The 57,671-nt window shown below is 65.8% G+C and carries 48 protein-coding genes and 1 pseudogene (2 of these 49 cut by a window edge); 27 read left to right on the top strand and 22 right to left on the bottom strand.

All coding sequences use genetic code 11. The features are described 5' to 3' along the window. Nucleotides 1–246, bottom strand: the start of a protein-coding gene (locus NCW75_03775) for a GNAT family N-acetyltransferase (protein ID UYV14222.1). 570 nt of this gene lie to the left of the window's left edge; 246 of the gene's 816 nt are visible here — the first part of the coding sequence; its start codon is at nucleotides 244–246; its stop codon lies off the left edge, out of view. A 303-nt stretch (nucleotides 247–549) separates the two neighbouring features. Between NCW75_03775 and NCW75_03770 the strand changes: the two genes are divergently transcribed. The 7 genes and pseudogenes from NCW75_03770 to NCW75_03740 all read left to right on the top strand — a co-directional run bounded on the left by NCW75_03770 (nucleotide 550) and on the right by NCW75_03740 (nucleotide 7,724). Then, entirely contained in the window at nucleotides 550–1,767 is a 1,218-nt protein-coding gene (locus tag NCW75_03770; GenBank protein UYV13407.1) for a hypothetical protein, read from the top strand. Between the two features lie 48 nt (nucleotides 1,768–1,815). Continuing rightward, on the top strand, nucleotides 1,816–2,604 hold the full coding sequence (locus NCW75_03765; GenBank protein UYV13406.1) for a hypothetical protein: 789 nt from the start codon (nucleotides 1,816–1,818) through the stop codon (nucleotides 2,602–2,604). Between the two features lie 123 nt (nucleotides 2,605–2,727). Then, entirely contained in the window at nucleotides 2,728–3,576 is an 849-nt protein-coding gene (locus NCW75_03760) for an rRNA pseudouridine synthase (GenBank protein UYV13405.1), read from the top strand. Between the two features lie 3 nt (nucleotides 3,577–3,579). After that, nucleotides 3,580–5,091: a YihY/virulence factor BrkB family protein gene (locus NCW75_03755; protein UYV13404.1), complete on the top strand. Its 1,512-nt coding sequence runs from the start codon at nucleotides 3,580–3,582 to the stop codon at nucleotides 5,089–5,091. Then, the gene (locus NCW75_03750; GenBank protein UYV13403.1) at nucleotides 5,091–5,324 is read left to right on the top strand and encodes a hypothetical protein; all 234 of its coding nucleotides are present in this window, start codon (nucleotides 5,091–5,093) and stop codon (nucleotides 5,322–5,324) included. The genes NCW75_03755 and NCW75_03750 overlap by 1 nt, the downstream gene beginning before the upstream one ends. A gap of 48 nt (nucleotides 5,325–5,372) precedes the next feature. Beyond that, a pseudogene (gene nuoB / locus NCW75_03745) lies at nucleotides 5,373–5,795 on the top strand (NADH-quinone oxidoreductase subunit NuoB). A 207-nt stretch (nucleotides 5,796–6,002) separates the two neighbouring features. Beyond that, a complete protein-coding gene (locus tag NCW75_03740) occupies nucleotides 6,003–7,724 on the top strand; it encodes a hypothetical protein (protein UYV13402.1) in 1,722 nt (573 codons plus the stop codon). Nucleotides 7,725–7,788: 64 nt separating this feature from the next. On the opposite strand, the gene NCW75_03735 is transcribed toward NCW75_03740, so the two are convergent. After that, nucleotides 7,789–7,926, bottom strand: coding sequence for a 50S ribosomal protein L34 (locus tag NCW75_03735; GenBank protein UYV13401.1), 138 nt, complete (start codon nucleotides 7,924–7,926; stop codon nucleotides 7,789–7,791). A gap of 234 nt (nucleotides 7,927–8,160) precedes the next feature. On the opposite strand from NCW75_03735, the gene rnc reads away from it, so the two are divergent. Then, nucleotides 8,161–8,952, top strand: a complete 792-nt coding sequence (gene rnc, locus NCW75_03730; protein ID UYV13400.1) for a ribonuclease III — start codon at nucleotides 8,161–8,163, stop codon at nucleotides 8,950–8,952. Between the two features lie 5 nt (nucleotides 8,953–8,957). Here rnc and NCW75_03725 read toward each other — a convergent pair whose 3' ends face one another. The 4 genes from NCW75_03725 to NCW75_03710 form a co-directional block, all read right to left on the bottom strand. After that, nucleotides 8,958–10,514 (bottom strand): endonuclease/exonuclease/phosphatase family protein, encoded by a 1,557-nt coding sequence (locus NCW75_03725; GenBank protein ID UYV13399.1) that lies wholly within the window; start codon nucleotides 10,512–10,514, stop codon nucleotides 8,958–8,960. A gap of 72 nt (nucleotides 10,515–10,586) precedes the next feature. Beyond that, nucleotides 10,587–11,528, bottom strand: coding sequence for a hypothetical protein (locus NCW75_03720; protein UYV13398.1), 942 nt, complete (start codon nucleotides 11,526–11,528; stop codon nucleotides 10,587–10,589). Between the two features lie 130 nt (nucleotides 11,529–11,658). Further along, the gene (locus NCW75_03715) at nucleotides 11,659–12,156 is read right to left on the bottom strand and encodes a hypothetical protein (GenBank protein UYV13397.1); all 498 of its coding nucleotides are present in this window, start codon (nucleotides 12,154–12,156) and stop codon (nucleotides 11,659–11,661) included. A 43-nt stretch (nucleotides 12,157–12,199) separates the two neighbouring features. After that, on the bottom strand, nucleotides 12,200–13,324 hold the full coding sequence (locus NCW75_03710; protein UYV14221.1) for a class I fructose-bisphosphate aldolase: 1,125 nt from the start codon (nucleotides 13,322–13,324) through the stop codon (nucleotides 12,200–12,202). Between the two features lie 235 nt (nucleotides 13,325–13,559). Between NCW75_03710 and NCW75_03705 the strand changes: the two genes are divergently transcribed. After that, nucleotides 13,560–15,536 (top strand): PQQ-dependent sugar dehydrogenase, encoded by a 1,977-nt coding sequence (locus tag NCW75_03705; GenBank protein UYV13396.1) that lies wholly within the window; start codon nucleotides 13,560–13,562, stop codon nucleotides 15,534–15,536. Nucleotides 15,537–15,641: 105 nt separating this feature from the next. Then, nucleotides 15,642–16,211 carry a hypothetical protein gene (locus NCW75_03700; GenBank protein UYV13395.1) on the top strand — a complete coding sequence of 190 codons (570 nt, stop codon included), beginning with the start codon at nucleotides 15,642–15,644 and terminating at the stop codon, nucleotides 16,209–16,211. Between the two features lie 7 nt (nucleotides 16,212–16,218). On the opposite strand, the gene NCW75_03695 is transcribed toward NCW75_03700, so the two are convergent. Next, a complete protein-coding gene (locus tag NCW75_03695) occupies nucleotides 16,219–17,460 on the bottom strand; it encodes a beta-lactamase family protein (protein ID UYV13394.1) in 1,242 nt (413 codons plus the stop codon). Between the two features lie 322 nt (nucleotides 17,461–17,782). Here NCW75_03695 and NCW75_03690 point away from each other — a divergent pair, with 322 nt between their 5' ends. Genes NCW75_03690 through purB form a run of 3 tightly spaced genes read left to right on the top strand, consistent with a single transcriptional unit; the run spans nucleotide 17,783 to nucleotide 20,157 of the window. Further along, a complete protein-coding gene (locus NCW75_03690; GenBank protein ID UYV13393.1) occupies nucleotides 17,783–18,160 on the top strand; it encodes a DUF2089 domain-containing protein in 378 nt (125 codons plus the stop codon). Next, nucleotides 18,160–18,516: a hypothetical protein gene (locus NCW75_03685; GenBank protein ID UYV13392.1), complete on the top strand. Its 357-nt coding sequence runs from the start codon at nucleotides 18,160–18,162 to the stop codon at nucleotides 18,514–18,516. The genes NCW75_03690 and NCW75_03685 overlap by 1 nt, the downstream gene beginning before the upstream one ends. A 39-nt stretch (nucleotides 18,517–18,555) precedes the next feature. Next, a complete protein-coding gene (gene purB / locus NCW75_03680; protein ID UYV13391.1) occupies nucleotides 18,556–20,157 on the top strand; it encodes an adenylosuccinate lyase in 1,602 nt (533 codons plus the stop codon). Between the two features lie 223 nt (nucleotides 20,158–20,380). Here the strand turns inward: purB and NCW75_03675 are convergent, their stop codons facing one another. Together NCW75_03675 and NCW75_03670 are read right to left on the bottom strand one after the other, a co-directional pair. Next, on the bottom strand, nucleotides 20,381–20,650 hold the full coding sequence (locus NCW75_03675; GenBank protein UYV13390.1) for a DUF202 domain-containing protein: 270 nt from the start codon (nucleotides 20,648–20,650) through the stop codon (nucleotides 20,381–20,383). Between the two features lie 19 nt (nucleotides 20,651–20,669). Continuing rightward, on the bottom strand, nucleotides 20,670–22,367 hold the full coding sequence (locus tag NCW75_03670; GenBank protein UYV13389.1) for a tetratricopeptide repeat protein: 1,698 nt from the start codon (nucleotides 22,365–22,367) through the stop codon (nucleotides 20,670–20,672). 428 nt (nucleotides 22,368–22,795) lie between these two features. Between NCW75_03670 and NCW75_03665 the strand changes: the two genes are divergently transcribed. The 3 genes from NCW75_03665 to NCW75_03655 are packed head-to-tail and all read left to right on the top strand — an operon-like array spanning nucleotide 22,796 to nucleotide 25,550. Continuing rightward, on the top strand, nucleotides 22,796–23,455 hold the full coding sequence (locus tag NCW75_03665; GenBank protein ID UYV13388.1) for an RNA polymerase sigma factor: 660 nt from the start codon (nucleotides 22,796–22,798) through the stop codon (nucleotides 23,453–23,455). Then, nucleotides 23,452–24,414, top strand: a complete 963-nt coding sequence (locus tag NCW75_03660; GenBank protein UYV13387.1) for an anti-sigma factor — start codon at nucleotides 23,452–23,454, stop codon at nucleotides 24,412–24,414. Before NCW75_03665 ends, NCW75_03660 begins: the two co-directional genes overlap by 4 nt. 59 nt (nucleotides 24,415–24,473) lie before the next feature. Then, a complete protein-coding gene (locus tag NCW75_03655) occupies nucleotides 24,474–25,550 on the top strand; it encodes a transporter substrate-binding domain-containing protein (protein ID UYV13386.1) in 1,077 nt (358 codons plus the stop codon). Here NCW75_03655 and deoC read toward each other — a convergent pair. From deoC to NCW75_03630, 5 genes are all read right to left on the bottom strand, one after another. Further along, nucleotides 25,535–26,344: a deoxyribose-phosphate aldolase gene (deoC, locus tag NCW75_03650; GenBank protein ID UYV13385.1), complete on the bottom strand. Its 810-nt coding sequence runs from the start codon at nucleotides 26,342–26,344 to the stop codon at nucleotides 25,535–25,537. The two genes, NCW75_03655 and deoC, sit on opposite strands and share 16 nt — an antisense overlap. After that, nucleotides 26,304–27,233 carry an alpha/beta hydrolase gene (locus tag NCW75_03645; GenBank protein UYV13384.1) on the bottom strand — a complete coding sequence of 310 codons (930 nt, stop codon included), beginning with the start codon at nucleotides 27,231–27,233 and terminating at the stop codon, nucleotides 26,304–26,306. Before NCW75_03645 ends, deoC begins: the two co-directional genes overlap by 41 nt. Then, complete coding sequence (locus tag NCW75_03640; protein UYV13383.1) at nucleotides 27,234–29,333, bottom strand: site-2 protease family protein; 2,100 nt, start codon at nucleotides 29,331–29,333, stop codon at nucleotides 27,234–27,236. A 98-nt stretch (nucleotides 29,334–29,431) separates the two neighbouring features. After that, a complete protein-coding gene (locus NCW75_03635; GenBank protein UYV13382.1) occupies nucleotides 29,432–30,103 on the bottom strand; it encodes a thioredoxin family protein in 672 nt (223 codons plus the stop codon). Nucleotides 30,104–30,162: 59 nt separating this feature from the next. Beyond that, nucleotides 30,163–31,098 carry a hypothetical protein gene (locus tag NCW75_03630; GenBank protein ID UYV13381.1) on the bottom strand — a complete coding sequence of 312 codons (936 nt, stop codon included), beginning with the start codon at nucleotides 31,096–31,098 and terminating at the stop codon, nucleotides 30,163–30,165. Nucleotides 31,099–31,242: 144 nt separating this feature from the next. On the opposite strand from NCW75_03630, the gene NCW75_03625 reads away from it, so the two are divergent. Next, on the top strand, nucleotides 31,243–31,752 hold the full coding sequence (locus NCW75_03625) for a rhodanese-like domain-containing protein (GenBank protein UYV13380.1): 510 nt from the start codon (nucleotides 31,243–31,245) through the stop codon (nucleotides 31,750–31,752). A 124-nt stretch (nucleotides 31,753–31,876) separates the two neighbouring features. Here NCW75_03625 and NCW75_03620 read toward each other — a convergent pair whose 3' ends face one another. Together NCW75_03620 and NCW75_03615 are read right to left on the bottom strand one after the other, a co-directional pair. Next, nucleotides 31,877–39,313: a hypothetical protein gene (locus tag NCW75_03620; protein ID UYV13379.1), complete on the bottom strand. Its 7,437-nt coding sequence runs from the start codon at nucleotides 39,311–39,313 to the stop codon at nucleotides 31,877–31,879. Nucleotides 39,314–39,728: 415 nt separating this feature from the next. Beyond that, on the bottom strand, nucleotides 39,729–40,433 hold the full coding sequence (locus NCW75_03615; GenBank protein UYV13378.1) for an amino acid racemase: 705 nt from the start codon (nucleotides 40,431–40,433) through the stop codon (nucleotides 39,729–39,731). 119 nt (nucleotides 40,434–40,552) lie between these two features. Between NCW75_03615 and NCW75_03610 the strand changes: the two genes are divergently transcribed. The 4 genes from NCW75_03610 (at nucleotide 40,553) to NCW75_03595 (ending at nucleotide 43,946) form a co-directional block, all read left to right on the top strand. After that, nucleotides 40,553–41,062 (top strand): hypothetical protein, encoded by a 510-nt coding sequence (locus NCW75_03610; protein UYV13377.1) that lies wholly within the window; start codon nucleotides 40,553–40,555, stop codon nucleotides 41,060–41,062. Between the two features lie 18 nt (nucleotides 41,063–41,080). After that, nucleotides 41,081–42,415, top strand: a complete 1,335-nt coding sequence (locus NCW75_03605; protein UYV13376.1) for a CNNM domain-containing protein — start codon at nucleotides 41,081–41,083, stop codon at nucleotides 42,413–42,415. Further along, nucleotides 42,412–43,380: a CNNM domain-containing protein gene (locus tag NCW75_03600; GenBank protein UYV13375.1), complete on the top strand. Its 969-nt coding sequence runs from the start codon at nucleotides 42,412–42,414 to the stop codon at nucleotides 43,378–43,380. The genes NCW75_03605 and NCW75_03600 overlap by 4 nt, the downstream gene beginning before the upstream one ends. Before the next feature lie 86 nt (nucleotides 43,381–43,466). Beyond that, nucleotides 43,467–43,946: a thioredoxin family protein gene (locus NCW75_03595; protein ID UYV13374.1), complete on the top strand. Its 480-nt coding sequence runs from the start codon at nucleotides 43,467–43,469 to the stop codon at nucleotides 43,944–43,946. A 3-nt stretch (nucleotides 43,947–43,949) separates the two neighbouring features. On the opposite strand, the gene NCW75_03590 is transcribed toward NCW75_03595, so the two are convergent. Together NCW75_03590 and NCW75_03585 are read right to left on the bottom strand one after the other, a co-directional pair. After that, nucleotides 43,950–46,085, bottom strand: coding sequence for a hypothetical protein (locus tag NCW75_03590; protein ID UYV13373.1), 2,136 nt, complete (start codon nucleotides 46,083–46,085; stop codon nucleotides 43,950–43,952). Further along, complete coding sequence (locus tag NCW75_03585) at nucleotides 46,082–47,140, bottom strand: hypothetical protein (protein ID UYV13372.1); 1,059 nt, start codon at nucleotides 47,138–47,140, stop codon at nucleotides 46,082–46,084. Before NCW75_03585 ends, NCW75_03590 begins: the two co-directional genes overlap by 4 nt. Before the next feature lie 237 nt (nucleotides 47,141–47,377). Between NCW75_03585 and NCW75_03580 the strand changes: the two genes are divergently transcribed. After that, nucleotides 47,378–48,304 carry an ABC transporter substrate-binding protein gene (locus tag NCW75_03580; GenBank protein ID UYV13371.1) on the top strand — a complete coding sequence of 309 codons (927 nt, stop codon included), beginning with the start codon at nucleotides 47,378–47,380 and terminating at the stop codon, nucleotides 48,302–48,304. A 31-nt stretch (nucleotides 48,305–48,335) separates the two neighbouring features. Here the strand turns inward: NCW75_03580 and NCW75_03575 are convergent, their stop codons facing one another. Beyond that, complete coding sequence (locus NCW75_03575) at nucleotides 48,336–49,520, bottom strand: hypothetical protein (GenBank protein ID UYV13370.1); 1,185 nt, start codon at nucleotides 49,518–49,520, stop codon at nucleotides 48,336–48,338. A gap of 264 nt (nucleotides 49,521–49,784) precedes the next feature. On the opposite strand from NCW75_03575, the gene NCW75_03570 reads away from it, so the two are divergent. The 3 genes from NCW75_03570 to NCW75_03560 all read left to right on the top strand — a co-directional run bounded on the left by NCW75_03570 (nucleotide 49,785) and on the right by NCW75_03560 (nucleotide 52,786). Beyond that, nucleotides 49,785–51,038 carry a hypothetical protein gene (locus NCW75_03570; GenBank protein UYV13369.1) on the top strand — a complete coding sequence of 418 codons (1,254 nt, stop codon included), beginning with the start codon at nucleotides 49,785–49,787 and terminating at the stop codon, nucleotides 51,036–51,038. Nucleotides 51,039–51,101: 63 nt separating this feature from the next. Then, nucleotides 51,102–51,833 carry a hypothetical protein gene (locus NCW75_03565; GenBank protein ID UYV13368.1) on the top strand — a complete coding sequence of 244 codons (732 nt, stop codon included), beginning with the start codon at nucleotides 51,102–51,104 and terminating at the stop codon, nucleotides 51,831–51,833. 146 nt (nucleotides 51,834–51,979) lie between these two features. Continuing rightward, entirely contained in the window at nucleotides 51,980–52,786 is an 807-nt protein-coding gene (locus tag NCW75_03560; GenBank protein UYV13367.1) for a type III pantothenate kinase, read from the top strand. Here the strand turns inward: NCW75_03560 and NCW75_03555 are convergent. The 3 genes from NCW75_03555 to NCW75_03545 form a co-directional block, all read right to left on the bottom strand. After that, complete coding sequence (locus tag NCW75_03555; GenBank protein ID UYV13366.1) at nucleotides 52,770–53,189, bottom strand: hypothetical protein; 420 nt, start codon at nucleotides 53,187–53,189, stop codon at nucleotides 52,770–52,772. The genes NCW75_03560 and NCW75_03555 overlap by 17 nt on opposite strands. Nucleotides 53,190–53,223: 34 nt before the next feature. Further along, nucleotides 53,224–54,570 carry a hypothetical protein gene (locus NCW75_03550; protein ID UYV13365.1) on the bottom strand — a complete coding sequence of 449 codons (1,347 nt, stop codon included), beginning with the start codon at nucleotides 54,568–54,570 and terminating at the stop codon, nucleotides 53,224–53,226. A gap of 178 nt (nucleotides 54,571–54,748) precedes the next feature. Beyond that, entirely contained in the window at nucleotides 54,749–55,717 is a 969-nt protein-coding gene (locus NCW75_03545; GenBank protein UYV13364.1) for a peptidylprolyl isomerase, read from the bottom strand. 218 nt (nucleotides 55,718–55,935) lie between these two features. Between NCW75_03545 and NCW75_03540 the strand changes: the two genes are divergently transcribed. Then, the gene (locus NCW75_03540; GenBank protein ID UYV13363.1) at nucleotides 55,936–56,979 is read left to right on the top strand and encodes a type II secretion system GspH family protein; all 1,044 of its coding nucleotides are present in this window, start codon (nucleotides 55,936–55,938) and stop codon (nucleotides 56,977–56,979) included. A gap of 207 nt (nucleotides 56,980–57,186) precedes the next feature. After that, on the top strand, nucleotides 57,187–57,671 hold the 5' end (the start) of the coding sequence (locus NCW75_03535) for a prepilin-type N-terminal cleavage/methylation domain-containing protein (protein UYV13362.1). The gene runs 565 nt beyond the window's last position; only the first 485 of its 1,050 coding nucleotides appear in the window; its start codon is at nucleotides 57,187–57,189; its stop codon lies off the right edge, out of view.

The raw sequence follows: 57,671 nt of genomic DNA, 5'->3' as shown, positions 1-57,671 counted from the left end.
TTCGAAGCCCTTGCGCGCAGGGATGTACAGCATCAGGTGCTGGTAGCTCGTCCGATCAAAGTGAGAATGAAACAGTTGCTCCCAATCTGACAACGAGCGGCCGCCGCTGACACGCAACTCCATCATGTTTGCCTGATACCACTTCGGGTACCGAGACGAGCGTGCCACGAGATAGTCGCCGTAATCCACCGTTGCCCCGGCAGACGTAAGGATGTGCCGCTCGGTGTTCTGGATTCGCTCAAGCATGGTGTTCACGACAACCGGCACCCGGTCCCGCTCTAAGACCAAAGGACGAAGCGTAAGACAGAGCACGTGTGGCCAAGGGCTCCCCTGCCAGAGCATCCGCGGGAGCCTTCGAGCACGCCCATCTTGCTCCGGAACGCCTCGCGGTCACGCGGCGGGTATATGCGGTTCTCGGACCCATCGCCCAGCCCGACCGAGCGTAATCGGGCTTGAGGCCAACCAGCCCAGTTTACCCAGAAACACACGCCCATGTATTGTTTCAGAAACTGTTATTGACATTATTTCGATTCGTGGTATCCTCTGATTATGCCCGTCACCTTCCAGGACGACGCCGCCGCCGTAGTGGCCGAGATCCGGGATCTGTTCGCACAGGTCATCGAGACCAAGTGCAGGCCGGGCTCTGGACTGCCCGAAATCTGCGAAGGCTTCGGCATCCACCGCAAACTCGCCTGGCAGCTCACCAAGGTGGCCTACGGCGACGACCCTTTCTTTGCCGCCCGCTACATGCCCACGCCCAAGGGCATCGAGACCTGGATTCGCTCGGCGGCAGAGCATGGAATCGATCGGGACCTGCTCGACAGCGTCCGCGAGGCTTCGGCCAAGTTCGAGCACCTCATCGAGACCCACGCCGGCAACCGAACGGCCATGGACATGCTGCTCGAATCGTGCGTGGCCGAGCCGAGCGAGGACATCGATACGCGTTGGCGTCAGCGCGCCTTCGAGGGTAATAGCTACATCTGGGGCGTGCAGGCCCGCAGCATGCTCTCGTGCTCGATCCTCGCGCCTTCGAAGGACAGACGCGGCTGGATGGACATGGCCCAGGCCCGCAGCCTGATCGACCTGCGACGCACTCGCCCCGGCACGCGATGGATGATCGGTCAGGCCGTCGTGTTCCGCGAGGGTTCGGCTCCCGACACACCCGACCGCGAACCGCTTGATGCCGAGACGGCGCGCATCACCGGCGGTGTTCCTGTGCTTGGCAGCTTCACCACCAACCCGTTGCCGAACCTCGAACGCCGCGAGACCGGCACCGGGCTCTTGCTCGACGAGTTACTGCCTGGCGAGATCGGTCAAGCGGGCCAGCTCACCATCACGACCGGCGAGGTCGTGCGCAACCTCGCGCCGGCTTACGCGATCGAAGACGGCGACCGAGCCCTCTTCAGCACCGGCGTGAGCACACCGGCCGAGGTACTGATCTACGACCACTTCGTCCATAAAGACCTGTTCGGCGCCGTAGAGCGCGAGCTGTGCGTGTTCGGCGAGTTGGGCCGGCCGTTCACCTCCGACGAGCAAGACCGATTGCGCGTGCCCGAGCAGATCCAGCCCATGGGTAGTGGGCTCTCGAACGTCCACACACCCGACGTGCCGGGCTACGCCAAGCTCCTGCGGCACGCGTTCTCGAAGTGCGATTGGAATCCGACCGACTTCGCACTCCACCGGGTTCGCATGGCGTACCCGCCGCTCACCACCTCGGTCATGATCCGACACGAACTCCCCGCGGCCCCAGATTGGCTGGAGCCCTGATCCCGTATTCCATTGGTGGGGGCACCGATTCCAAAGAGAGGAACGCAGATGAAGAACCTGAGCATCATGATCGGCCTGGGCCTGATCACCGCCCCCACCATCGCAACCGCGCAGGTGGTCGATTTCGAGGACCTCGCCGAGGGCTTCTACGGCAAGACCTTCGAGTACGGGGGCATGTTCTTCCAGGACATCAATCAAGTCTCGGGCGTCTTCCCCGATGGCTCGACCTTCGGCGCGCAAGAGTTCGACGAGGTCGTCATCGAAGACGCCACCTTTTTCTACAACGACTTTCCCGAGTGGGGCAGCCCCGAAAACGCGCTGACGTTTGCCAACGCCTTCGTGCCGGGCGACAACCTATCGATCGGCCGCATCTCGTCGGCCACGATGGTGCTCGACGAGGACCAGACCAGCGTCACCATGGACATCGCCTACTACGAGAACGGCCCCTGGGGCGGCATCGTCTTCCACCTCGACGCGATCCAACTCGGCGAGGTCGTGGGCAGCAGCGACACCATCACGATCAGCGACCTGGGCGGTCGAGACAGCATCGCGCTGGGCACCCTGTCGATCTCGGGTGTCGAGTTCGACGAGCTCCACCTCTACGCCACCTTCGGCGACGAGTTCTCGCTGCCCCGCATCCTGATCGACGACATCGACTTCGGCGGTACCGCGTGCCCGGCCGACATCGATGGCGACGGTGAGCTCACCCTCTTCGACTTCCTCGCATTCCAGAATGCCTTCGACGCGGGCGATGACATTGCTGACTTCGACGGCGATGGCAACCTGACCCTGTTTGACTTCCTGGCCTTCCAGAACGCCTTCGACGCGGGCTGCTGAGCACCGCTCCGAACACATCTCCTATCCGCAACGGTCCGCCCCGCCTCCCTGGGGCGGGCCGTTGCAACTTCCAGGGGGTATTGCTGAGCCGTAGGTGAACCCGTCCCGCGCGTACCATCCCGCGTGCCACCTGCCAAAGACACCGCCGCCGCCCCCAAGGGCTACGAACGCCTCCAGCGCATCCTGGCCGACGCCGGCGTTGCCAGCCGCCGCGCCTGCGAGGAGCTCATCCGCGAGGGCAACGTGGAGGTCAACGGCCAGCTGGTCACCGACCTGCCCGCCTTCGCCCATCCCAGTCGCGACGACATCCGCGTCAACGGCCGTCGTATCCGGCTGCCCGACGCCAGCGTCACCGTGGTCTTCAACAAGCCCACGGCCACCCTCACCACGGCCGCCGACGAGCCCGGCATGGACCGCCGCACGGTCATGGACATCGTGCAGCACCCCCTGGCCCCGCGCCTGTTCCCCGTCGGCCGCCTCGACTATGACACCACGGGCCTGCTCCTGCTCACCAACGACGGCGAACTGGCCAACCGCCTGGCCCACCCACGATACGAGGTCCCCAAGACCTACCGAGCCATCGTCAGCGGCGTCATGACCAAAGAAAGCCTGGCCGACCTCGAACGCGGGGTCGTGCTCGCCCACCGCACCCAGGGCAAGACCAGGGGTGCCGAGCGTACCCAAGCCGTCCAGGTGGCCGTCACCAAGCAATTGCGCGACCGTGCCCACCTCGAGATCACGCTGACCGAAGGCCGCAATCGCGAGGTCCGCCGCGTGCTCGCCCGCGTCGGCTGCCCGGTACGCAAACTCGAGCGCGTGGCCATCGGCCCGGTCAAGCTGGCCGACCTCCGCCGCGGCCACTGGCGAGACATCAAGCCCAGCGAGCTCAAAGACCTCAAGATGGCCGTGGGTCTGATCGATGCAGGCAAGGGCACTCGCCCCAAGCGACGCCCCGCTCCGGAGAAACGCTGAGCAATGCCCGGCCTCCCCGACTGGATGAAACTGCCCGATACCCAGGAGATGGCGCGCGCCACCCACGTCAGTCGCATGGCCCTGCGCACGCTGCTGAGCAGCCGCCTGCCGCAGATGGCCGCCGCCCTGGCGTATCGCACCCTCTTCGGCCTGCTGCCCATCAGCATCGTCGCGCTGGTCATCGTCCGCATGTTCGTGGGCGACGCCGACCTGAAGCGCCTCGTCGAGCAAGCGGTCGAGTTCACGGGCATCGCCGAGGTCATCGAAACCGATGTCGGGGAATCCGCCGCCGACGAAGCCTTGGGTGACGTGGACGCGCCCCTGCCGCCGGGGCCAATGGCCCTGCCTTGGCCTTTCACCCGCAGCCTGAGCTTCCAAGCAGCGCTCGCGAGCATCGATCCATCGGGGGATAAGGAAGGATACGACTACGACGGGTCCGAACCGCCACCGCCGCCCGGCAGCCTCGAAGCCTGGGTTGACGATATCGTCAAGAACTTCGCCGGCATCCGATTCAATACGATCGGGCTCGTTGGTGGCCTCGTCCTGATCTATGCCGGACTGGCGATGATCGTCGAGGTTGAGCGCTGCTTCAACCAGATTTGCCGGGCAAAGTCCGGCCGGAGCTGGGTACGACGCATCACTCAATATTGGACGCTCATGACCCTGGGCGCGATCCTCATCGCGCTCACCTTTCTGGTGGGAGTGCAATTCAGAGAATGGGTGCGCGCCATGGCAGGCGAAGGTGACGCCTTCGGCCGCTTCATCATCGGGGCCGCGGGCTTCTTCGTGACGGTGGCCATCAGCACCGGCCTGCTCACGCTCGCGTACATGATCCTCCCGAATCGACGCCTGCGGTTCCGGCCGGTGATCGCCGGCGCATCGGTCGCAGCCGTCGGGTGGGAAGCCGCCAAGTGGGGCTTCACCCAATACCTGGGCTTCGCCACCGGATCGGACTCGACCTACGCCAACGTGTACGGCTCGATCGCCCTCATCCCCCTCTTCATGATGTGGATCTTCCTCACATGGCTCATCATCCTTTTCGGCCTGCAAGTCGCGTACGGCGTGCAGATGCTCGAAGACGGCATCCACCAGGAAGACAACAGCGACGAGCCATCGCTGCTGCTGGCCGGCCCGGGTGTCATGATCGACGCTGCCGCGGTCATTGCTCGCCGGTTCGAAGCCGGCCAGAGCGCCCGCAGTTCCGATGTGGCCGATGAGCTCTCGCTGGCCAGCGACCAGAGCACCCGCATCGTCGAGAGCCTGCAGAAGGCCGGGTTCATCCGCCAGCTCGACGACGGCGGCGGGTTCACGCTCTCGATGCCAGCCGACAAGATCCGCCTGGCCGACATCGCGAAGGCCGCGACCTCGGGTGCCGCCTCGCGCGAGGGATCGGCCGCCGCAGAGCTGTCTCAGGCCGCCGTCAAAACCCTGGGCGACGCGACCCTACACTCCAGGGTTGTGGCTGCCACGGCAACCCCCACTACCCCAGACGGCGTACAGAAGAGCGAGGACTGATGCAGCGACGAACCGCAACCAGGGCACTGACCACCCCGGCACTACTGGCCGCCTGTGGAGCGCTGGCTCTCGGCATGGGTGGTTGCTACCGGAAGGTAGTAGATTCCCGTGGCATCGGTGCCGATAGCGTGAAGCTCCGCAGCGAGTACGAGAGCCGGCCGCTCGACTTCATGACCACCGAGAACCGACGCGACAAGCGGGAAGTCCGCTCCGCACGCGAGCGCGAGAAGTAGGCCCGCCTAAACTGTCATACGGACCGCAATTCCCCGTCTGGAGCCATCATGGGCATCGAAGCCGCACTCCCAACCGACGCCATCCTGACCACACAGCTCTCGCGGGTCATTAACTGGGCCCGTCGCAGCAGCATCTGGCCCATCCCCTTCGCCACCGCGTGCTGCGGTATCGAGCTCATGGCCACCGCGTCGAGCCGCTACGACCTGGCCCGCTTCGGCATGGAGCGCATGAGCTTCAGCCCCCGCCAGGCCGATCTTGTCATCGTCGCCGGCCGGGTCGGTATCAAAATGATGCCCGTGCTCCAACGCATCTACCAGCAGGTTGCCGAGCCCAAGTGGGTCATCTCGATGGGTGCCTGCGCATCCACCGGGGGCGTGTTCGACACCTACGCCACCGTCCAGGGCATCGACCAGTTCATCCCCGTGGACGTCTACATCCCCGGCTGCCCCCCACGCCCGGAGATGCTGCTCGAGGGCATCATGGCCATCCAGCGCATCATCGACGATCACGGGATCCCCCCCAAGGGCCCCGATGGCAAACGCGTGCCCCTGGGCATCGCCGTCCAACCCACCCACCAGAGCACGCCCCAGCCGGTGGGCGTTCGGGTCTAGCCCGCCCTCGATTCCGCAACGCGAGCGGGGCCGACTTCCCGATGCAGGGGGGGAACAATCCAGCGCATGAAGATCCACGCCACTGCCGTCGTTGTCATTGTCGCGCTGTCGCTGCTTGGGCCTACCTCCACGGTGGCCCAAGACACGCCCACCCCACCCGCTGCGGGACCGGCGAGCCCGTACATCGAGCAGATTGCGGGCGCCCCCCAGGCCGCGCTCGAGGCGGCAGCGAAGGCTCGCGACACCGCGATCGCCGACTGGCCCGCCGTCGGTGTCGACGCTCTGGCCGATGCCACAGAGAACCACGCCATCGCGCACATGCTGGCCCCATTGCCCGCATCGGCCCGCACGCTGCTGGCCCAGGTGTGGGAGAGCCACCCGCGATTCATGGGTGCCCTGGCCCGGGTATACACCGACGCCAACGACGGAGCCAGCGTGGCCACCATCGCCCAGGCCATCGCCGCCGCCAACCCCGACGCACTCGGGCACTACCCAGACCTGGCCGCCGCGGTCTGCGTCGTGCTCGATCGCCCGCGCACGTACCCCGGGCTGGGCGCCATCCTGCCCGGCGGCGCCGAGGTGTTCGATGCCCTGGTCTTCGCCCACCAGGACCGCCGCGTGATGGCCCTGCCCCTCGACGAACTGCCCGCCGAGATCCTCATCTATATGGCCGATACCGCCCTTACCGGCGAGGGCATCCGCACGATGTACCAGGATCGCCGCCGCAAGGACCCCCTCGAGCTCTACCGCACCGTGCCCTACAAGCAGGCCGGTCTCTTGGCCGGTGAGCCCGCCCTGCCTCCCGAGGAATTCACCTTCGACCGCATCGCCGAGCGCGGCGGCCTCGGCCCGCTCCGCGGCTTCTACGCCGAGCAACTGGGCCAGGCCTTTGGCTATCCAGTCGCCTTGGCCACGGGCCATCTGGCCGACGAGCGTTTTCTGGCACCGGTGTTCATTGAGAAGCAACGCCGCAATTATGCCTGGAACCTCGAAGCGCTCCCAGACCACCCCGACCTCGCGTTCGGATCGACAAAGCACCCGGTCACCGGCGAGCCCATGCCGCTGCCCGAACTGGTGGTGACCGCCGACCTCGCTCGCGCCGGGACGGACACCACCCGCGAGGCTTGGGCCCTGCTCGAAGCCGCCAAGCTGGCCGAGCCAGCCGCAAGGCTGCCGATGCTCGAAGCCTCACGGTCTCGCACGATGGGCTTCGCGGAAGCCTGGGCCCACACGCTCGGCCTGAAGCTGGAAGCCGCCAAGGGCGACCTCGACGGCCCGCAGCGCGTGCTGATCGAGTTCTTCGACAAAGCCGACAAGCTTTCGCCCCTGCTGGCCACCCGTTTGGCGCTCGACGCGATCGGCTCAATGGGTGCCGACGGCTCGGAATTGCTCGAATGGATGGCGCTCACCAGCCGGCGAGACCCCCACCGCTACGCCACAGCCCAACTCGCCATCGGCGACGCCGCCCTGGCCAGCGGGGATCGCGAGGCGGCGCAGAAGGCGTACGAAGACGTGCTCAACCGCCAAGCCGACGCCACGCCATTGGCCCTCGACGCGTTTGCCCGGCTCGAATCCATGATCACCCAGGACGGGCGCGAGGCCGAGATCTTCGAGCTCTACGCCCGGAGCCACCGCCGCTTCCGTGCACCGCGAACCTCAGAAGAGGCCGAGGCCCGCGCCAGCGCGTTCATGTTTATCGGCGAACGCTACGAGAAGCTACTGCTTGACGCCGGTCGAGAGCGCGAGGCCGAACGCCTTCGCCGCCGGCTCGATCAGGCCTTGCCCTGAGCGCACTAATACAAAAACCCCGGGCACTGCCCGGGGTTGGTCTACTTGGTCGCTCAGATGTGGTCTACTTCTTGAAGTTCAGCGACCGGCCGATGCGACGGCGGCGGTTGATCATCTTCCGGCCGCCACTGGTCCGCATGCGGGCGCGGAAGCCCATCTTGCGGGCTCGAGAGATCTTGCTGAGGCGACGGGGATAATGCATAGCTCAAACCTCGGGAAAACCCTAAAACGGCCAATCGGCCCCGCTTGGGGGAGCCCAGAGTGTAGGCCCCATCCTCGGCGGGGCCAAGTGCTGGGCATTTCTACCAAGTGAGAAGTGAAATTCACTTGGTAGTCCGCCGATGATCGTGTAGACTAGTGAGATCCGGGTTCCCGCATCCCGCTGTCGGCGATCAATGGTGCTGGTCGACCGCGAGATGCCGGAATCGCTTGGCTGATGTTTGACCGGTTGCCCCCGGATGGCACCGGCCGTGCCGAGGTTGACATGGAAGATTCCGGCGAGTTGTGTATCGAAACGGCCGAGCGGGCCGTCGGGTACACGTTCAAGAACTCCTGCCTGTTGGTGAAGGCACTGACCCACGCTTCGGTGACCGATGCGCGTGTGGATTCCAACGAGCGGCTCGAGTTTCTGGGCGATTCGATCCTTGGGCTGGTGACGAGCGAACGAATCTTCTCGCTCTTCCCCGACCTGCTCGAAGGCGAGATGACCAAAATCAAGTCGACGGCCGTGTCCCGGCGCACCTGCGCCGACATCGCCGACGCGATGGGCCTGATCGACCTGCTCTTGCTGGGCAAGGGCATGCGTGGCGGGGCCCCGCTGCCGCGCTCGCTGGCCGCCGCCGCGCTCGAGGCCATCATCGCGGCGATCTACCTCGACGGTGGATTGGACGCGGCGCGGGAGTTCTTGTCGCCTCACCTTGACCCGTGCATCCAGAAGGCCGCACGCTTGGGCCACCAAGAGAACTTCAAGAGCGTGCTCCAGCAGCACGCCCAGCAGCAACTCGGCGCAACCCCCCATTACCGCGTGATCGATGAGCAGGGTCCCGACCACGCCAAGAGCTTCAAGATCGGCGTCGAGATCGACGGCCACGTGTACCCGCCACAATGGGGGCAGAGCAAGAAGCGGGCCGAGCAGCTCGCCGCCCTCGAAGCGCTCCACCAGATCGGGCTGATCGAACGCACCAACGACGGCGAGATCCGTCTGATCGAAGCCGCCGACGCGAAGTAACCGAATTATTTGGAAGGACGAACGTCGAGCACGACCGGCAGGTGGTCGCTCTGGCCGGTATCGTCCGAGTCGAGGCCGAGACGCGCGAGCGCCGCTTCGCTCAGCACGCTCGTGTCGAACACGAAGCTGTTCACCGCTTCGGCCACGGCATCGCTATACAACAAGAAGTCGAGCCGGCCGGGCGTGTACGTGTTGCCCTTGTCGTAATAGGTGTACATCGCGTGATCGCCGAGGCGCATCGCCGGCGAAACCGCGAGTGGTGATCCGTCGAGGTCGACACCCCGGGCGATCGCCTCGAGTGGTGGAAGGGATCCGACGAGATTCAGGTCGCCGCCGATCACCACGCCCCACGCCTCGCTGCCGGGGGCTTCGGCGAGCGCCTCGGCGACCATGTTGGCGATCGTGGTTGCTTCGGCCGAACGCTTGCGGTCTTCCGAGCTGTCCTTAGTGCCGCAACACTTGAGGTGCGTCGAGCCAACGGCCAATGGTCCGACGGGCGTTCGCACCAACCCGCCAACAAAACGCAGTGCCTCCTGGGCATTGACCGGGTTGGGCGCGTCCATGGGCGTGAGTTCGGAGAGCGGGTGCCTGGAGGCAACCGCGACGCCCCAGGCCTTGCCCTTGAGAACCTGCCAGTCGGCCGAATCGTCAATGTGGGCGGTCAGCCAGGCCTTCACGGTGCTCGCGTCGCCTTCGGCCCATTCCTGGAAAAGCAACACGTCCGGATCGAGCACGCGGATGATACGGGCGAACGGCTCCGGGTTTCGAGCGGGGCTGGTGTGCTCGACGTTGTACGTGAGCACGCGGACGGCATTATCGGGCCTGGCCGGCACATGGACGTCCTGAGGCTGCCACGGACTCGCGGGCGGCGCGGTAACCTCGAACGGATCGGCCCAGCCGCTGACCTCTCCCCGGCCGTCATACATGACCACGACGCCGGCGACTCGCCCCGAACCGCCCAAGCCCCGGGTACTCAGCCCGAGTTCGTCGGTTGCCGAACGCGCGATGCGAGCCTCGTACCACTCGGCGGCGTGCGTGGGCGTGAACGAGAAGCCCAGCCGCTCGTGGGGCACGACGCGGGCCGTGCCATCGGGCGCGTGGACGCGGAACATGACGCCCGAGCCCATGCGCGGGGCGTCGGGCTCGCGCGGGGAGAAGATGACCTCGATGTCGGCGCCCAACCCGCCACGCACGGTCGGCTCTTCGATCGATCGACCTGTCCCAGGATCGCCATCGGCGTCGATGTAGACCGCCATCGCGGAGTCCATGCCCTGGAGCGTGCGCATGGGGCCCTCGAGCGAAAACCGCAAGTACAGCCAGTTGGCATCGGCCACGGCGGCCACGTCGCCGGGCCACTCACTGATATCGCCGTCGAGGGTGATGGTCTGGCTGCCCGACCAGGACTGGAACACCGCGGCTTCGGTCTCGGCAGGGACTTCCGCGGTCGCGACGATCGTGACGGGGGCCGGTGGCGAATCCTCGGAGCATCCACCAAGCACGAGGCCGGTTAGGGCGATGCTGGCAGCGACGGAGCAGAAGACGGGTCGGGAATAGTCGTTCATCGAACAACCGTACCCCCGCGAGGCGGGGGCAGGCGAACGTTCACGAAATCCTCATGGTCCGGTCCGGCCGGGCTAGTTGCCCATAGCGATAGCGGTGATGATGGTCGCCACCATGCCCACGACCATGACCAGCGTGAGAACGACGAGCCAGCGCTGGGCACCGGTCAGGGCACGGCCGATGCGGGCGTCTCGCTCGGCCTCGTGGCGTCGCATGGCGTCGATAGCACTCGCCAGGCGGTCGTTGGTGCCCGAGACGGCCAGGATGGTCTGGTTGATCTCCAGAAGGCTCTGGGCGAGCTTCTCTTCACGCTGGGTGGCGTGGGCGATCGCCTGGGAGATCTCATCGAGCCGAGCGCTCTGGGTGGCCAGGGCTCGCTCGACCTTCTCATGGCCCTTGAACTGGTTCGCCTTGAGCTCGTCGATCGAGGCGAGCATCGTGTCGATCCGTTCGCGAATCTCGGGCAGGGCAGCAGCCGACTCGCGGATCTGGTCGAGCACGCCCATGGCCTGATCGAAGCGGCCGCCCTGGGCGTCGACATGGGTGCGGAGCTTCTCGATGAGGTCGACGACCTCGCCGATTTCCGGGCCGGTTGGCAGCTCGGGCTCAGGGGCGGCCTCAATGGCTGTGGTCTTGGGTGGCTTGTCGGCCTTGGGCTCGGGGTGAACCAAGCCGAGGGTCGAGTCGTCCATGTCTTCGAGGAGCGAGCCGGAGCCCAGGGCACCGTCCGGCTCGTCCTGCCCGGGGCGATTCGGGGCGAAGACCTCGATCGGACGGGCGGGCGTTCCCGGCACCTTCGGCTGGTCAGCAACCGCGACCGAACTCGAAGCATGGGACACCGGGCGCATCGCGGTACCGGTGCTGGGGGCCTTGGGCTTGCCGGCCACCTTCATTGCTGGAGCGATCGGTTTGGCGGGCTTGGGAGCCCTCGGCGCCTTGGCCTTCTTCTGGGTCATGGGCTCGCCGGCGTGCTGGGGATGGGTCAAAACGCGCATGAATCGCTGGAACAGGCTCAATTCGTCGCTCCCTCGGTAGACCTGTGAGACACCGGCGTGACTCCCACGCCAGACCCTTTTGTAGCATCGTCAGGCCGCAGGCAAAATCGCCAGACTTCATCTGGAATCCCGAATTCGTGGGCAATCGGGCCTACCGCTCGCTGACGGCGGTCGAGACTGTTGTGGAGCTGATGCGGCTCTCGCTCTCGAACTGGACCTCAACACGGCCCTCACGCAAGGCCTCGCCCTCTCGGATGCCCTCGCCGATCGCCAGCAGCGTGAAACGGACCGCGGTCGTCTCGCCGGCGGGTATGGGATGGTCGAAGCGGTACACCCGATAGTCGGTGGCCGCCTCGCTGCTGACAAAGGGCGGCTCAACGCCGTTGACGGAGAAGCCCTTGATGAAACCGAGTTCAATGGTGATGGCCGAGAGCGTGCGGTCCTCGGGCCCGTTGTTGCGCACGCGGACGGTCATCTCGATTCGGTCACCCACGGCAACAGCGGCGGGCGCTTCGGCGGTCACCTCGATGCCCTCGGGCGCCCAGATGATGTACGGGCCGAGGAACCAGACGGCCAAACCCCATGCGGCCAGCGATGCCACGCCGAGCATGGCACCAACAACGAGGATGACTTGGATGGCTCGCTTCATGCTGGGGGATGGAGGGCCCGGGCATGCGCCGGGGCCTCGTGGCTCACGCGATCGTGACGTTGGTATCGAGGTAGACGTCCTGGATGGAATGCAGCAGGTCAACACCCTCGTTCATTGGGCGCTGGAAGGCCTTGCGACCCGAGATGAGGCCCATGCCGCCGGCTCGCTTGTTGATAACGGCGGTGCGGACGGCATCTTGCAGGTCGCTCTCGCCCTTGCTCTCGCCGCCCGAGTTGATCAGCGGCACGCGGCCCATGTAGCAATTGGCGAGCTGGTAGCGGACGAGCTCGATGGGGTGACCGCCCTGGCCGTTCTCGTCGCCGCCGGCCAGCTCGGTGTAGATCTTGGTGTTGAACTTGCCGTAGCTGGAATCGCCCGTGTTGAGCGCGGCGTAGCCGCCGTTCTTGGTGGCCAGCTTCTGCTTGACGATGTCGGCCTGGATGGTCGCGCCCAGGTGGTTGGCCTGGCCGGTCAGGTCGGCGCTGTCGTGGTAGTCGGTCTTCTTGCCGTCGGGGCCGGTCACCTTGAAGGCGTCGTTGCGGGTGTAGCACCACAGCACCGTGACCATGCCCAGGGCGTGGGCGTGGGCGAACATCTCGCTGACGTACTGGATCTGCTCGCGCGAGTTGTCGCTGCCGAAGTAGATCGTCGCGCCCACGGCGATAGCACCCATCTCATAGCACTGCTGGACGGTGCCATACAGCGTCTGGCTGTGGACGTTGGGATAGGTCAGCAGCTCGTTGTGGTTGAACTTGACCAGGAACGGGATCTTGTGGGCGTACTTGCGGGCCACCGAGCCCAGGACACCGAACGTCGATGCGACGGCGTTGCAGCCGCCCTCGAGGGCCAGCTTCACGATGTTCTCGGGATCGAAGTACTGCGGGTTTGGCGCGAAGCTGGCACCGGCCGAGTGCTCGATGCCTTGGTCGACGGGCAGGATGCTGACATAGCCGGTGCCGCCCAGCCGGCCATGGTTGAGCATCGTCTGGAAGTTCCGCAGCACGGGCACGGGGCGGTCGCCCTGAGCGACCACGCGATCGATGAAGTCGGGCCCGGGCAGGTAGAGGCTGCCCTTGTCGAAGCCGGTGGCCGAGTACCCCAGCAGGGTGTCGGCGTCGCCGCCCAGGATCGAAGCGATGTCACGGCTGGCGGTCTTGGGCGCGGTCATGGTGGTCACGGTCTGGGCTCCACGGGGACATTCATGATGGAATCTTGTTCGGTAAACATGGTAGGGCTCCGGCCCACCGGGGTTCGCCCGTTCGGACGGTGGCAGGCACCAAACGACCCCGCCCACCCGGTGCAACGGCCGGGTTGCCGGCATACCTCGTACCGTGCCCGCCAGTGACAAGCCCCCCCTCGACCCGGGCCCGGGGCACGTTTCCAAACACCAGAAAGGCAACCCCATGAACACCAGACTCTTCGCCGTTGGGCTCCTCGCCCCCGCCTCGCTGGCCCTGGCCCAGCTCGACGAGACCACGAGCTTCGAGGACATCACGTCCAGCGACTTCGTAATCGGCACGCCCCCGATCAGCGCCCACTTCACGGGCGGAGACTCGATATCGGTGGGCGACCTCCGGTTATACCGCACGGGCCTGTTCTCGTGGATGGTGTTCGACGACGGCCGCGTCGGCCGCATCGACTTCGACGCCCCGGCGGACATCGTCGACTTCTGGCTGATCGACTCCGCACCGCTCTTGGCCGGGGAGGTCCGCGTTTTCGGGCTGTCGGGCGAGACGCTGGCGACCATCGACCCAACGCTCGAGTTCACCAACGAGCGTTTGGAAGGCCTCGGGCCGATCGCCGCGATCGAGGTGGTCAATACCGACGGAGAGACGGGCGAATCAACGGTCATCGACGACTTCGGCTTCCGCGCCGTCCGCCGGCTCGCCAACCCGATCGCCGAAAGGATTTCCACGAGCGACGTCGACGTGCGCCTCGAACTGGTCGCCGACGGGATGGCCGCCCCGAACCTGCTGATCACCGCGCCCGACGGCAGCGGCCGGTTGTTCGTGGTCGACCAGGCGGGCCAGGTACGCATCATCGAAGACGGCACCCTGCTGGCAACGCCGTTCCTCGACGTCGCCGACCGGCTCGTCGACCTGGGCATCTTCGGCACGGGCGACCCGTTCGGCGACTTCGACGAGCGCGGGCTGCTGGGCCTGGCGTTCCATCCCGACTATGCGAACGCCGGCGCGCCGGGTTTCGGCAAGCTCTACACCTACATCAGCGAGCCTGTTGCCGGCGCTGCGGACTTCACCACCGCCTCGCCGCCGCCCGCAGGCCGTGAATTTGACCACCAGACGGTGATCCACGAGTGGCAGGTCGACGCGGCCGATCCGGATCGCGTCGACCCCGCGAGCGTGCGTGAGCTCATGCGCATCGACCAGCCCCAGTTTAATCACAACGCGGGGCATGTCGAGTTCGGCCCCGATGGCCTGCTGTACATCGCCCTGGGCGACGGCGGCGGCGCGGACGACGAGGACGGGCAGCCGAGCTTCGGCGGCCCGGTCTTCGGCCACGGGCCCGCTGGCAACGGGCAGGACACCTCCACCGCCCTCGGCTCGATCCTTCGCATCGATCCGCTCGGGGCCGTGGGTGCCCCCAGCGCCAACGGTGAGTACTCCGTGCCCGGCGACAACCCGTTTGTTGGCTCCGATGGCGTCGACGAGATCTTCGCCTACGGCATGCGCAACCCGTTCCGCTTCGCGTTCGCCCCCGATGGGCGGATGATCGTCGCCGACGTGGGCCAGAACGACCTGGAAGAAGTTTCTTTCGCGGGCAACGGCGACAACCTGGGCTGGCGCATCCTCGAGGGCAGCTTCCGCTTCGTGCCCAACGGCGAGGGCAACGGATTCGTGATCGACAACCTCGACGGCGTGCCGAGTGACCTCGTCGATCCCGCGGTCGAATATGACCACGACGAGGGGCTGAGTTCCATCGGCGGGTACGTCTACACCGGAGCAGCCATCCCCGCATTAAGGGGGCGTTACGTGTTCGGCGATTTCTCGCTGGCGTTCGACACGCCAACGGGCCGGCTGTTCCACGCCGATCTGGACGCTGGCGAACTGCTCGAGTTCCCGTCGAGCGTCGCCGGGTTGGACACCTTCGTCAAGGGCTTCGGCCAGGACGACGCCGGTGAGGTCTACGTGCTGGCCGGCCGGAACCTTGGCCCGTTCGGTGATTTTGGCGAGGTCTACCGGCTGGTCGCGGCCTGCCGGGCCGACCTGGACGGCGACGGCGTCCCGACGCTGTTCGACTTCCTGGCCTTCCAGAACTTCTTCGACGCGGGCGACCCCGCCGCCGACTTTGATGGCGACGGCAGCCTGACGATCTTCGACTTCCTGACCTTCCAGAACGAATTCGACGCGGGCTGCCCGTAATTTTGGAGCCCGAGATCCTGCCCAACGGGCCCGCGGTACGATAAACGCTCCGCGGGCCCTCTTTCGTGGGATCCCTCTGGCCCGCGCCCGAATCAGGAGACCAACATGGACCTGCTGTTGTCGCTGTGGCTGCCAATCCTGGTATGCACGGTTGTGCTGTTCTTTGCCAGCTTCGTGGCGTGGGCGCTCTCGCCGCACCACAAGCCCGACATCAAGTACCTGCCCGACGAGGATGCGCTCTTTGCCATCATCAAGGCGCAGAACCTGACGCCGGGCCAGTACATGTTCCCCAAGTGCGAGCACGCCGACTCGAAGAATCCGGAGATGGTCGCCCGCTACAAGGCCGGGCCCTGGGGCTTGCTCCGCGTGTGGCCTGGCGAGGTCAACATGGGCAAGAATATGGCAGCGACGATTGCTGCCTTCCTGGTGATCACCGTCGTGATCGCGTACCTCGCGTCGATCGCGTTGCAGCCCGGTGCCGAGTTCATCAAGGTGTTCCAGTTCGCCGGGACGGCGGGCGTGCTGGCCCACACCGCCGGCGGGGTCATCGGCGAGGTATGGTTCACCAAGCCCCTGCGTGCGAAGGTGATGGACTTCCTGGATGGCGCCGTGTACGGGCTGCTGACCGGGTTGATCTTCGCGCTGCTGTGGCCGGGTGGTGCCGTCGCCGTGTGATCTGCGCCTAGTTCCTGAACGCCTGGAGTGCCGCGCCGATCGCGGCGTCGGTTGCGGCGGGGCCACCCTGGCCCGCCGCGTTGCAAGCACTCAGCAGGGCGGCATCGCGCTCGGGCGCGACCCAGACCACGGCGAACCACATCGTGTTGCTGCCGCTGTGCGTCAGCACGGTGCCGTCGCCGCCCTCACCCCTGGCCCACGGCCTCTGCCCCACGAACCAGCCCGCAGCGGCGGAGAACGTCGGCGGGCCCACCGGCCGGTGCAACTCGGCGTAGTTCTCACGCGAGAGCCCGATCGCGTCGCGCTGGCCCTCTTCGAGGTCGTCGCCGCGCGCGTGCGCTAAGGCGAATCGGCCCCAGGCTTCCATCGTCATGTGCAGCGTGCCGGCGGGGCCAAACGCCGCGGGGTTGTCGCCAGCAATGTTGGGTGGTTGGGCCTGCCATTCGTTGCCCGCTCGTCGATGCCCGAGCGGTTGGGTTGGACTGGCGGGATCGTCACCAGCCGGCGGGGCGCCAAAGCCGAACGCCTCCCGCTCGATGCCCAGCGGCAGGAGAACGCGCTCGGCTAAAAGGTCCTCCCACGGCTTGCCACCCAATCGCTCGCAGACCGCACCGGCCACGATGTACCCGCAGTTCGAGTACACACCAGGCTCGCCTTCGGCGGGTGGTTCGCCCCCGGCCTCCATGGCGTAACGCACCACGTCCTCTCGTGCCTCTCCGCGCTCGGTCACGTACAACCGCCGCATCAATGCAGCATCGGGGTTCGCCGGCAGACCGGCTCTGTGCCGCACGAGTTCGGCAAGCGTGGCGCTCGCGGCGTGCTCGCTCAGCTCGTCGCCAAGCTCCTCGCACACTTCGGGCAGCGCTTCACGAAGCGTGTCGGTCCAGCGGATCTTGCCCTCGGCGACATAGGTGGCCAGCAGCGTGGCGGTGAACGCCTTGGTGCACGAGCCGATGTGCCAGAGGTCGCCGGTGGTGGCGGGCACGCCCGAGGGACCACCCGGGCCGATGGCCCGGTCGCCGACCGCCCACGGGCCGGCGCTCGTCGCCGCCTCACCATCCCATCGCACGCCGTAGGCGGTCAGGGCGGGCACGCCATGCTGGGCCCGGATGGCTTCCAGGGCACCCCGTGCCGGGTTGTCGTCTGGGTCTGCGTGGGGGTTGTTGGCCTGCCGCGCGGCCGCAGACATGGGAAGGGCCAGGACGAGCAGCGGGACCAGCACGACGCGAGCGATGGGGTGGACGGGCATGGCCAAGGCTATCCGAGTCCAACCCCCAACCTGCACCCCCACCCCCACCCCCACGAACCCCCATGAACCCAACCAACCCCACGCAAGCCTCCGCCATCGCGAGAACCCGACCCAAGGCGACCGGCGATCGGCTGGCGGCGGCCGGTGGTCGGCTGCCGGGGGCCCGCGGTCGGCTGCCGACGGCCGGCAGTCGCCTATCGATGACCGACAGTCGACGATCGGTCACCGAAGATTTTGGATTGGCTTGCGATTTATTGATGTCATGCTTGACAATGTCAACATTGGATGCATATTGTTCATTGCCAACTGAATATATTGCAAGATGACCATGCAGCACCCACTCACCAACCAAACAAGCCCGCAGGCGTCCGAGAAGCCGGCCCTGGAACGGTCCCCGCTGGCCCGGCTGCCCGCCGATGACCTCTCGCTCGTCGTCGAGTTCGTGCTGTGCTCGGGCTCGCTGAAGGACCTAGCCAAGCAGTACGGCGTGAGCTATCCGACGATTCGGGGCCGGCTGGACGGGGTCATCGAGCGGCTGCGGGCGGCGGTGGAAGACCGGCCGCGGGACCCGCTGGCCGAGACACTGGCCGAAATGGTGCAGCGGGGCGAGCTATCGGCGGGCGGGGCCCGGCGGGTGCTGGCGGCGGCCCGGGAGCGGGCGGAGAACGGACAAGAGAACAACCTGAAGGGGGTGTCGTGATGGATCCTTGGTTTACCGAGCAGACGGCGGGCATGGTGGGCACGATCATCGGCGTGGGGCTGGGGGCCGGCTTCGGCGGCATCGGCGGCGGCGTGGGCGGGCCGCTGGCGGGCATGGGCAAGGCCAAGGGATTCGTCTTGGGCATCTTCGCCCTTGGGCTACTCATCGGCATCGGGCTCGCGCTCACCGGGCTGGTGGCCCTGGTCATGGGCCAGCCCTGGCACGTGTGGTTCGTGTTCCTGGCACCCGGGGTGACGTGCGCCCTGATCTTCGGCATGCTGCTACCGGTGATCCGTGCCCAGTACGCCAGGGCCGAGCAGCGGAAGGTGGACGCGGCGGCGATCCGGGGTGCGTGAGCACGGGTTGGACCGATCCGGGCGAATATCATCGCCCGCATGACCAATTCAGCCAACGACACGTACACCTCCCCGCTCGCCTCCCGCAACGCGTCCCCGGAAATGCTCCGCATCTGGAGCCCGAGGCACAAGTTCAACACCTGGCGGCGGATCTGGCTGGCGGTGGCCGAGGCCCAGCACGAGGTGACGAAGGGCTGGGGATCCCAACGAGCCCCTCGCGCAAGCGAGGGGACTGCGGTACCTCCGGCACATGATGCGGCCATTCCCCCCGCTCGCGCGGGGGGCTCGTTGGGGCAAGGCCCCTTGGTCACCAAGGAACAGCTCGATGAGCTTCGAGCGGTGGTCGAGCGAGGCATCACCGACGAGGAGATCGCCCGCGCGAGCGAGCTCGAACGCGACCTGCGCCACGACGTGATGGCCCACGTGCACTGCCTGGGCGAGCAGTGCCCCAAGGCGAAGGGGATCATCCACCTGGGGTGTACGAGCCAGGATGTGGTGTGTAATGCGGATTTGTTAACGATCTTGGAATCTGCACGGCTCACGCAATTGAAGCTCGCAAGCGTGATCCGTTCTCTCAGCGAGTTCGCCCATCAATGGCGAGAGACTCCCACTCTGGCGTTCACACACTATCAAGCCGCTCAGCCCACAACGGTTGGACGCCGTGCCGCTCAATGGGGCTACGAACTGTCGCTGTGTGAAGATCGTGTAGGCGACCAAGCGGATCCGGACTCGCTGCGGATGCTGTGGCGAGGCTTACGCGGAGCATCTGGAACGCAAGCATCGTTCGTGAATCTCTTCGATGGTGATCTGGATCTGATCGATTACTTCGAAGCGAACTTTATTGAGCGACTATGCGAGTACAACAAATGGGTACCACGACACAAGCTCACGACGCAGACGTATCCGCGCGTCTATGACACTTTCGTCCTCGCCGATCTCGCCTCCACCGCCTCCGTCCTCCACAAGATCGCCACCGACATCCGCCTCTTGAGCAACCGCAAGGAGATCGACGAGCCATTCGGTGCCAAGCAGATCGGCTCGTCGGCCATGCCCTACAAGCGCAACCCGATGAAGTGCGAGCGGATCTGCGGGCTCACGCGCTTCGTGATGAACCTGGTGGGCAACGCCTACGACACCGCCGCCACGCAGTGGCTCGAACGCACACTCGACGACTCGAGCAATCGCCGGTTGTCTCTGCCGGAAGCGTTCCTCGCCCTCGATGGCGCGCTCGACCTGATGCACCAGGTGGCGTCGGGCTTGGTCGTGCACGAGGCCATGGTCCGCAAGAACCTGATGGCTGAGCTGCCCTTCCTGGCGACCGAGAACATCATGATGGAGGCCGTCAAGCTCGGCGGCGATCGGCAGGAGCTGCACGAGAAGATCCGCGTGCACGCTCAGGCGGCTGGCATGAAGGTCAAGCAGGAGGGCCAGGACAACGACCTAATCGAACGGCTGCGGGCCGACGAGGCGTTCGGGGCCGTACACCACCTGCTGACCGAGGACCAGTTGCTCGACCCGATGAAGTACGTGGGGCGGAGCGTCGAGCAGACCGAGCGATTCCTCAAGGAAGTGGTCGAGCCGCTACGGGAGAGGTACGGAGCAGACCTGGATTCGCTAGGGGGGAGTGATCGGGGGGTGTAGGGAATTCGTCGGCGCGCACGGTGATCCCATAGGCCTGCCGGTCGGACTTGATGAACGGGATCAGCGGGATGTCGGGCCTGCAGCCCGCCATCGCGAGCACGCAGACCGAGCCCGAGATCAGAGCAACGACACGTTTGGTTGGTTCGCGACGCACGGGATCCTCCTTGAAGTAAGCAGCCGTATTCTCGGCGCTTGGCCCGATGCCGGCCCAAAAATCTCCCAGTTAGCCGCCCATCAATCGCTTGATCGCCCGCCGCGTTCGCACGGCCCGGTAGAAGCCCAGCGCGGCGATCGCGCCGCCCGCGAGCAGGAACACGACCGCCAACGCGTTCGTCAGCCCGCCATCGAAAAACTTGAGCAGCGAGCCCCCCACTACCAACATACCCAGGGCCGTGCGGACGTAGGCCAGGAACGTTCGCTCGTTGGCCAGGCGCGTGCGGTCGGCGGCGAGGCGTTGGGCGATGGTGGGCTCGTTCGCGGCGGGCTGGTCCATCGAGGACTGTAGCGGCGTTCTACTCCGCCTCGGGGTGGCAGTAGCACGAGGCGACCGGCTTCACGTCCGCCCGGGCCCACACCCTGGCGCGGCGGGCATCGACCGCGGTCGTGTCCTCGCCGGCGGCGGCCAACGCCTGGCTGAGGCCCAGCAGTGCCCAGCCGTTCTCGGGGTACTTGTTGAGGTCTTCAAGGTAGACCGCTTTGGCCTCGTCGTGCCGGCCCTCGGCCATCAGCAATGCACCCAGGGCGTGGCGGACCGGCTGCATCCAATCTGGCGGCTCGTCGTAGTTGAGCTGGTCCTCGAGCACGATGCCCTGGCGAAGGAACGCGAACGCCTCGTCGGGATGGCCGGCCTTGTAGGCGATCTCGCCATTGAGCATGTGGCGCGCAACGGCCAGCACGTCGCTGGCGGCACTGTTACCCACGACCCAATCCTCGGGAACGGTGGCAGCGACTTCCTCAAACGCTTCGAGCTCTGTGCGAGCTTCGCTCACGCGACCGGTATTGGCCAGCGCGATGCCCCGGGCGTAGTGCCAGAGCGAGAGACTCAGCCGGCGGTAGTCTTCGGGCTTCTTCTCGTTCAGGACATCGTCCCACTTGCCGAAGCGGATCATGGCGTGGTAGGTCACGGGCATGAAGCCGTCGGCGATGAAGGTCCATTCCTTGAGGAAGTGCTGGGGTATGTCGCGCTCGAGCTCGCGGGCGACCGTGATGGCCGTCTCGTAGCGCCCCTCCATCATGGCGCTCCACGCGAGGAAGTGGATGTTGTGGATGAAGTACAGCGCGTAGAAGTCCGGCTCGGGGGCCTTGGCAAAGTACGCGCGATCGGCCTTCATCGCGGCCACGTTGGCGTCGCTGGCGTCGGCCCAGCGACCAACCCGGGCGTAGATATGCGCGGGCATATGCACGAGATGGCCGCTGCCGGGCACCAGCGTGCGCAGGCGGTCGGCCGAGGCCACGCCACGCTCGGGCTCGTTGGAGGCCTCGACGGTGTGGATGTAGAAGTGGTTTGCACCCGGGTGGTTGGGGTTGATCTCGAGGACGTGCTCGAGCGTGGCGACGATCTCCAGCGTGCGGCCCTTGGGCTGGCCGTCCTTGGTCCACAGGTCCCAAGGCTGGAGGTTCATCAGGCTCTCGGCGTAAAGCGCGCCCACATCGGCGTCATCCGGATATTGCGACCAGACTTGTTCCATCGCGTCGGCGTACGCCTGATCGAGATACGCCCGGTCCTCTGGCACGGGCATGGCGTAGCGCTCGGCCACGGCCCGGATGAGCGCCGCCTCAACGGGCGAAGCGTGCTCGATGGTGTCCAGAGCGCGCCGGGAGGCGGCGTAGGCCAGTTCGCTCTGCTCGTGGCTCATCACGGGGTTGTTGATGTGCAGCCCCCTGGCGTACGCCTCGCCCCAGTGCGCGATCGCGAGGGTGGGGTCGATCCCGGCGGCGTGCCTGAACGAGCGGATGGCCTCGTCGTGGTTGTAGCCATAGAGCAGTTGCAGGCTCTGGTCGAACCAGCGCTGGGCATCCGCCGAGTCGGTGGTGACCTCACGGTGATACCCACCGAAGCCGTCGTAGAGCGTGGGCGCGGGGCTACTGGCGTGGCTTGCGGTCCCCCCGTCGCTTGCTGAGCCTCCGGAATGGTTGCAGGCGACGAAGGAAGACCCCGTCGCGGCAAGGAGGGCGAGGGAGAGCAGCATCGCTGGCGTTCGTCGAGACATGGGAGGTAGTCCTAAGGCGCACAATGGGGAAATCTCGCGTGATGGATGGCGCTGGCCAGCCACGCGGCGTCGGCACCCGCCAGCGCGGGCCCGAATCCCGAGATACGAATTGTGTACGCCGATGGCGCAAAGGGCAAACCCTGAAGTGCTCGTCGACGCACATTTACATCACAAATGTCAGAAAACACGCACGAACGGCGTTCCGACGATGCCCAGGATCTGAAACGGAAGGCAACCAAGGATAAAACGACCGACGGCCTTGTGCCAAGACTGTTGGAAGGCATACAGAGGTGGAGGATGCACGCAGTCTTGGCCTTGGAACACCCCTCCCAGGGCTCTCCCTTCTTCCGCCACACGCTTCGGTCCCACGGACTGGCGCGATGCGGGCCTCGATGAAAATTCACCTCACCAGCGATAGACTGAGGCCTATGACGGCCCAGCGCCCGCCCCAAGGCGGCTCAACCCAACCCGCCGCAGCGACCGGCCAGGCCACGCTGCTCCAGCGAATCGCCTCTGGTGACGGGACTGCCGTCCGCCCGCTCATCGACTGCTACGGCGGCTTTGTGTGGAGCATCGTGCGGGCCCGCTTCTCAGGCCAGCAGCAGCAGCACGACGCCGAGGAAGTGGTCCAGGACGTGTTCGCGTCGATCTGGAAGGACGCCGGGCGTTTCGACCCGACCAAGGGCAGCGAGAAGACGTTCATCGCGGTGATTGCCCGTCGGCGCGTGGTCGATCGCCTTCGCCGGCGCGGAGCGTCGCAAGAGTCGGCCGTCGAGGCCAGCCAGTTGGATAGCCAGGTCGACACCAAACCCGCCCCTGGGCTGTCGAGCCAGGCCGAGGACGTCCGAAAAGCAGCCCGGGCCCTCGAAAATCTGCCCCAACCCCAAAGAATGGTACTGCGTTTGTTCATCGTTTCGGGACACACCCACGAACAGATCTCCGTCGCCACCGGCGTGCCGCTGGGGACGGTGAAGAGCCACATCCGGCGTGGATTGGCCAGAGTTCGTGAGGAAGTCCAGGCTGGGGAGCTTGAACCATCGAGCGTGTCGTCGCACGGTCCAGTTGGCCCAGGGGGGGCCGCATCATGAGCGCACAGCGGTCACAACACGACGCCGCCTTCGAGCGCCCCTCCGAGGACGAATGGGCCGAGGCCCTGCTGCTCGCGAGCATGACCGAAGATGCGCGCATGCCCGTAGCTCTGGTGGCAAGCCTGGAGGCCCAGGGACAAGCTGCAATGAACGACCGCAAGAGCGAGCACCCTCAGGATAGCGGGCCGATCCAGATGCCCAGCCGCAAGACGCCATGGGCGTTGCTCGGCATCGCGGCAGTGCTGATGGTCGGCGCGGGCATCGGGCTGGCCGTGCTCACCGTCCACCTGGACGGCAAGAACTCCCGGATTTCCGAACTCGAAACCCAGCTTGCGAGCGCGAAACAGCAGGCCGAGCAGAACCAGACGTTCTTGGCTGACCTGCGGCAGCAACTCAACGCCCGAACCGGCGAACTTAGCGAGGCCCAGACCGCCCTGGCAACCGCCGACGAGGAGCGTCTGGAACTCGCCGAGCGCCTTGCATTGGTGACGAGTGACCTGGAATCGGCAGAACTCCGCATCGCGCGGTACGAGGAACCCGTTGATCCGGCGACCCTCGCCACCAATCGCCAGAAGTTGCTCGACGTTCCGGGCACTATGCGGCTGGCGTGGAGCCCGTTCGACCTCCCTGACAATCCGGCCGAACAGCGGGACGTGACCGGCGACGTGGTGTGGAACGAGGAACTCGAGCAAGGCTACCTGCGGTTCGTCGGCCTGGACGTGAACGATCCCGACGTCGAGCAGTACCAGGTGTGGGTCATCGACGACCGCGGCATGGAGCAGAAGGTCAGCGGCGGCGTGTTCAACGCGACCGCAGAGGGCGAGATCATCGTGCCCATCGACCCGGCTCTCGACATCGGCCGCGTGGCGTTATTCGCCATCACGGTCGAGGAGCCCGGCGGCATTGTGGTGCCCGATCTTCGCCGTCGCGTCGTGGTCGCCCCGCGCGGCGAGGGTTGATCCCACCGGCATTCCCCCGAATACTGGCTTCACCCGCGCTTCCTCCGTATCGTGCGAGCATGGCCCGACTCCTCACGATTGCCGTCCTCGCCCTGGGTGCGTTCTGCGTTGCTGCCATCGCACAAGACGAGACGACCGAGAGCCCCCAATCCCTTCGAATAGCCACGACGGTGACCCCGCCCTTCGTCATCCAGGACGAGGACGGCGAACTCTCGGGCATCGACGTGGAACTGTGGAACCGCGTGGCCGATCGGCTCGACGTGATAACCGAGTGGAACGTGACAACGCTCACGGGCGCGCTGGATGGCGTGCGCGGCGGAGAGGCCGATGTGGCGATCGCGGCGCTGACGATCTCCCGCGAGCGTGAGGCCACGCTCGACTTTACGCACGCGTACTACCAGTCCGGTCTTGGCATCGCCGTCAACAACGAGAACGCCGCCGGTTCGGGGTTCATAGCCATCGTGAAGGGGATGCTGAGCCTGGCCTTCCTGCAAGCAATCGGCGCGCTGTCACTCGTCCTGCTCATCAGCGGCCTGCTCATGTGGTTCTTCGAGCGTAAGAAGAATGCCGAGCAATTTCCCAAGGGCATCAAGGGCATGGGCGACGGCTTCTGGTGGAGCGCGGTCACGATGACCACCGTCGGCTACGGCGATAAGGCACCCGTCACGTTCCCCGGTCGCGTCATCGCGCTGGTGTGGATGTTCACCAGCATCATCATCATCGCGGCGTTCACCGGCGGCATCGCCAGCGCGATCACCGTGGGAGCCCTCGACACTAAGGTGCGTGGCCCCGAGGATCTGCCGGGGGTCCGGGTCACCGTGCCCGAGGGCACGACGGCGGTGGAATATCTTCGCGATTCTGGCGTGCGCCCGAACGAGGTCGCGACCGTCGAAGACGCGCTCCGCGTGCTGGCCAACGGCGAAACCGACGCCGTGGTGTACGACGCGCCGGTGCTCCAGTCATTGCTGCGAGACCGCTCGGACCTCCGCGTGCTCGAAGCGACGTTCGCACCCCAGAGCTACGGCATGGCGTTGCCCGAGGGCAGCGAGTTGCGAGAATCGATCAACCGGGCCATCCTGGCCGAGACCAGCAGTGCCGCTTGGCACGACCTGATCGAGATCTACCTGGGCCCCTGAGCGAGTGCATCAACCAGCGAGCCAAGCAGGCTCGAAGCACCGATGCGGAAGCATCGCGGGTCGGGCCGTTCCCAATCGCCGTGGCCCGCCATGATCTCCTTGGCCTGAGACCAATACGCCATCGCGTCGTCGGCCGTGCGCACCCCACCGGCGGGCTTGAGGCCAACCTTCGGACCGCCCGTGCGCCAGCATTCGGCCAGCACGCCCAGCATCACCGCCGTGGCTCCAAGCGTTGCCGCGGGCTGAATCTTGCCGGTGCTGGTCTTGATGAAGTCGCCATCGCGCAGCAAAGGCACGACCAACTCGCTCGCAGCGCGGATGTTGGCTTCGGTCTTGAGTTCGCCGGTTTCGAGGATGATCTTGAGCGAGGCATCGCCGATGACCGCCCGGATCTCGCGCACCTCTTCGACAACGCGCTCGGTGCGGCCGGCCAGGAATTCACCCCGGCTGATGACCATGTCGATCTCGTTCGCGCCCTGCTCGACCGCCCACGCCGCCTCGGCCACGCGCAGGCGCAGGGGGCTCATACCACTCGGGAACGCACCGGCAACCGATGCAAGCCGTACGGCCGATCCCGCCAGTGCTTCGGCGGCCGCCGGCACCATCGTCGGATACACGCAAATGGCCCCCACCGTCGCCGAGCCATCACCCAGCGGTTCAAGTCCCCTAGCACACAAGTCACGCACCCGCTCGAAGGTGTCGGTGCCCTCGAGCGTGGTCAGGTCGAGCACGCCCACGAGGCGGCGCAGCAGGTCAGGGCTTGGCGAGGGCGGCGATGGCGTTGGTGTACTCACGCTCCATGATCGCACGGCAAGCCTCGTCCTTCCACAGGTTCTGGTGCGTTCCGCCAGGAACTTCGACGAATCGGCCTTGCGGGCACGCCTGGGCGATCGCTCGGCCGTCCTCGATCGGGCACGTTGGGTCGGCGTCGCCGTGGAACACCAGCAAGGGGCATCCCAGCCTGGCGGCGAGGAGTTCTCGGTTGAACGGTTGGTCCTTGCCCCGAGACAATCCGGGCCCGGTCCATCGGCCGCACGCGGCCAGGCCGACGTACGCCAGCGCCGGCCCCAGCACGCACTTGACCGGTGCCTTCTTGAACACCATGACGTTCCGCGCGGGCGTCGGTGCGAGGCGGTAGGGTGCCTCCACGATCACCTGTGCGATGCCCGTGGCGCGCACGCCCGCCGAGATCGACACGCCCGAACCCATCGACGAGCCGCACAGCACGATGGGCCGGTCGTGGCCAACGCGCTCGATGATCGCCAGCAGATCGTTGGTCTCCTGCACTCCGAGCGTGCAACGCCCGCCGCTCTCGCCGTGGCCGGGCATGTCCCAGAACACCACGCGCGAGCACAGCGTCGCCAGCAGCGGCAGCCTCCGGATCGAGTTCACCTTGCCGCTGGCCCAGCCGTGGGTCACGATCGCGATCGGGCCATCGGGCGATTCGCCTGGCACATCCCACACCGAGAGGTCACGGCCCTGGCTGCGGAGCATCCACGCCTCGAACTCTCTGGGTTTGTCCAGTTCACTCGGGTCGCCGAATTGCCCGCGCGAGACCGCGCTGGCGTAGGTCTGGCGCGGGGGGTGGGTCAGCGTGCGCGCGGTCAGTACGACGAGCATGAGCCAGTACAGCACCGCTCCGATGGCCAGCAGGAGCAGGAGGCCGAGAACGCTCTCCACCATTCAGAGCCCGGTGAACACGTTGCGGATGTCATTGAAGGTAACCACCAGGAACGCCGCCCCGATGAGCAGCAGGCCGGCGACGGTGGCGATGCTCTGAACGGCCTCAGGCACGGGCTTGCCACGGATCCACTCGAAGATGATGAACAGGAACTGCCCGCCGTCGACGATCGGCAAGGGCAGGAAGTTCACCACCGCAAGGTTCACGCTGATGAGCGCCATGAAGAACAGCAGCCAGATCAAGCCCCGGTCGGCCACGCGCGTGCCCAGGTGGGCGATACCTACGGGGCCCTTCAGGTGCTCAACCTTCACGCTGCCCTGGAACAGGCGGGCAAACGTGAGGTAGGTCATCATCATCACGCGGTGCGTCTCGGCCAGACCAACACCGACGGCGTCGATTGGGCCTTCGGCCTTGAGCGTGAATTCCGCGGGCGTGAACACGCTCAATAAGCCCGGTGGCGGGCCATACCCAAGCCCGTGCAGCGAAGCGACCTCGGAAGCCGGAAGTCGAACCGAGTGTTCGATGCGTTCCCCGTCGACGCCTTGGGCTGTGGGCAGGAGCAACTCGAGATCGATTTCGGCATCCGACTCGGCCGCGAAGGCCCCCTCCGTTGCGGCGATCAGCGCCGACCGGATGTCGGCGAAGCTGGAGACCTGACGCCCCCCCACCGTGACCACGCGGACGCCTGGGCGATCGACCACCGGCTCACCCAGTTCGGCGCCGCTGGGCGGCAGCGCGAGGAGCGTGCTATCGAGGTCCTGGTCGGGATAGAACCCGATGGTCCCGTCGCCCGTCACACTCACTTGCAGTTCGACCTGCTCGCCATCGCGCAGCACGACGATGGGCATGGTCTCCCCGGCATTGCGGCGGATCTCGGCGATGCCGCTGGCCACGCTGGGAAACTCGAGCGAGCCAAGCCTGGCGAACACGTCGCCCGTCCTCAGTCCCTGCTGGTAGCCACGAGCGGTCTCTTCCAATGGACTCACGGTCATCACCGGCGTGAACCCCAGCAGGTGGGTCTGCGTCGTTTTCGCGCCCGATGGCATGGGAACGAGGGCTTCCTGCAGCACCGGCCTGGGCTCGAGCGTCGCTTCGTGCGTCGTGCCGTCGAGGTCGAACGTGAGCGTCACGGGCCGGCCCGATGACTCGGCGAACACCCTTGCCAGCACGCCCGAATCATCGATGTCCTGCGCGAAGCCTTCCCCGACCCGAACCAACTCGAGCGTGGAACCGGGGGGGATCGTGTCCAAGCCGATGCGGCGCATCACCCGCTTGTAGCCCTCAATATCGCCGCCATCGCCGTAGAGCTGGGTCGACTGCGCTGGGGCGACACCGATGCCCTGGAGGCCCGTCGCTTCGGACTTCTGGGGCACGACCTCGAAGGCCAGCGGCGTGTCGAAGCCATCACGCCGCACGAGCACGTCGATTGGCTTGCCGGGCCTGGCCATGGCCGAGGCCAGCATGAGGTCGTTGAAGCTCCGCGCCTCGCGCCCATTGATGCGGAGCACATCGTCGCCCGGCTCAAGCCCGGCATCAACGATCTCAGGATCTCCGGGCAGCGCGGTGGCGGCCGGACCATCGGATGCGACCATGCCCAATCGGGGCGGCTCGGTGCGGAGTCCCACCATGAAGACGAGCATGAACACGAGCGCCGCGAGAATGACGTTGGCCACCACGCCCGCAGAGATGACGACCAGCCGCTTGGCGGGATGGCAAGTCTGGTAGCTGTCGGGCGCATGGCTGGTCGCGCCGGGGTTGGCATCTTCCTGGCCCAGCATCTTCACGTATCCACCCAGTGGCAACCAGTTCAGGCGGTACTCCGTCGGGCTGATATCGGTGGGCGGCAGGTCGTGGATGCTCACGTCGCGGTCGGCCAGCAGCGTCCGATACTCCCGCTCGCTGCTGCCCCGGCGCCAGCCCATGCCCTTGCGGAAGCTGAAGACCGCCGGCCCGAAACCCACGGCGAAGGCGAAGACCCTGATGCCCGCCCAGCGGGCCGCCACGAAGTGGCCGAGTTCGTGGATAACGATAATAAAGCCGAACCCCACTACCACAAGCAGTAGGTCGAAGGCGGTCGAAGCGAAGGGGAGGATCTGGGCCATGTCTGGATAGTAGATCGGACCCGGGCGGGGGTGGCCTGTAGCCAAGCCCGGACGAGCGTCTTACCGCCTGCCCGAGGAACTGCGATGTGCGAATCCGGTCAGTTGCGGTACTTCACCGTGCAGCCGTAGGCCTGCGTGCGGTTGGTGGCGATGGTCTCGCCGGCCAGGTGGGCCTTCAGGGCATCGGCAACATAGTTGATCTCGCCCATCTTGCGGGCGCTGCGGTCGCTATCGATCGCGCCGTGGTAGACCACGGTGCCGTCCTTCGAGATGATGTACATCTCGGGGGTGCGCTTGGCACCATACTCGCGACCGACCTTGCCGTCCATGTCCATCAGGACTGGATAGTCGATCTTGTACTCTTCGATGGCCTTCTTGTTGCGCTCAAGGCCGGCACCCTGGAGACCCTCGGCACCCGAGTTGATCGCGATCCACACCACGCCCTGCTCGGCGTACTTCTTGGCGAGGGCCGTCATGGTGGTGGCGTTCTGGTGGTGCTTCTTGACGAACGGGCAGTCGGGATTGAACCACTCAATGACGACGGCCTTGGTCTCTTCCTTGGCGAGCACGTCCTTGAGGCTGTGCTTCTCACCCTTGGTGTCCTTGAGCGTAAACATCGGGGCCTTCTCGCCCGTGGTCACGCCCAGCTTCTGCTGCTGCTGGCCCATGTTGCCGTCCTGGTTGGCCAGGGCCACCGACAGGCTGGTGGCGGCGGACATCGCCGCGATCGTGCTCACCATCGCGAGACCATTGCGTTTGAACCAAGTCATGTTCGACTCCTTTGTGCCATAGGGCCGCGTCGGGCCCGGTGCATCGTGTTCGATTCGAGTTATTGTCCCGATTCGGGCTTCGGTTCCACTCGATCACGCACACGCGCGATCGTGTCGGCGTTCGCGGGCTTCCGCAGGCCGTCGGCCCCGAAATCGATCGTGTACCACCGCGGCTCCCCCGCTTCGGGAACCACGGCCAGCACACCCACAAGCCGCCGTTCTTCGTTCTTGGAGAGGTCACGCTCCGCGGATGCGAGGTGCAGCGAGAGCGTGTCTCCCTTTGCCACGCCGTCCTTGAGCGCCGAGATCAAGGACGTCGATTCCATCGCCGGATAGAACGCCAACTCGCTCGCGCCCTCGTATCGAATGGTCACCGTGTCATCGGTCCACCCCAGTTCCAGGCCCTCGACCGCCTCGCCGGGCAGGATGGGCTCGGGCAGGTTCGCGGCAGCATGGCCGATCGGGTCGCTGACCGACAGCTTGGGCGGTGTGAGCGCCGACGAATTCCCCATGCGGACAACATCCAGGTCGATCGAGACCGGGCCGAAGCCTGGAAGGCAGATGTCGTTGCACACCAGCCACTCGACCTCGCCGGCGATCTCCAGCTTCGTGCCAGGGACCGTGCCATACTCGATGGTCACGGGGATCAGGATCGTCGGCCGGCCCTCGTACACGTGGTCGAGGATCTCGCCAGGCGATTCGTACCGGTGGGGCGCTGGCCACAGCATCGGGCCAACCTTCACCCCCTCGGGCAGCGTCCACTCGACCGTGGGCGCGAAGCCCGTGTCGTTGCGGCCATCCCAATAGATGTGCCACTTGTCCTTCAGGTCAAAGTGCAGCCCGAGAAGGAGGGTCTGCCCCGGCGTCACCCGCGTCGTTTCGGTGATGAGCGAGGCCTGCGACACCTCGTCGGCCTCTTGAGCGCACGCGAGCGAACTCCCAGCGGCGAGGATCGCGACCAGAGTTCGGGCAATCGGCTTTAGGCTGGTTGGCAAGGGGGTTCCTTTTGGTCTGACCATTGAGGTCTGACAAAGAATAGTGTTCGTGCGTAACGTCGGGCTCCTGGGCCCTATTCCACAGAACGGGCAATCTGGGCTTTGGATACATGGTATCCCTAGCCATCCGACCCGGAGATGACCATGCCATGGATGCGCCAGCCGACACCCTCCCGTACAACTGGGATCCTCTTGGCCGTTGGCATCGGTGTAGTGGCGGGATGCGACACCGGCATCACCGACGCGGATATCGATAACATCACCCTTACCGAACTCCGGTTGCTCTGGCTTGAGCAGCAGGAAAAGACCAACGAGCCGCTCGTGTTGCTCATCGACCCGCGGCGTCGTGGTGCGTTCGAGGGCTCACGCCTGCCCGGTGCAGTCCACGTCACGCTGCCCGATCTCGCGCTCGAGAGCGAAATCGACCCGAGTGTGAACGCCTACGACCGCATCGTGGTGTACGCCGAGGGGCCCGGGGCGCTTTCGGGCCGGGCGATGACCAAGAGGCTGCTCGTCTTGGGCTACGACCAGACCCGGCTCTTCGGCGGAGGCGTCGTGGAATGGGCCGACGCGGGCTTCCCGATCGAGTCGGGTGAGCCGCAGAACGAGCCCCAGCGAGACGCCCCGCGCGACGTAAGGCGGCCTGTCCCCTAAAGCAGTATCGGTTCGGTCGAATTCGCCAGAACGAGATGGATTCAGAACGAGGTAGATAAAAACAACGCCCCCGGATGCCGGGGGCGTTGCGTTGGGATCAGGATCCGGACTCTGGAAGCGTACGTCAGATGACGATGCGCTCCAGCGGGTTGGTCAGGCCGAGCGGGGCGCCGGCGTTGGTCCAGCCGCCGTCGAGCTCGAGGTCGTAGTGCGTCAGCGATGCGATGATCGGCAGGTTCGAGCTCACCTGGATCGAGAAGAAGTTGAGCATCTGGCGATCAAGGATCGGAGCGAAGGCGTCCAAGCGCAGGTTGTTGAAGCCGCCCGCGCCGACCTGGCGGACGGTGTTCTCGGTCGTGCCATCGTTGAAGAACAGGGTGATCTCCACGGCGATCGACTCGTTGGTGGGGTTGAAGAAGCTCAGGGTCTCGAAGTAGGTCAGGCCGGCTTCGGCACTGTTGAGGAAGGCATCGCCGAAGAACCAGGTCGACGCCGCAGTGCTCTGCGTCGCGATCGCGTTCGCATCGCCGTTCTGTTGTTCCAGAACCACGCCTGCCAGGGGCTGCGTCGACGAGATAGTGATACCGGCCGTGACATCGGCAGCCAGGCTCAGGTCGCTGGCGCGGAGCACCACGGTCTGGCCGGCGTTGACGGTGCGGAGGACCTGCACACTTGGCAATGGCGCGGTCACGTAGTCACTGGTGATCGTGACGGTGGCAGCGGCATCGCCCGGGTTGTAGAGCACGAGCTCACCGGTGACCTCCGAGCCCGAGGTAAAGCTCGGGACGACGTTGAAGGTCGAACCGCCGGTCGGATCGCCCAGCACGCCGAAGGCCTCGCCGGCGACCAGGTCGTAGTGGCTCAGGGCCGCGACGATGCCGATGCTCGGCTGCCCGGTCGTGTCGGCCGGCTCGCTGGTGAGCGTGGCACCGAAGACACCCAGTGGCAACTGGCCCAGGGCGCTCAACTCCCAGCCACCGCGGCTGGTCGCCTCGACGGTCTGTTGGATCTGGATCTCTGAGCCGCCGTTGTTGGCGGTCAGGGTCACGATCACGTCGTGGGGGTTGGGGTTGAAGAACACAAGGAACGACTCGACCTGGCCCGGGCTGCGCTCGAGGCGACCGAAGGCCCAGGTGTCGCTGGTGATCGGCGTGAAGGCCTCGCCAATCGCGCCCTCGAAGTCATAATGCGAGAGCGTGGCACCGAGCTGGCCGGTCGACTCGATCACGATCGAGTACGGCTCGTCGGTCTGCACACCCGGGAAGACGAACCCGCCGCGCTCGGCGATGGTCACACCGCCGCGGCTGCCCGGCTGGAGCGTCTCGTTCTCGACCAGTGTCATGTCGGCAAGGTCGGGGTTCTCGTAGAACAAGCGGATGGTGTAGCTGACCGTCTCGCTCGCACTCGGGTTGCTGATGGAAACGAACTCGCTGATGTCCTCGTTGACGAAGCCCTCTGGGTAATAGAGGAAGAAGGTCTCGGGCTGCGTATCGACACGCAGCGTGTACTCGCCGGTCGCGGAGTTCAGGCCGCTCACCAGCAGGAAGTACGGCGTGCCCACGCCGGCGATGTCGAACTCGACACCGGCATTGACACCCTGGAAGCCGGTGGTATCACGGTCGATCTGCACCGGAGTGCCGCCGCCGCCGAACTGCTCGAAGACGGTAAGGTCAACGTCCAGAAGCGAACCGCTGGGCGTGACAACCTGCACGAAGGTCAGGCCGCCGGAAAGCGGGTTGATGCGGAACAGGTCGCTGTCGGCCGAAGGATCGATGCGGCCGGTGATCTCGGCGTTGCCGGTGCGCTCGTCCAGATCGATAACCGTGGCCTGGCTGAACTGGCCGCGGTTCGCGTGGTCGTCGCCCGGCGTGGGGATGACGTCGGGGATCGGCCCCTCGACGGTGACCGTGTACGCCCCGGTGGGGAACATGCTCGAGTCGTCCAACTCGACCAAAAGGAAGAAACGCTGGCCGGGCGTGCCAGAAACCGAGATATCGACTTCGATGATGCCGTCCTCGGGAGCAAGGTCGCCCGCACCGCCATCAACGACGGTCGAGAGCAGCGACGTGCCGGCGTCAAACACGCTGAGTACCGGGGTCACGGTCTCGCCCGAGGCATCCACACGCACGGTGTGCTCCTGGGGCGTGGTCGACGCGTCGACGATGCTGTCGAAGAAGAACAGGTCGGTGTCGTTGATCGTGGCGATGTTGCCCGCACGCTCGCCCGCACCGGTCTCGGTCGAGAGCACGATCTCGCTAGCCAGCTCGAACTCGCCCTCGTTGGCGTGCTCGTCGGCCGTGGGCGTGGTCGCGTTGAGCGTGTACGCGCCGGTGCCGGTCGTCGCGCTGCCGGTCGCATCGCTTCCGACCAGCACGTAGTACCGGGCCGCCCGCGTGACGTCGAAGCGATAGCTCGCCGCCGAGAAGATCCCGTCGGGGCCGGTGACGACGGCATCGGTGCCCGTGGTCAGGTTGATGACGGGGTTGAAGTCGGCATCGAACACGCGGATGGTCGGCCGCAACGTGCTCAGCTCGTTGCTGACGGCCGAGAGCAGCGCCTCGCCGCCGGCGGGCGCGATGAACGTGAAGAGGTCGTCGTCGTTCTCGACCTCGATGAGGCCCGCACGCTCGCCCTGCCCGGTCAACGGAGCAACGAAGAGATCCGAAGCGAACGCGAACTCACCTTCGTCGGGGTGGTCGTCGGTCGGCGTCGAGGTGATCGTCAGGTCATACGTGCCACTGCTGCCCTGCTGGTTGGCACCCTCGACGACGACGTAGTAGTCATTGAAGGTCTTCATGGTCAGCGTCGAGGTGCGATCGGCACCGCTGACGGGGAACAGCACGCGAGCATCGACCGTGCCGCCGCTGCGGTTGTCGTTGAAGGCGATCGGCAGGAAGATCGCGTTCCCGGCGGGATCCTCGCTCACCTCGTACACACGCACGATGGGATCAAAGCCAAACTCGGTCGACTCCACATCGATCTGGACTTCACCGAAGCCCGGCGTGGTGAACTTGAAGATGTCGGTGTCGCCCGATGCGTCGATCGCACCGGAAATCTCACCACGGCCCAGGAAGTCCAGGATCTCGATATCCTGGGCACCAATCGGACGGTGTGCATCGGCATAATCGTCGACCGAAGCCGGGCCGTCAACCTCGATGGTATAGCCGCCCTGCTCACCCACGTTGGCATCCACGCGAATGATGTAGCGCTCACCCTTGATGGCTCCAAATTCCACTTCGGCCGGAGCGGTGCTCGTGGCCGAAGTCGGGCTGACGCGCTGGTTGCCCTCGGAATCGAAGATGGTCACCCGCGGGCGGAATTCGCCCGGGTTGTCGGCCGTCACGGTGATGCTGATGTCGCCCGACCCCACGGCGAAGGCCACGAACGCGTCGTTGTCTTCCACCCCGCCGCTGCGAGTCCGGATCTCGCCGCGGATCTCGCCGCGGCCCTGCTCGTCGATCGGCAGAACCGAGTCGTTGGTGAAGAAGTCGATAAAGAGCGGGCTGATATCTTGGTGGTCGTCGGCGAACTCCAGGTTCGGCGCGCTGTTGATCAGCAACTCGTACGAGCCCAGCGCCCGGCGCCAATCGACCAGATCGGGATCCTCCGTGTACGCGTCGAGCTGGCCGCTCTCGACCACGACGAAGTAGACCTCGCCGCGTTCGATCGGCAGCACCACGCGCGGATCGACGTTGTTGAAGATGCGGCCCTCAATCTCGGTGTCGCCGGCGCCGTAGAGCGTGTCGCCGATGAGGTCCAGCGTGCCGATGAGCTCCTGCGAGCGTGTGCCCGCGAAGCCATCGTTGTCGTTATTGCTGGCCACCAGCTGGAGGTCGTTGTTGAACACACGGATCTTGCCATCCAGCGGGCTGTCGTAGGTCTTATTGACGATCCGACGGTCCAGCGCTGGGGGGACCACGTTCAGATCGACGATGTCCTCGACGAATTCGTCGGTGATCTGCTGGGTCGCCAAGCGGATCTCAGTCGTGCCGTTGTCAGGGGCACGGAAGAAGAAGATGTCGAAGTCCTCGATGCGCTCGATCATGCCCAGTTCCTGATACTGGGTCACGGCAAAGCCGCTGGGCGTCACATCGAAACTGCGCACTTGGTAGGCGGCGTTGGGCAGGGCCAGGAAGTTGCGGCCATCACCGCTCGTGGTGGTGCCAAGGACGATCTCCTGGGCCGCGTCGAATTCCGAACGGATCAGATCGGATCCGCCGGGCTCGCCGTATTGGCTGATGACGTCATCGAAGGTGCCATCGCCGTCTACGTCGGGCGGAAGGGCGTCGGTGACCATCGAGAAGCTGTAGCGCCCGTTGCCACCAATCGAACTGATCTCGAGGTAGTACGTCTCACCGGCCCAGAACTGCGACTCCTGGTCGCCACCGATGTCGATCACGAGGTCGCCGCCATCGTTGTCAGCGCCCAGCAGAGAGGGATCGAGTGCGCCCGAGGGATCGGGGAATGGCGGCGCGATGGTGTCGTTGGTGTACACCACGCGGAAGGCCGAGTCATAGACACGAACGAACGTCTGCGCACCCGGCAGGAAGTCGGGGCTGATCGTCAGGCGTGCACGGGCCGCGGTGCGATCGTCGCGATCCCACACGTCGGGCAATTCATCGTTGAAGTTGGCCAGGGCGAAGACCGTATCGGTCGAGCCGAAGCCCATCGGGGTGAAAGTCCAGACGAGGAAGAACGGATCGAAGGTGAGCTGGGCGATGCGGCTGGCAGCGATGCCGTCGGCCATCGTGAACTCACCACCGACGTAGAGCACCGGGTTCTCGGCGAATGGCGCTGTACCAACACCAAACTCTTGATCGATGAACACACGCAGGCTATGCACCGGTGCATTGAAGCCCGGTGTCGCGCCAAGAGTCACGGGCGTGCTCACGTCCGCCCATGCGCCTGTATACGTACCAATGAAGCCCAGTGCCTGACCACCCGTCGTTGCGGTAAAGTCGCCACCGACGATCAGTTCCTCGTCGAAGTCAGTGCCTGAACCATCACGATCCCATGTCTCGAGAGCGCGAACCGTGTCGTTCACACCGTTCGCCATGATGTCATACGTGAACTCACCCGGATTCATGGCCGTCGCCGGATCGACGTTGAGGGTCACAACGTTGTTGCCGCCCTGGCCGTCGACGTCGTCGAACGACCCACCAATGGCCAGTGCAGGCGTGGGATCGCCGCCCATGTCGTCGGGAATCTGGATGACCTTCAGGTCGAGCACGACGCCATCACCGGCGCCCTGGTTGATGTCGATCGTCGGGCCGATTTCGGGGGCGTCATCGACGATGACGATCGACTCGACGAATCCGCCGTCGCCACCGTAATACAAGCCAAGCTCGTTCGCGTCGCCCATTTCAGGATCGGCCGGATCCCAGACCTCGATGGCGTACACGTTCCCGCCGGTCGGCAGGATCGGCAGCCCGAAGAACGCACCGTCGGCAATGAAGTCGCCCGGCTGCACCTGATACTGCGCGATGCCACCGGTGAATTCACCGGCGACAATGAGTTGCGACTCGATGTCGTCCGTGGTATCGAAGTCGAACACGCCAAAGTCGAACACGGCTCCGTCGAGGCCGCCAGCCAGCGGTGTCAGCACGTACTCTCCGACGAGCGGGTCATAGGCGTATGCGGCGACAAACGGGGCCGCCTGGAAATCGGCAAACTGGAATTCACCGCCCAGGATCAGGGCCGTGCCGCCGATGTCGGCATCGGGGTCGTACTCCCAGGTCTCCATCGAGTAGATGGTCATGTCCACGCCGGCGCGTACCGGCCACCAATCCTGCGCGTCCCAGATACCCAGGAAGCTGCGCGTGATCGGGCCGCCCGTATCGTTGTCGGTGCCCTTGATGATGAAGTCGCCCTCGCCGCCGGCAAAGAGCGCGTCACCCTCGTCTCCGTCGTCGCCCTCGTAGTCGCCCAGCATGTCCAACGGCAAGGTGAACTGGAACAGGTCGGTGTCGCCGAAGCTGTGGATGCGGCCCGATCCCAATGCCTGCTGCACATAGCTGCGATCTGACACGGGGTTCACAACGTCATCGAACATCCCGAGGGGATCAACAAACGTGCGGGTGTACAGGAAGGGATCGCTAAACCGCAGGGGCGTGGCTTGGTCGAACTGGCGGCGGATGAAGTCGAACTGGGCGGGGTTGGTGAAGCCCTCGTCATCGCCAAACTCAAGGTCTTCGCCATCGGGGTCTTCACCCGTGGGGCGGTCCTGGTGGTCGTCAACGTCCTGCGTCGGGATGAACGTGTGGTTCGACTCGATGAACACGTTGTACGTGCCGCCGGGCGGGTTATCGAAGGTCTCGATAACGATAAAGTACTCGGTGTTGGTCTCGAGTTGGATCTGCAGATCGGCGAGACCAGCCAGATCGCTGAAGCCCGCCAGGGAAGTGTCCATGTCGTAGAGACGGAGGGCCGGCTGGGGAAGCGGCACGAGCCCGGCACCAACAGCGCCCGCGAACGTGAGGCCGCTCCCTTGCGTCGTGAACCGATAAATGCGTGTGTCGAACGCGTCGGCGATGCCGTCGAACACCTGGCCACGCCGCGTCACCGGGTCGATGTCGATCGTGGTGGCCACCATCTCGGCCCTGATCGTGTAGGCGCCGGTTGCCGTCGTCAGGGCGGGGTCGAACCGGTCGCTCCGGACGCGAACGAAGAAGACCGCGTCGGCGGCCGATTGGACAAGATCAAAGCCGGTCTGCAGGCGGCCCGTGTCGCTGTTGCCGGTGAGCAGTTGGCCCTGCTCGTTGTACACGTCCACACGCGTGTCGAGATCGGAAGGCGGGAAGTTCTGGAGCCCCGCGTAGAACGTTGCGAGCGAGTTGAAGGCGCTGTCGCTGCCGGCCTCGACGCGATACACCGCGTCATCGCCCGCGATCGTAATCGTGCCCGTCGCCGCACCAGCGCCGAACCGTGCTGGAGGAGCGGCCATCGGATCGGTCTCGATCACCAGATTCTTGTTGGTGATGGCGTCTATGCGCACGGTGTAGTCGCCCGTGGTCATCTGCCCGAAGTTGTCGACGTCGCTCAGGATGCGCACGAAGTACGTCTCGCCAGCCTCGGCCAGGAAGTGCGTCCAGCCGTCATCGAAGAAACCGCCGGTGAGCTGGCCCTGCGACGAGCCCTCGGCGATCAGCATCCCGTCGATGTCGTACACCTCGACGCGCGAGTCCAGGTCGGAGCCGCCCACGTTGACGGTGTCGCCCCAGACCGTCACGAAGTCGCTCTCGGGTGCCACGAAGCGGAATAGGTCGTCGGCCACGTCGGGTGTCACGCCCTCGATTGTGCCGTCTTCGGTGCCCTCACCGTTCGTGCCGTTGATGATGATCTCGGTACCCGAGGTCGGCGAGAGCGGCAAATCAAAGCTGGGATGGTCGCCACCCAGCAGGATGCGAGCTTCGAGTTGCTCCATCACCTGGCCCGAGCCCACTTCTTTGGCAGCGGAGCGCTTCGCGGGCGCACGCCCGGCCCGGTTGTACAGCGAACGGAGACGGCCGAGGCCGAAGGGGGCCTTGGCGTGGCAGGACGATCCGTTACGTTGGCCACTCATGCTCATGCTCCAGATATCGATCGGCGTTCAGCCGTGCCGTGGGTTGGACCCTTGTGCGGGTTCACTGGGTGGGCCCCATGCCCGGGGCTGGTTGGGTCGGGGCCTCATTGTTCGCTGGTAAGGTCTTACCAGCACGCTCGCGTGGGGCGAAATGCAGGGCCCTCGCTCGACCGCATACTCCATCGGTCGTCGAAGGATACCGCCAGTCGGCGGCTCCCGCCTTGCACGCGGATCTACTCGGGGTCAGGATACCAGTGGGCACCCCCACTTGTCCAGCCTATTTTCCCTCTCCGAGCATCTTGGCATGCACATATTCGTGCGTTCCTCCAACCGGGTTGCAGCCCGAACTGTCAAGAAAGGGCTTCCCAGATTGACCTTGCTGCCGGCCTGATCGCAATCTGTTAGCGTTTCTCCGCTAGCCTGGTCGCACGCTCGAGGCCATCTGAACTGCCCGGACGACCTGGATCTCGCCCGGATCATACAGCGGAAGGGGGCAACTCGATCTCGACAACAGCAACGGCACCTCGCTCGAGCCCATCACGATGGCCTCGGCGCCGCGGTCGGCCAGCCGGGCGATGATCTCGCCCAGCCGCTGCCGGGATGAGTCGTGGGTCTCGCCGAGCACCAATTCCTGGAAGATGATCGAGTCGACCTCGTCCACCTCCTCGGGGGACGGCGTCATGACCTTGACCCCCTTGAGGCCCAGGTGGGTCTGGTACGCCGAGCCGTTGGTCACCATGCGCGTGCCGAGGATGCCGACGCTCTGGCGGCCCTCCTGGCTCACCTCGTCGGCTAGCAACTCGGCCATAGTCAGCCAAGGAATCGGGCACCCCGTCTCGGCCATCTGCACCGCGTGCTGGACAACATGGTCGGGCGTCAGGCAAAAATCTGCCCCCGCCGCCGCCAGGCACTCGGCCGAGCGTCGCAAGAGCATGCCGATGGTCTCCCAGTCTTGATCGGCAACGGCCTTGAGGTACTTATCGAATGGCTCGCCGTGCAGCGTGACGCACGGGCGATCCTCGGGCATGGTCATCTGCGTGGCGTGGCGGTGGAACTGGCGGTAGGCCAGAGCGGCGCCTTCGGGACTGACCGCGACGATCCCGACGTGTTGTGATGGCACCGGTGGCCTCCGTTCCTGCGGGCCGCACCCTCGCTCGGCACGCCTTCCACGAGGCTCATCCTCGCCGATCGAGGGGGCCCGGTCAACCGAAACCCCCGCCGGCCTATTGTCTGCACATTATGGCCGAGAGCCCCTTCGATACCCTTGGCTTGCCCGTCAGCTTCGATATTTCCCTTGCAAATATCGAACAAGCCTATTTGGTCAGGATTGCGACTGCCCACCCAGATCTGGCCGGCCCAGAGAATTCGGCGGACTCATCCAGCCTCAACGACGCCCGGAAGACCCTGCTGGATCCCGAGCAACGGGCTCGGGCCGTGCTGGCCGTCCGAGCCCCGGGCGCCAAGGCCCCGCCGCTCCCGCCCGACTTCCTCGCCGAGATTCTCGAGGTCAGGCAGGAAGCCGAGGAAGCAATAGAGTCGGGCAACGAGGAGGCCGTCGAGCGCTGGCGTGCATGGGCTGCCGATCGCCGGCAAGATCTCGCCGATGAACTCGCGAAGTTGCTCGGTGCGGGCGACGGCCCACTGGATCCCTCACTTGCCGCAACCGCGGCGGGCGTGCTGCAGCAATGGCGGTACTTTGAGCGCATGCTCGAACAGGTGGGCGTGCCGGCGCACGCGCCCGATGCCTGATTGGCCCACGAACACCCCATGACGCCGACCCCCTCCACCTCCACCGAAACCGTCTCAGATGCAGTCCAGGCGATGCCGGACTCCGGCGGGCTGGCCATCGGTCTGGTCGTGTTCATGGCCGGCCTGCTGGTTGCCTCGGCCGCGGCATCGGGCAGCGAGACGGCGCTCTTCGGCCTGACGCACGGCGAGCGCGTGGCCCTGCGCCGCCAGTCGCCCAAGGCCGCGGGCATCATCGACGACCTGCTGGGCAAGCCACGCCGCCTGCTCATCTGCGTGCTCCTGCTGAACATGGTAGTGAACGTGCTGTACTTCGCCGCCGCCGCGTTGCTGCTGCAAACAACGCGTTCACCGCTCATGGGTGTGCTGGCGGCCTTGCTGCCACTGGTGGCGATCATCCTGTTCGGCGAGATTCTCGCGAAACTCGCCGCCGACACGTTCCGAACCCACTGGGCACGCTTGGCCGCCCCGCTGCTGCTCTCGGTTAGCCTCGCCCTGGGCGGCCTGCTGATGGCTATCGATTCGCTCATGGTTGCCCCGCTGTCGCGTCTGGTCCGCCCTTCACCGGGAGACGCGCCCCACCACGATCACTCGGACGTGCGCACGCTCATTCGAGCCGGCGCGCACGGTGGAACGATCGACGACCATGAGCAAGAACTGCTCGAAGGCGTCGTAGGCCTCAGCGCGGTCCGTGCTCGTGTGGCGATGACACCACGCCTCGACCTTCACTCGGTGACGCCGCAGATGCCCATCGACGAACTCGTGCAATACGCCCACCGCGCCGGTAACCATCGCCTGCCCGTGTTCGACGAGCATGGGGTCACCATCACCCGCATCCTCGACGTCAAGGCCACGCTGGCCGAGGGCAAGCCCGTCCTGGATATGCCCATCTACGTGCCCGAGAATGCTCGCCTCGATCGCGTCCTCAACCAGCTCCGCGAGCGCAAGGCCCGCACAGCCGTGTGCGTCGACGAGCACGGCGAGAGCACCGGCATGCTCGGCTTTGCCGACCTCCTGCGCGGTCTGGTCGGCATGCCCATCGAGCAAGGCCAGACCGGCGCGGATGGCATCATCATGGTCGGCCTTGGCTGCTGGAGCGCACCGGGGCGCATGCCCGTGAGCGAGTTGGCCCGCCTGTTCACCGAGCATCGCACGCAGGACTTCGGCCTTCCGCCCGAGGCGGTCACCATCGCCGGCGCGGTCATGGCCTCACTCGGGCGGCTGGCCGAGGTGGGCGATTCGGTGGACTTCGGCCCCGTCCACGTCGAGGTCGAACGCGTCGCGGGCCGCACCATAGAGCGTGTGCTGGTGCGCCCGGTTGCCCAACCGATGCCCGCTCCCGAGGACCAGCCATGAGTTGGGGCGAAGCGGCACTGTGGTCGTTGCTCGCGCTGATCGGTCTGGCTGGGTCGGCGCTCGCCAGCGGGCTGGAGATGGGCGTCTACGCGCTGGGGCGGCTGGGCCTCGAGACCCGCGCGCTGCACGGCGAGCCGGCGGCGGTCATGCTGCGCACCGAGATCCGCCGGACCGATCGCTTGCTCTCGACACTGCTCGTTCACAACAACGTGTGCAACTACATCGGCGTGCTGGGCGTGTCCGCCCTGTTGGGTTCGGCCGGGCTGGGCCCGATCCTCACGCTTGTCATGCAATCGATCGTGGTCACGCCAATCATCCTCATCTTCGGCGAATCGTTGCCCAAGGAACTCTTCCGCACCGGTGCCGACCGGCTGACCTACCTCTTCGCCCCGGTCCTGCGCGGGCTACGCACGTTCTATGTCATGATCGGCATCGTCCCGCTCGTGATGCTTGCCGGCAGCCTCATGACGCGACTCATCGGCGGCGGCGGCCTTGGTGGCTCGTCGGACGCACGCCAACGCATGGCCAACATACTGAAGGAAGCCGGCGGCCCGACCGGCATGAGCGACGACCATTCGACGCTGCTCGACCGCGCACTCGCGCTGGGGCGCGGCCGCGTGGGCGACGAGATGCTCTCGTGGTCGATGGCCCAGAAGGTCCACGCCGACTGGTCGCACGCTCGCATCCGCAAGACGCTCGGCACCAAGCCCGCCACCACCGTGCCCGTCACCGATGGTCAAGGGCGGGTGCTGGGCGTCGCGTCGGCCATATCCCTGCTGGCCGGCGATCCCATCGAGCCCGACCACCTCCGCCCGGCGGTGCTGGTCTCCCCTGACACACCCACGGTGGTCGCCATCCGTCGCATCCTGGCCGCCGAGGCCGATCTGGCGATCGTGGTACAGAACGACAAGCCCGCCGGCATCGTGAGCCTCAACGACCTGACCGAGCCGCTACTCGTCCAGTAACCGCGTGCGTTCTGCATACCCAAGTTCGGACGAATACTCGCGTGCCGCTCTGGGTTCACCCACAGGGTACCGATTGGAGCCGACACATGGATAGCACGCCGAGCCAGCCCGCCGAAGCCGCGACCAAGCCTCAAAAATCCCTCGGGGGCTTGATCACCACGGCGGCCATCGTTGTGGTGGCAGGCCTGCTCATGGCGCGCATGCTGATAGGCGGTGGCACCGCACCGGCACCCGAGTTCATGCCCGTCACTACCGACCTGGCCTCAATCTCGTTCGAGGGCGACAAGCCCATCGTTGCCGTTGTCACCGCCGACTGGTGCCGCCCGTGCCAGCAACTCAAACGCAACGCGCTCAGCGACCAGCGCGTGCGGGATCTTCTGGCAAGCAAGGCCCAGCCGGTGATGATCGACGGCACCAGCTACGAGGCCTCAAGGCCGACCCTCGAACAATTGCGCGTCCGTGTGTTCCCGAGCACGATTGTCGTGCGCGATGGCCAGCCCATCGCGATGCTCGAGGGAGCCGCCGATGCCGACAAGTATCTGGCCTGGCTCGAAGCACAGCTCTAACTTTCAGGTCTCGAGGCCAGCCTCAATCGCCGCAAGCCGATCGGACCAGGGCGGCCCACCGAGCCTGGCATCGACCGCCTTGAGCTTCAGCAGCTGCGCCCGGATGTTGGCCTTGAGCAGGGCGGCGGCCTCCTCGCCTTGGGTCGACTCGCGCCGCCGCCGTTCGGCATCGAGCAACTCCAGGAACCGCACGCGAACGTGCCAATAGCCATCCCCGTCGGCCTGCGGGCTCACGACCTCGGAAGCGGCGTGATACGCCACGAACGCCCGGTCGGCTTCGCCGAGAACATCGAGCGCCCTGGCCCGCAGGACGAGCGCGTCCTTACCTGACATGCCCCGCAACGCGTCGATGGCCTCTCGCGCGTGCTCCCTCGAGTCCCGAGCAACCAGGATCCGCGCGACACGCACACCCAGCGCGCGGGCGTTGAGTTCGGTCGCCGACGGATTCGTCTTGATGAAGGCCAGAGCCCGCCTGAGTACGGCGAGCGAAGCAGGATCATCGTCCTCTGCTCGTGCAACCAACAGCGCATGGGCCGCCCCCGCCAAGGCCGTCGCGTCGTCCCGGGTCGCGGCATCAGGGCTCCGCATCGCAGCCTCGGCAAGGTCCAAAGCTCCGGCCCAGTCTTCGCCGGCCCCGATCAGCATCGCCGCCAAACCCAGCCGCCAGCGGTCGGCGTGGGCATGCCCCGGCACACGCTGGAGTGCCGCCTCGAGCAGGTCGCGGCGTTGCTGCCCTTCGATGCCCTCGCCCACCGTACCCAGCGAGAGCGTCGCCGCTTGGGGCAGCAGCCCCGCCAAGTCAACTCCCTGCGCTTCGGTCAACTGCCACACCAGGAGGACCGCTCGCTTTCGCTGGCCATCCGCCTCGATCGCATCGGCGCGCGTTTCAGCCGTGGCGAAGTGCAAGCGGGCCAGCAGCTCCATCGCAGGCGCACGCTCTGGCGGCTCGGTCCAAGGCTCACCAGCCTCACGTGCGCCACGCTGCTCTGCCGCGAATCGATCGAGCAGCGTGTCGAGCACGACCACAGCCCGAGCGTCGAGCGGCCGCCGATCCTGCGCCACCAACGCCAGTGCCGTGCGCAACACGACTTCGGGCGCGACCCCTTGCCAATCGTCATAGCTCTGGGCGATCGACGCTAACCGATCATCCGCGAGCGAAGCCCATTGCTCGGGGCTGCCCCCCAGATCGCGCCGATCTCCCAACGCCATGAGCGTGCGCGCCGCGGATTCGAGCCGACCGCCCTCGGCGAGCACCCGGGCCCGCGCCTCCGTAGCGAGCAGGAGCAAGGCCGGGTCGCCCAGACCCTGCTCATCGATGAACGGTGCGTGGTCAGCGGCATCGGCCATCACCTTCGCTCTCGCATCCACACCATCGGCCAGCCGCCCACGGAGTAGCACCGCCTCGGCCAGCGTGAGGGACCCGGCTTCCATCGGCGCGTCGGCAATCACGCCATCCAACAACACCAGGGCCCGCTGGCGGTTCTCTGGTCCGCCCAGCCCGACGTGCGCTACAGCCAGGGCGTTATCGCGGATGACGCGGGCCGTGCCCGATCCCACACGCAAGCCGTCGAGCAAGTCGATCGCCTTCCGTGGATCGGCGACCCCACCGCGACCGGCAACCTGAAGCGCCATCGCGCGGCCCATCAGCAGCGGCCGACGGACGCCCTGCTCGGTCTCGGCTAGTCGCCGGTTGAGCGTGCGATCACCCTCGGCGAGTTCACCGCCGGCTTCGAGAATGCGTCGGTGTTGCTCGAATCTGGTCTCGATCAGTGTGCCCGCCGTGTCGGCCATGAGATACGCCTCTTCGGCGGCCGCCAGGGCCTCGGCGCGCTCCCACCGGTCGAGCAAGCCCACGATCAGCCGCACATCGGCCATCTTCAGGGTCAATCTGGTCAGTGTGTCGGCGGATTGATCCAAGAGCCAGATCGGCCGGTACGCGTCGGCGGGGTAGGCAGCCATGAGTTCGACGCGGGCCGCGATCGCACGATCGAGCGCTTCCAAGCGATCACTCACCGGGACCCGCGAAGCGTTCGCTCGGTCCGAAGCCCGTTGCACTCGTTCTAAGAGTTCGGCTCGATCCTGCGCCAGCGCGCCCGTTGCGAGAACGACGACAACAGCCACGATCACGAATTTCATCATCGCCTACGCAACTCCGACTCGGGCAACAATCGGTACGAGCCGGCGCCACCACCGTGCACCTCGGCGATGGCCTGCATCACGCCGCTCGGATCTTCTTCGAGGAACTGCACGCACTTGACCTGCACCGCACGAGCGGGCGGTCCGAAGATGCTCTTGCGCACCGGGTTGGCCCGTTCGAGTTCTGCCAGGATCGCCTCGCGACCCGGGCCCCAGTCGCCCGCGGTCTCTCGGCCATCGGTCCGCCGGATGCTTCGCGAGAGCAGGAACACCACCTCGGGCTCGCGATCGAGCGCCGACAGCAGGCCATCGAGCGGATTGCTCGCCCCACGGGCCTGCGCCTCATCGAGCCAGGCAAAGAACTCCGCCTTGCTCGCTGGCGTCGCCGATCGCATCCCTTGGTCGGGGAACGGCCGCACGCCGGCCGATGCGTCCGCCTCGCCGGCACGCCGGCCAAAGAGCACGACGGCAAACTTCTGATCGGCAGCCAGAGCCGAAACCGACCGCCGGAGTTCGTCGAGAACGAACGGCAGGCTCGTGATCATCGCCCCGCTGGCATCGACCGCGTAGACCACGCTCCGAGCCCGCTTGGCGCGAACACCCGCGAAGCTGGCACCATCGAGCGTCGGCGTCATGCCAGTGGTACTCAGGTTCGACATCCCCCCCACCGCCGGCCCACGTTCGAGCAGGGGCGCCGACCCCTTGCCGGCCCCGCGTGGAACGACCGCTCCACGGGGGGCGTCCACGGTTGCCGAGTTTACGCGTGCGATCGCTCCGGTCAGCCCCGCTGACGCTTGCGCGGCGATCGCGGCGGCATCCTCGGGCGTTGTTGGCACTTCGGATGCCTCGGCCTGGACGCTCGGGGCCTCGAAGCTGGCCGTTTCACTCGGCCCCGCGCCGAGGTCGAGGCTCACGACCGAACCCACGCCGTGCCGAGCAACGCCGCTGAGCGCTAGAGCAAGCAGCACGATGAGCACCACGTGCACGGCCACCGAGATCAGGATCGAATACACCGGCCGGCCGCGAGCCGAACCCGTTTCGATCGAAATCCTGGGCATGCGTCGCCAGATGACACGCCACGCTCGCCTCGTTCGATTGTGCTTCTCGAGCGTCCGAACCGAATCCCCGGACGCGCGCTGCGCACCCGAGTGCTTCCGTCGGGGCCCCGGGCCATACCAGTTCCGCATGATGAAATGGTACGCTGAGGGGAAATAGGCAACCGCTCGCCTGAACGCGAATTCAAGTCGGTGATTTCCCGATCCAGAACCGCAAGGCGCCCTTCCTATCCTTCCGGCATGCCCCAGACCGGAACGATCCCTCTCACGCTTGCCCACTCCCCGGATGCCGATGACATGGCCATGTGGTGGCCTCTGACGGGGTTCCTCTCGCCCGCCGGCGAGCAACTGCGCCCGCCCGCGATCGACACCGGCCGCTTCGCTTTTACGCCCAAGCCCGAGGACGTGGAACAACTCAATAAGACCGCGCGGTCCCAACCCCTGGACATCACGGCGATCTCCGCCGCCGCGTGGCCGGCCCTCAGCGACCTCTACGCCATCACCGATTGCGGGGCCTCGTTTGGCGAGGGCTACGGCCCCAAGCTGGTTGCCAGGCAGGACGCGCCGCTCCACTGCGACGGCTGCGTGCGCAGCCAGAAGCCCGACATCGCCATCCCCGGTGCCAACACCACCGCCGCGCTGGTGCTCAAGCTCGTGCTCGGCCAATCGCGCGATGCCATCACACTCGTCGAGATGCCGTTCCAACAGATCGCCCCGGCCGTGCTCGACGGCCGCGTCGGCGCGGGCGTGCTCATCCACGAGGCCCAGCTCACGTTCGCCGAGATGGGGCTCAAGCAGGTTGTCGACTTCGGCCAATGGTGGCACCGCAAGACCGCCCAACCCTTGCCGCTCGGCCTGAATGTCATCCGCATCGGCCTGGAAACCGAGCACGGCGATGGCACGGTCGGAGAGATCAGCCGCTTGCTGAGCGCGTCGGTCGCCCACGCGCGCGCCAACCCCGAAGACACCCGCGCCTACCTCCAACTCCACAGCACCGCCCGGCCGGAATGGAACAACGCCGACCTGCTCGATCGCTACCTGGGCATGTACGTCAGCGACATGACGGCAAGCATGGGCGAGACCGGACGCGAGGCCCTCGCGAGGCTGTATGCCGAAGCGTCTGGGGCGGGGTTGCTTGGCGAGCCGGTGGAGCCGGTTGTGGTCTGAGGATTTCGGTACCCACAAACAGCGAGCGCCCCTACGCCCCCTTCTGCCTCAACGGGAATCGGATTACCGCACGTGACGGCATCGGCGGGTGCTCGACCACGAGCCGCAGGCAATAGAAGTCCTCGGACGCCCAACCGGCCCGCTCGAACGCCAGCTTCATCATCGGGGCGTACTGATCGACCAGCGGCGTCGCGAGGTTTCCGCCCCGGCCAAGGTTGATCAATCGCTCGTTTACCGGAAGCTTGGCTTGCTCCGGGAACGCGGCCGTGCCCAGCCAGGGGCCGCCGTACACCGCCGCGTCGGCTGCTAGTGCTTCGCGCAGGTCCTTGTGGACGAACAGGTCGAACAGCAGCGTCTCGACGGGCATGCCCACCGCCGCCGCGAGCGAGCCGGTCTCGCCGGGCGTTTTGGTATACCGCGGAACAAAATTGCGGTGCCCAAACCCGAAGTAGCAACTGAATTCGCCGGTCTTGCCAACGGGCCCATCGCCCACTTCGTAGACGAGCCCGTCGCCCTCCTTCTTGGCATGGATTTCGGGCATCGGGCCGCGGCTGAAAGACGAGAGCATCCCCTCGTGCGAGCCGTCCTCGTCCTCGATCGGGAACTGCCCCGACTCGCCGCTCACCAGATATCGACCCAGCCGGAACACCGGCCATCGCGGAACGGGTCGGAAGCGCCGCACCTGGTGCAAGCCGGCGATCTGCACCGCGTCGAGCTTGTCGGGATCGGTCGCGCTCGGCGCGATAAACTGGGCCGTCACACGCACCTTGGCGAGCATGCCCCACAACCCCGCGTTGCCCCGGTACGCCAGCTTGCGGCTCTTCTCCAAGCCGTTGCTGCCCATGCTGTCGAGCATGAGCTCCATGGTCGCACGATCGCCACCGTGGATCTCGACCATCGAGTCAACCTCGGCGATCGCGCTGCGAACACGCTCGATGGCGTACTCGCTGGCACCAGCCTTGGCCATCGCATCGAGCGCGAGATCGAGTCCGGCCATCCCCGGCAACAGGGGCAGCGCCTCGAACGCGTCTTCCGCTTGCATCACCCGCGAGAGCTTCCACGTCAGGTTCTTATTGAGTTCGAGCTTCCGCGACACGTCCTGAGGCTTGTCCGGGTCGGCACCGACCTGGACGTACATGTCTAATAACGCTCCACGCAGCTCGCGCACCGTCTCGCGGCAGTGCTCCTGGAACGTCATCTGGGTGGTCGTGGTCAAACCTGATTCCTTCGGGTTCGCATTTCGATAGGTAATTGCCGGGTTTCGCGGCTGCTCACAACGCAATCGTAGTCGAAATCCGCCAGATTGGCAACATTTTTCCGAGATTTTCCCCGAAGAAACTTGCGAAGCATGATGGCTCGTGGTATAACCCTTCGAAGACGTATCGAACTTCGGGGTCCGGAGGCCCCCACCGCCCAGGAGCGAGAACGCCCGGGCTTACCCATGAGAGCGAGCCGCGAATCCGGCTCGGGAGCAACAAAGATGCAAAACCGAACGATCACGGCCGCTGCCGCCCTGTTGTCCATCGCCGGTCTGGCGAGCGCCCAAGAGTTCTTCACCATCCCCGTGGGCCAGGGGCTAGCCGACGACGTCAGCAACACGGGTGTCGTCAGCGGCTCGAGCGGCTTCGGCGATCAGTACTGGATGTGGACTGCCGACGGCGGGGCCATGCAGATCGGCGGCGTGAGCCCTGGCAGCGGCGTGGGTGGCCAAGGCAAGATCTCCAGCGATGGCCTCTTCATTAGCGGCAGCACCTACAACGCAACGGAAGACTGGCACGAGTTGTCGCGCTACGACGTGGCCACTGGCGAGTGGACCGGCTTCGGCCCGATCCCCGACATTGGCACCCAGATCGACGCCGAAGTCTCAGGCGGCTGGGCGATCTCCGGTGACGGCCAGCATGTGGTGGGCCTTGGCTGGACCATCCTGGGCACCGCCGACGCCCACGCGATCCAATGGACAGAGGGCGTTGGCATCATCGACCTTGGCAGCGCCGCCGTGGGCGACTCTTCTCGAGCAAACGGCGTCAACTTTGATGGCACCGTCGTCGTCGGCTGGCAGGACGGCGCCGGCCGTCAGGGCTCGGCCTGGGTCGACGGCGTGCAGGAACTGATCTTCACCGACACCGGCGCCTCCTCGCAGGAGGCCTTCGACGTGTCCGACGACGGCGTGTGGGTCTCGGGCATGGGCGTGGGCAACCCCGTCGTCCCCGGCAACGCCTACCGGTACAACACCTCGACCGACACCTACGAGGTTCTGCCCCAACTCGCCACCGGTGCCGCTCGCTTCATGGCTGGCGCGGCGATTAGCGGCGACGGCACCATGGTCGGCGGCGGTACTTGGGGCTTTGGCCCGGCCACCTTCGGCAACGCGTTCATCTGGCAAGAGGGTGTCGGCACCATGCGTATGGACGACTTCCTCGATAGCAAGGGCATCACCTACCCCGATGGATACGTGTTTGCTTTTATCAGTGCCATCTCGTCCGACGGCCAGTGGATCGCCGGTTGGGGCAACGACGGGTCGCCCGCCACTACTCAGACCTGGGTGGTGAATTTGGGCGACGACACCTGCGCCGCCGACATCGACGGTGACGGCGAACTCACTCTCTTCGACTTCCTGGCCTTCCAGAACCTGTTCGACGCCGGCGACTTGGCCGCCGACTTCGACGGCGACGGCAGCCTCACCCTCTTCGACTTCCTGGCCTTCCAGAACGCCTTCGATGCCGGCTGCGCCTAAGCCGATCGGTTTCGGCAGCAACTCCACGTATCGCGACTCCCCAAGCAACGCAGGAGAGAACACATGAACAAGCTGATTCTGATGAGCGTGCTCGCAGCCGCCGGCACCGCCGCCCAGGCCGACCCGATCAACGTCACCTTCACCGGCGAGGTCGTCTCCAACCGCATCACCGATGGCGATCTGGCGGGGGTCTCCCCCGGCGACACCACCATTGTGACCTTCCAGGTCGATTCGGACGACTTCTTCGACGTCCTTCCGGGTGACCTGCGCAACTACCCGGTCAACGAAGATTCGTTCCTTCTGGACTTCGACGGCATCAGCACCACGATGGTGCCGGGCACCGAGGCCTTCTTCACGCTGGTCGACGGATTCCCCGTCTCGGACGGCTTCATCCTCTCCACATCTCGCACGTCGCCCGGCGGCGTGCCGCTCGAGACCACCCCGTTCCAGCTCGGTTGCGACCTGGGCTACGAGGGCAGCACGCTCGACTCGCTTGAGATCCTCGACGCCCTGGGCCTCTACGAGTTTGCCGGCCTGACCCGCTTCAACTTCACCATCTGGAGCATCTTCCCCGACAACGTCGCCATGGAGATCGACTTTGTCTCGATGGAGATCGCCAGCGACGTGTGCGCCGCCGACATCGACGGCGACGGCGAACTCACCCTCTTCGACTTCCTGGCCTTCCAGAACCTGTTCGACGCCGGAGACCTGGCCGCCGACTTCGACGGCGACGGCAGCCTCACCCTCTTCGACTTCCTGGCCTTCCAGAACGCCTTCGACGCCGGCTGCGAGTAAGCCAACTCCAAATCGCCCCCCTCTCTCTCGACGATGAAGCTCGTCGGATCACCGGCCCCGCCGCGGCAACACACGCGGTCGGGGCCGGTTTTTTGCGCTCCGGCCCCATACGCTCCTTGCTCGTCCAATCCACCGGAGGCCGATCTGTGCCCAACGACGCCGACCACACCCCCGCCCCTCCCGCCGCCCTCCTGGTCGTGGGCAACACGCGTGCCCGAACCGCCAGCTTCGCCGATGGCGCGGTCCACCACTCCTCATCGCACGACGCCACCGACTCGGCGTCCATCGCCGAGGCCCTTGCCCCCTTCTTCGATGACCACCACGGCGCACCATTGCTGATCGCCAGCGTCAACCAACCTGCCGCCAGAGCGGCGGCCCGGGCACTGGACGGCCGCGTCGAGCAGGTCGCCTTCGCCGGCACCGACCTCGCCATCCCGCTGCGCACGACCGTCACCCAACCCCAGCGTGTGGGCATCGACCGCCTGCTGTGCTGCCTGGCCGCATTCAAGATGGCCGAGCAGGCCTGCATCGTGATCGACGCCGGCACGGCGATCACGGTCGACTTCGTGGACGGCGAGGGCACCCACCACGGCGGCGCGATCGCGCCGGGCGTCGGTGCCATGCTCGCCGGACTGCACGCGGCCGCCCCCGCGCTTCCCGCGCTCTCGTCCACCCAGGCGTTCGCGTTCACCCAGCCTGAGGACCAGCCCTGGGGTGAGGACACCGAGCCCGCCATGGCCCTTGGTGCCAAGGCGTCGGCCGTCGGCCTTGTCCACACCCTCGTCGATCGCTTCGCCCTGGCATACGGCGGCTACCCGCGAGTCATCGCCACCGGCGGAGACGCGCTGCCGCTCTTCGAGAACGACGAGATCATCGAGCATGTCGTGCCCGACCTCCAACTCGCCGGGCTCGCGCGGGCGTACGAGGAACTCATCGCTACTGAAGAATCCTGATCCGCTTGGCCAGCGGCCCGCCGGTGTCGACGTGATCCTGGATGGCCTTTCGGAGCCGATCGTGCGCAGTCTGGCGCGCTCGACCGGCGGTCACCGGCCCCTTTTCACCCACGACATTCCAGCTCAAGAACTTCACCGCGGTCAGATGATGGTTGTTCAGGCGTGGCTCGGGCCACGCCAGGTGGTATGGAACAGCCCACTTGGCCTTGTCGGCCCCCGTCGTGACACGCACGACGACCTGGCCGTCTTCGAGCACGCCCGGGGCCGATATGCCGCTCCGGCCATCGAGGGCCATCAGCATCCCGCGGAGCGCCGCGATGCGTTCGGCGACCCCATCGTGATCGAGAGCCAGGCTGAGTATCCAGGCGTCGTCGAACGTGTAGCCCGCTTGGTAGTCGGCCACCCGCAAATCCTCCGTTGATCACACGATTGCCTTGTCAGTGGACGGTGTGCTTCTTTCGATAAATCACGCCCATCGGCGCGTGAGCATCCTCGACAAGTTCCCAGTCGGCGTGCGTCAGGCTTTCCCACCAGTCCACCCATTGGGCCGCGGTGGTCTGGCTGACATCATTACCGGTCACCCGATCGAGAACGTACATCAGGCGTCGTTCCTCTGCCGGGTTGAGCTTGTCCGCCTGATCGCCCTGAGTGTCCAGCTTGTCGATGATCTCCTGGAGATCCAGCGTCGAACGGTACTTCCGCAGCCGGCCCTCGACCGCGAACGCGCCGATCGCGCTCATCAAGTTCTCGCTCGCCTGCGTGACCGCGTCGATGTCGCTCTTGCCCGTGGGGGAGCTGAGCAGCTTCATCAGCGTCTCGGACCGATCGAGCACGAGCTTGGGGACCTGGGCATCGGCGCGCATGAGCGTCACGAGCACATAAGGCACGGGCACGTTCGTTCTCGCCCCATCCACGACCGATGCGCAGCACGCGACGCCCTCGCACGCCTCCCCCGAACACGCTTCCCCAGACGTGCCCACGCTCGAATCCAATTCAACATCGTGCATCAGCCGATCGGTCTGGCGGTCGAGATAGAGCCTTGGTGTCCAGAAGCTCGAATCCGCGCCACGACCACGCCCCACGACGATCCACGGCCCGGCGACCAAGGGGCCGAGCGTGGCTCCGCCGGCGTTGTTGCGGTGCCGCGAGCCATAGAACTGGATCTGGTAATCCAGCAGCATCTTGTTGCGCTGGTTACTCAGGATCAGGCCGGCCGCGTCGATCGCGGTCGTCACGATCGGAACCGCGGGATGGGGGATCATGCCGCCAATCTGCGCGCTGATGTTGCCGACCTTCTCCATGATCGCGCCCGTGCGCCGATTGCGTTCGGCCTTAACGTCGAGCACACGGATCCGAAAGTACGGGGCCGTCCGCTCGTCCCACTGCGGATCGGCGTAGACCAGCAGGTTGTTGAAGTTGAGCATCTGCCCGGCCGGCACGTCGCGCTGGTAGAAGGCCACGAGCGTGGTCGTTCCGCGGGCGTTGGACGTGTGGATGTCCAGCACCACAGCGATATCGCGTGTGCCCGAGTAGGCGTCCTCGGGCAGGCGGACCCCCTGCAGCACGACCGAGACGGGATCGTTCGGATTGATGACATCCTCGCGGCGCAGCCCCTTGTCGGTCCGGACCTCGTACAGGTGCTCGAGGTCGACGTGGAGCTGCTCGTACTGGGCATCGCCTTCGAGGCGGTCGAGGAAGAACACCTTGTTCTCGCTGTACGTCTTGGGCGTGTTGGCCGGGTAGCCCGTCAGATCGGGTGGGGCCGAGCAGCCCGAGATCATCATGCCCAATATTGGGGAGGCAACAACTACCCAGAAAGCAAGAGATCCGCACGAGTACTTGAGCATCTGATTCCCCTCAGATTCGCTTCCTTGTCCGGTGTATCCACAAACTCCCAGAGCCTTTGAATCGTCGCAATCGCTCAGAGCCATCCACCTAATTGGCAAGCCCTGCCCGTCGCCCTCACCGGCCCCGCTGCTCCCAGCTCCACTCTAGCGAGTCGTCCAGCGGTTCTACCCGCATGGCGGCCCGCAGCCGCTCGAACAGCGCGGCCATCGCCCGCTGCTGGGCGTCGAGGCTCAAGCGTTCGACCAGTTCGGCTCGCGCCATCTCGAAATCCAGCCCGCCACCCGAACGCTCGCCCACAACCAACGCCACCGCGAAGCCCTCGTCGAGCGCCACGACCGGCGTCAACATCCCCACCCCGGTCTCGAACACGGCCTCGCGGAATGCGTCCGGGTAGGTCGCGTCGAAACGCCCCACCGGGTCGAGCAGGCCGCCACGCGCCGCCGACACGTCGCTGCTCTGCTCGGTCGCCAGGATCATGAACCGCGCCTCGCCCGTCGCGCGAGACTGCGCCAACGCCGCGGCCACCTCGGCCCGGAGCCGCGCCACATCCCGTTCGCTGGCCATCACGATCACGCGCACCTCGCGTCGGGCGCCGTGCATGACCTCGTACAAGCGGACGATCTCCGCCTCGCCCGGCTCTTGCACGCTGGCCGCGGTCAGCTTCCGCGCCAGGGCATTGCGACGCAGCAGCCCATCGAACCATTCCGGCCCCCACCCCCGCCGGGCGCGGGCCTCCGCCACGACGCGCCCGCGTTGCTGCCGATCGGTCAGGCCCGTGCCGATGAGCGCCCGCTCGACGATCTCCCGCTCTGCCCTCAGGTCGGCCTCGGTCACGCGCAGGCCCCGACGATCCGCCTCGCGCCCCACCGCTCGGTCGAGCGCGATCGCCTCCAGCGCGGCCGCCCCAACACGCTCGGCCAGCAGGGGCCACAGGTCGTCACGTGTCACCAGCGTGCCGTCCACCAGGGCCGCCCTTGAAGACAGGGTGCCGCCCCTCGGGCGAGCGCCGGTTTCGGGCGTGTTCGAGCCGCCCGAGCATCCAATAGCGAACAAGATGCTGACAATGAGCCCAATCTGGCGCAAATAACGACCGGACGACGACAAAAGAGGGGCAGAAGACAGAAAAATTGCTTGCGGCATTCCGAATTGATCGGGTACACTGAGAAAACGTCAAGGACAGGCTCGGATATTTTCGCGGTTCAGATCAACCGTTCGCCGGGTCGTAGGGGGTTCTTGCTCCGAGGTCACACGCCTCGACAAACGCCCATGGATCGATGGGCTATCCAGGAAGGATGGACGACATGATGCCAACCTCAAGGCTCCGCCGGCTGGGCGACCGCCCCGGCTTCACCCTCATCGAGCTCTTGGTGGTGATCGCGATCATCGCCCTGCTCATCAGCGTGCTGCTGCCCGCCCTGGGAGAAGCCCGCAAGTCCGCCCGCTTGGCGATCGGAATGGGCAACATGAAGCAGTTTGGCTTCGCTACTGGCACCTACTCGGCCGACTACCAAGATCGGCAATGGGGCTTTACCTGGAACGATCAGGCAGACTCCGCGCAATCAGAATATCCCGACCTCCGCGCCGGTGGCGGCCCGATGCAGCAAGCCGCTGATCAAGCGATCGACATCCTGCGGCGTCGGGCAACACGTGATGACATGCCCCGCGTGACAGGTTGGATCCCGTACGTGTACTACAGCCACTTGGTCGTGAACGACTATTTGGCGCAGAAGCTGCCCGAGAAGATGGTGGTGTCACCGGCCGACCGCGACCGGTTGAACTGGCAGGAGGATCCGGCGGACTTGTTTGACACAAACTACTGGTTCCCGCGCCAGCCCACCGCCACCGCACGCAACAAGCGTTGGCCCTACAGCTCAAGCTACCAACTCGTGCCCGCTGGGTACGACCGCACGGCCATCGCCTCAGATCGTGTACGTCAGGGCGGCACTCACTACTCGTACGGCAGCACTGGTGGCACGAGGCTCGGCGATGTGCGGCTGACGGACGTCGATCACCCCTCCCAGAAGGTGCAAATGCATGATGCCGAAGGACGGCATTTCGGCAAGAAGCCCGTCTGGCTGGGTTATGACAATTGCCGGCAGCCTGTACAAGCGTACGACGGCTCTTGTGTCGTCCGCCTGAGCCAAGACTACAACTTGGGCTGGCTTCCCTACCAACCCACGAGCGCCCAATTCACGCGAATCAGTTACCAGCCGCGTGCGTGGGAGGCCCCCACCTTCACTGGTGCCAGTACCGACATCACCCCTGGCAAGATCCGGTGGACCCGCGGTGGTATCAAGGGCATCGACTTCGGCGGTACCGAGGTCGACACCGGCCAGCCGTTCTGATCTCCCCGAACAGCTCCGCATGACCACAGAACCCGCATGGACAATGCGGGTTTTTACTTATTGCCTGTAAAAATTGACTGGACATTGCCGGAACTTTCGTGTAATCTATCACCGTCGGGCAACGCTCCCGATACGGCAGCGTGCCACTTAGTCGCTGTTGCGTGCATCTGCTAAGCCGTCCAAGGCCCAATAGGGGAGTTTCAAAACATGAAGACTCGAAGCACCATTGCCACGGTCGGCATCAGCCGGCGCCTGCGTGGCTTCACCCTCATCGAGCTGCTGGTGGTGATCGCGATCATCGCTCTGCTCATTAGCGTGCTGCTGCCCGCCCTGGGCGAGGCCCGCAAGACCGCCCGCCTGGCCATCGACCTGGGCAACCTCAAGCAGTTCGGGTTCGCCATGGGCACGTATTCGGCCGACTATCAGGACCGCATCTACGCGTTCACGTGGAACAACGATGACGACATCCGCCGCAGCCAGCAGTCCGACGAGGGCGGCCTGTCAGGTGGCACGCCGCTCGAAGCATCCGCGGCTCAGGCGACCGACATCATCCGGTTCCGGGCTAACCGACCCGACTTCAGCCAACCGAGGAGTTGGATCCCCAACGTTCTGTACACGCACCTGGTCGTGAACGACTACTTGGCCCAGAAGCTGCCCGAGAAGATGGTCGTCTCGCCGATGGACCGCTACCG

This window comes from Phycisphaera sp., from assembly GCA_025916675.1.
Lineage (GTDB): Bacteria > Planctomycetota > Phycisphaerae > Phycisphaerales > UBA1924 > JAHCJI01.
This window is presented reverse-complemented; position numbering and strand designations above follow the sequence as displayed.

Coding starts and splice junctions, on each gene's coding strand:
- NCW75_03770 (UYV13407.1), top strand. CDS start 550: ATGCCCGTCACCTTCCAGGACGACGCCGCCGCCGTAGTGGCCGAGATC.
- NCW75_03765 (UYV13406.1), top strand. CDS start 1,816: ATGAAGAACCTGAGCATCATGATCGGCCTGGGCCTGATCACCGCCCCC.
- NCW75_03755 (UYV13404.1), top strand. CDS start 3,580: ATGCCCGGCCTCCCCGACTGGATGAAACTGCCCGATACCCAGGAGATG.
- NCW75_03750 (UYV13403.1), top strand. CDS start 5,091: ATGCAGCGACGAACCGCAACCAGGGCACTGACCACCCCGGCACTACTG.
- NCW75_03740 (UYV13402.1), top strand. CDS start 6,003: ATGAAGATCCACGCCACTGCCGTCGTTGTCATTGTCGCGCTGTCGCTG.
- NCW75_03735 (UYV13401.1), bottom strand. CDS start 7,926: ATGCATTATCCCCGTCGCCTCAGCAAGATCTCTCGAGCCCGCAAGATG.
- rnc (UYV13400.1), top strand. CDS start 8,161: ATGTTTGACCGGTTGCCCCCGGATGGCACCGGCCGTGCCGAGGTTGAC.
- NCW75_03725 (UYV13399.1), bottom strand. CDS start 10,514: ATGAACGACTATTCCCGACCCGTCTTCTGCTCCGTCGCTGCCAGCATC.
- NCW75_03715 (UYV13397.1), bottom strand. CDS start 12,156: ATGAAGCGAGCCATCCAAGTCATCCTCGTTGTTGGTGCCATGCTCGGC.
- NCW75_03710 (UYV14221.1), bottom strand. CDS start 13,324: ATGACCGCGCCCAAGACCGCCAGCCGTGACATCGCTTCGATCCTGGGC.
- NCW75_03705 (UYV13396.1), top strand. CDS start 13,560: ATGAACACCAGACTCTTCGCCGTTGGGCTCCTCGCCCCCGCCTCGCTG.
- NCW75_03700 (UYV13395.1), top strand. CDS start 15,642: ATGGACCTGCTGTTGTCGCTGTGGCTGCCAATCCTGGTATGCACGGTT.
- NCW75_03695 (UYV13394.1), bottom strand. CDS start 17,460: ATGCCCGTCCACCCCATCGCTCGCGTCGTGCTGGTCCCGCTGCTCGTC.
- NCW75_03690 (UYV13393.1), top strand. CDS start 17,783: ATGACCATGCAGCACCCACTCACCAACCAAACAAGCCCGCAGGCGTCC.
- NCW75_03685 (UYV13392.1), top strand. CDS start 18,160: ATGGATCCTTGGTTTACCGAGCAGACGGCGGGCATGGTGGGCACGATC.
- purB (UYV13391.1), top strand. CDS start 18,556: ATGACCAATTCAGCCAACGACACGTACACCTCCCCGCTCGCCTCCCGC.
- NCW75_03675 (UYV13390.1), bottom strand. CDS start 20,650: ATGGACCAGCCCGCCGCGAACGAGCCCACCATCGCCCAACGCCTCGCC.
- NCW75_03670 (UYV13389.1), bottom strand. CDS start 22,367: ATGTCTCGACGAACGCCAGCGATGCTGCTCTCCCTCGCCCTCCTTGCC.
- NCW75_03665 (UYV13388.1), top strand. CDS start 22,796: ATGACGGCCCAGCGCCCGCCCCAAGGCGGCTCAACCCAACCCGCCGCA.
- NCW75_03660 (UYV13387.1), top strand. CDS start 23,452: ATGAGCGCACAGCGGTCACAACACGACGCCGCCTTCGAGCGCCCCTCC.
- NCW75_03655 (UYV13386.1), top strand. CDS start 24,474: ATGGCCCGACTCCTCACGATTGCCGTCCTCGCCCTGGGTGCGTTCTGC.
- NCW75_03645 (UYV13384.1), bottom strand. CDS start 27,233: ATGGTGGAGAGCGTTCTCGGCCTCCTGCTCCTGCTGGCCATCGGAGCG.
- NCW75_03640 (UYV13383.1), bottom strand. CDS start 29,333: ATGGCCCAGATCCTCCCCTTCGCTTCGACCGCCTTCGACCTACTGCTT.
- NCW75_03635 (UYV13382.1), bottom strand. CDS start 30,103: ATGACTTGGTTCAAACGCAATGGTCTCGCGATGGTGAGCACGATCGCG.
- NCW75_03625 (UYV13380.1), top strand. CDS start 31,243: ATGCCATGGATGCGCCAGCCGACACCCTCCCGTACAACTGGGATCCTC.
- NCW75_03620 (UYV13379.1), bottom strand. CDS start 39,313: ATGAGTGGCCAACGTAACGGATCGTCCTGCCACGCCAAGGCCCCCTTC.
- NCW75_03610 (UYV13377.1), top strand. CDS start 40,553: ATGGCCGAGAGCCCCTTCGATACCCTTGGCTTGCCCGTCAGCTTCGAT.
- NCW75_03605 (UYV13376.1), top strand. CDS start 41,081: ATGACGCCGACCCCCTCCACCTCCACCGAAACCGTCTCAGATGCAGTC.
- NCW75_03600 (UYV13375.1), top strand. CDS start 42,412: ATGAGTTGGGGCGAAGCGGCACTGTGGTCGTTGCTCGCGCTGATCGGT.
- NCW75_03595 (UYV13374.1), top strand. CDS start 43,467: ATGGATAGCACGCCGAGCCAGCCCGCCGAAGCCGCGACCAAGCCTCAA.
- NCW75_03590 (UYV13373.1), bottom strand. CDS start 46,085: ATGATGAAATTCGTGATCGTGGCTGTTGTCGTCGTTCTCGCAACGGGC.
- NCW75_03585 (UYV13372.1), bottom strand. CDS start 47,140: ATGCCCAGGATTTCGATCGAAACGGGTTCGGCTCGCGGCCGGCCGGTG.
- NCW75_03580 (UYV13371.1), top strand. CDS start 47,378: ATGCCCCAGACCGGAACGATCCCTCTCACGCTTGCCCACTCCCCGGAT.
- NCW75_03570 (UYV13369.1), top strand. CDS start 49,785: ATGCAAAACCGAACGATCACGGCCGCTGCCGCCCTGTTGTCCATCGCC.
- NCW75_03565 (UYV13368.1), top strand. CDS start 51,102: ATGAACAAGCTGATTCTGATGAGCGTGCTCGCAGCCGCCGGCACCGCC.
- NCW75_03550 (UYV13365.1), bottom strand. CDS start 54,570: ATGATGATCTCGGGCTGCTCGGCCCCACCCGATCTGACGGGCTACCCG.
- NCW75_03540 (UYV13363.1), top strand. CDS start 55,936: ATGATGCCAACCTCAAGGCTCCGCCGGCTGGGCGACCGCCCCGGCTTC.